38 protein-coding genes, 1 tRNA gene and 1 pseudogene are annotated in these 41,270 nt (G+C 48.4%); 5 read left to right on the plus strand and 35 right to left on the minus strand.

Features of this window, described 5'->3' with window-relative positions; genetic code table 11:
• The 19 genes and pseudogenes from BZG74_RS15885 to BZG74_RS14440 all read right to left on the minus strand — a co-directional run.
• On the minus strand, nucleotides 1-214 hold a 214-nt coding region (locus BZG74_RS15885; RefSeq protein ID WP_235605779.1), incomplete at its 3' end, for a hypothetical protein.
• A 199-nt stretch (nucleotides 215-413) separates the two neighbouring features.
• Nucleotides 414-1,677 (minus strand): annotated as a pseudogene (locus tag BZG74_RS15980) (ISAs1 family transposase).
• A gap of 134 nt (nucleotides 1,678-1,811) precedes the next feature.
• The gene (locus tag BZG74_RS15635) at nucleotides 1,812-1,985 is read right to left on the minus strand and encodes a hypothetical protein (protein ID WP_158020668.1); all 174 of its coding nucleotides are present in this window, start codon (nucleotides 1,983-1,985) and stop codon (nucleotides 1,812-1,814) included.
• A gap of 133 nt (nucleotides 1,986-2,118) precedes the next feature.
• Nucleotides 2,119-3,516, minus strand: a complete 1,398-nt coding sequence (locus BZG74_RS14365) for a CgeB family protein (protein WP_077773217.1) — start codon at nucleotides 3,514-3,516, stop codon at nucleotides 2,119-2,121.
• On the minus strand, nucleotides 3,513-4,565 hold the full coding sequence (pseI, locus tag BZG74_RS14370) for a pseudaminic acid synthase (protein WP_077773218.1): 1,053 nt from the start codon (nucleotides 4,563-4,565) through the stop codon (nucleotides 3,513-3,515). Before pseI ends, BZG74_RS14365 begins: the two co-directional genes overlap by 4 nt.
• Nucleotides 4,555-5,238, minus strand: a complete 684-nt coding sequence (locus BZG74_RS14375; protein ID WP_077773219.1) for a PIG-L deacetylase family protein — start codon at nucleotides 5,236-5,238, stop codon at nucleotides 4,555-4,557. Before BZG74_RS14375 ends, pseI begins: the two co-directional genes overlap by 11 nt.
• Nucleotides 5,238-5,927 (minus strand): methionyl-tRNA formyltransferase, encoded by a 690-nt coding sequence (locus BZG74_RS15585; protein ID WP_131825642.1) that lies wholly within the window; start codon nucleotides 5,925-5,927, stop codon nucleotides 5,238-5,240. Before BZG74_RS15585 ends, BZG74_RS14375 begins: the two co-directional genes overlap by 1 nt.
• Complete coding sequence (gene pseG / locus BZG74_RS14385) at nucleotides 5,924-7,411, minus strand: UDP-2,4-diacetamido-2,4,6-trideoxy-beta-L-altropyranose hydrolase (protein WP_077773240.1); 1,488 nt, start codon at nucleotides 7,409-7,411, stop codon at nucleotides 5,924-5,926. The genes BZG74_RS15585 and pseG overlap by 4 nt, the downstream gene beginning before the upstream one ends.
• 13 nt (nucleotides 7,412-7,424) lie before the next feature.
• Entirely contained in the window at nucleotides 7,425-8,120 is a 696-nt protein-coding gene (pseF, locus tag BZG74_RS14390) for a pseudaminic acid cytidylyltransferase (RefSeq protein WP_077773221.1), read from the minus strand.
• Nucleotide 8,121: 1 nt separating this feature from the next.
• On the minus strand, nucleotides 8,122-9,282 hold the full coding sequence (gene pseC / locus BZG74_RS14395; protein WP_077773222.1) for a UDP-4-amino-4,6-dideoxy-N-acetyl-beta-L-altrosamine transaminase: 1,161 nt from the start codon (nucleotides 9,280-9,282) through the stop codon (nucleotides 8,122-8,124).
• Complete coding sequence (gene pseB, locus BZG74_RS14400; RefSeq protein WP_077773223.1) at nucleotides 9,279-10,304, minus strand: UDP-N-acetylglucosamine 4,6-dehydratase (inverting); 1,026 nt, start codon at nucleotides 10,302-10,304, stop codon at nucleotides 9,279-9,281. Before pseB ends, pseC begins: the two co-directional genes overlap by 4 nt.
• Nucleotides 10,305-10,322: 18 nt before the next feature.
• On the minus strand, nucleotides 10,323-12,113 hold the full coding sequence (locus BZG74_RS14405; RefSeq protein ID WP_077773224.1) for an ABC transporter ATP-binding protein: 1,791 nt from the start codon (nucleotides 12,111-12,113) through the stop codon (nucleotides 10,323-10,325).
• Complete coding sequence (locus BZG74_RS14410) at nucleotides 12,106-13,074, minus strand: Wzz/FepE/Etk N-terminal domain-containing protein (protein ID WP_077773225.1); 969 nt, start codon at nucleotides 13,072-13,074, stop codon at nucleotides 12,106-12,108. Before BZG74_RS14410 ends, BZG74_RS14405 begins: the two co-directional genes overlap by 8 nt.
• Before the next feature lie 75 nt (nucleotides 13,075-13,149).
• A complete protein-coding gene (locus BZG74_RS14415; RefSeq protein ID WP_069362642.1) occupies nucleotides 13,150-13,509 on the minus strand; it encodes a four helix bundle protein in 360 nt (119 codons plus the stop codon).
• Nucleotides 13,510-13,859: 350 nt separating this feature from the next.
• Nucleotides 13,860-16,580 carry an SLBB domain-containing protein gene (locus BZG74_RS14420; protein ID WP_235605780.1) on the minus strand — a complete coding sequence of 907 codons (2,721 nt, stop codon included), beginning with the start codon at nucleotides 16,578-16,580 and terminating at the stop codon, nucleotides 13,860-13,862.
• 84 nt (nucleotides 16,581-16,664) lie between these two features.
• Nucleotides 16,665-18,005, minus strand: coding sequence for a capsule assembly Wzi family protein (locus BZG74_RS14425; protein WP_158020669.1), 1,341 nt, complete (start codon nucleotides 18,003-18,005; stop codon nucleotides 16,665-16,667).
• Nucleotides 18,006-19,132: 1,127 nt separating this feature from the next.
• A complete protein-coding gene (locus BZG74_RS14430; RefSeq protein WP_077773227.1) occupies nucleotides 19,133-20,488 on the minus strand; it encodes an MBL fold metallo-hydrolase RNA specificity domain-containing protein in 1,356 nt (451 codons plus the stop codon).
• Nucleotides 20,489-20,937: 449 nt separating this feature from the next.
• Complete coding sequence (locus BZG74_RS14435; RefSeq protein WP_077773228.1) at nucleotides 20,938-21,870, minus strand: alpha/beta hydrolase; 933 nt, start codon at nucleotides 21,868-21,870, stop codon at nucleotides 20,938-20,940.
• Between the two features lie 350 nt (nucleotides 21,871-22,220).
• Nucleotides 22,221-23,387, minus strand: a complete 1,167-nt coding sequence (locus BZG74_RS14440; RefSeq protein WP_077773229.1) for a nucleotide sugar dehydrogenase — start codon at nucleotides 23,385-23,387, stop codon at nucleotides 22,221-22,223.
• Between the two features lie 535 nt (nucleotides 23,388-23,922).
• Between BZG74_RS14440 and BZG74_RS14445 the strand changes: the two genes are divergently transcribed.
• On the plus strand, nucleotides 23,923-24,474 hold the full coding sequence (locus BZG74_RS14445) for a porin family protein (RefSeq protein WP_158020670.1): 552 nt from the start codon (nucleotides 23,923-23,925) through the stop codon (nucleotides 24,472-24,474).
• 273 nt (nucleotides 24,475-24,747) lie between these two features.
• Here the strand turns inward: BZG74_RS14445 and BZG74_RS14450 are convergent, their stop codons facing one another.
• Together BZG74_RS14450 and BZG74_RS14455 are read right to left on the minus strand one after the other, a co-directional pair.
• Entirely contained in the window at nucleotides 24,748-26,232 is a 1,485-nt protein-coding gene (locus tag BZG74_RS14450) for a hypothetical protein (protein ID WP_077773231.1), read from the minus strand.
• 245 nt (nucleotides 26,233-26,477) lie between these two features.
• Nucleotides 26,478-26,565 (minus strand) — tRNA-Ser (locus BZG74_RS14455).
• Nucleotides 26,566-26,852: 287 nt separating this feature from the next.
• On the opposite strand from BZG74_RS14455, the gene BZG74_RS14460 reads away from it, so the two are divergent.
• Complete coding sequence (locus tag BZG74_RS14460) at nucleotides 26,853-27,431, plus strand: UPF0149 family protein (protein WP_077773232.1); 579 nt, start codon at nucleotides 26,853-26,855, stop codon at nucleotides 27,429-27,431.
• Between the two features lie 593 nt (nucleotides 27,432-28,024).
• On the opposite strand, the gene nadS is transcribed toward BZG74_RS14460, so the two are convergent.
• Together nadS and BZG74_RS14475 are read right to left on the minus strand one after the other, a co-directional pair.
• Nucleotides 28,025-28,312, minus strand: a complete 288-nt coding sequence (nadS, locus tag BZG74_RS14470; RefSeq protein ID WP_021024377.1) for a NadS family protein — start codon at nucleotides 28,310-28,312, stop codon at nucleotides 28,025-28,027.
• Nucleotides 28,309-28,644: a type II toxin-antitoxin system RelE/ParE family toxin gene (locus tag BZG74_RS14475; protein WP_077773234.1), complete on the minus strand. Its 336-nt coding sequence runs from the start codon at nucleotides 28,642-28,644 to the stop codon at nucleotides 28,309-28,311. Before BZG74_RS14475 ends, nadS begins: the two co-directional genes overlap by 4 nt.
• 384 nt (nucleotides 28,645-29,028) lie before the next feature.
• Here BZG74_RS14475 and BZG74_RS14480 point away from each other — a divergent pair, with 384 nt between their 5' ends.
• From BZG74_RS14480 to BZG74_RS14495, 3 genes are all read left to right on the plus strand, one after another.
• Complete coding sequence (locus tag BZG74_RS14480; RefSeq protein WP_077773235.1) at nucleotides 29,029-29,514, plus strand: REP-associated tyrosine transposase; 486 nt, start codon at nucleotides 29,029-29,031, stop codon at nucleotides 29,512-29,514.
• Nucleotides 29,515-29,960: 446 nt separating this feature from the next.
• Entirely contained in the window at nucleotides 29,961-30,374 is a 414-nt protein-coding gene (locus BZG74_RS14490; RefSeq protein WP_077659413.1) for an HI0074 family nucleotidyltransferase substrate-binding subunit, read from the plus strand.
• Entirely contained in the window at nucleotides 30,364-30,684 is a 321-nt protein-coding gene (locus tag BZG74_RS14495) for a nucleotidyltransferase family protein (RefSeq protein WP_392397600.1), read from the plus strand. The genes BZG74_RS14490 and BZG74_RS14495 overlap by 11 nt, the downstream gene beginning before the upstream one ends.
• 246 nt (nucleotides 30,685-30,930) lie before the next feature.
• Here BZG74_RS14495 and nadA read toward each other — a convergent pair whose 3' ends face one another.
• The 12 genes from nadA to cydA form a co-directional block, all read right to left on the minus strand.
• Nucleotides 30,931-31,974 (minus strand): quinolinate synthase NadA, encoded by a 1,044-nt coding sequence (gene nadA, locus BZG74_RS14500; RefSeq protein WP_077773237.1) that lies wholly within the window; start codon nucleotides 31,972-31,974, stop codon nucleotides 30,931-30,933.
• A gap of 366 nt (nucleotides 31,975-32,340) precedes the next feature.
• Nucleotides 32,341-33,072 (minus strand): tol-pal system protein YbgF, encoded by a 732-nt coding sequence (gene ybgF / locus BZG74_RS14505; RefSeq protein ID WP_077459139.1) that lies wholly within the window; start codon nucleotides 33,070-33,072, stop codon nucleotides 32,341-32,343.
• A gap of 34 nt (nucleotides 33,073-33,106) precedes the next feature.
• A complete protein-coding gene (gene pal / locus BZG74_RS14510) occupies nucleotides 33,107-33,625 on the minus strand; it encodes a peptidoglycan-associated lipoprotein Pal (RefSeq protein ID WP_069361240.1) in 519 nt (172 codons plus the stop codon).
• Nucleotides 33,626-33,675: 50 nt separating this feature from the next.
• On the minus strand, nucleotides 33,676-35,013 hold the full coding sequence (gene tolB / locus BZG74_RS14515; RefSeq protein ID WP_077773243.1) for a Tol-Pal system beta propeller repeat protein TolB: 1,338 nt from the start codon (nucleotides 35,011-35,013) through the stop codon (nucleotides 33,676-33,678).
• Nucleotides 35,014-35,114: 101 nt separating this feature from the next.
• The gene (gene tolA / locus BZG74_RS14520) at nucleotides 35,115-36,170 is read right to left on the minus strand and encodes a cell envelope integrity protein TolA (protein ID WP_392397601.1); all 1,056 of its coding nucleotides are present in this window, start codon (nucleotides 36,168-36,170) and stop codon (nucleotides 35,115-35,117) included.
• Nucleotides 36,171-36,179: 9 nt separating this feature from the next.
• On the minus strand, nucleotides 36,180-36,626 hold the full coding sequence (tolR, locus tag BZG74_RS14525) for a protein TolR (protein WP_077773238.1): 447 nt from the start codon (nucleotides 36,624-36,626) through the stop codon (nucleotides 36,180-36,182).
• A gap of 3 nt (nucleotides 36,627-36,629) precedes the next feature.
• A complete protein-coding gene (gene tolQ, locus BZG74_RS14530; RefSeq protein WP_069361239.1) occupies nucleotides 36,630-37,316 on the minus strand; it encodes a protein TolQ in 687 nt (228 codons plus the stop codon).
• Nucleotides 37,313-37,720, minus strand: a complete 408-nt coding sequence (ybgC, locus tag BZG74_RS14535) for a tol-pal system-associated acyl-CoA thioesterase (protein ID WP_069361251.1) — start codon at nucleotides 37,718-37,720, stop codon at nucleotides 37,313-37,315. The genes tolQ and ybgC overlap by 4 nt, the downstream gene beginning before the upstream one ends.
• 230 nt (nucleotides 37,721-37,950) lie before the next feature.
• A complete protein-coding gene (locus tag BZG74_RS14540; protein ID WP_158020671.1) occupies nucleotides 37,951-38,247 on the minus strand; it encodes a cyd operon YbgE family protein in 297 nt (98 codons plus the stop codon).
• Nucleotides 38,240-38,347 (minus strand): cytochrome bd-I oxidase subunit CydX, encoded by a 108-nt coding sequence (gene cydX / locus BZG74_RS14545; RefSeq protein WP_021024361.1) that lies wholly within the window; start codon nucleotides 38,345-38,347, stop codon nucleotides 38,240-38,242. Before cydX ends, BZG74_RS14540 begins: the two co-directional genes overlap by 8 nt.
• Nucleotides 38,348-38,362: 15 nt before the next feature.
• Complete coding sequence (gene cydB, locus BZG74_RS14550) at nucleotides 38,363-39,499, minus strand: cytochrome d ubiquinol oxidase subunit II (protein WP_077459135.1); 1,137 nt, start codon at nucleotides 39,497-39,499, stop codon at nucleotides 38,363-38,365.
• An 11-nt stretch (nucleotides 39,500-39,510) separates the two neighbouring features.
• Nucleotides 39,511-41,094 (minus strand): cytochrome ubiquinol oxidase subunit I, encoded by a 1,584-nt coding sequence (gene cydA / locus BZG74_RS14555; RefSeq protein ID WP_176719629.1) that lies wholly within the window; start codon nucleotides 41,092-41,094, stop codon nucleotides 39,511-39,513.
• Between the last annotated feature and the right edge of the window lie 176 nt (nucleotides 41,095-41,270).

Here is a 41,270-nt window from a genome sequence, read left to right on the forward strand (position 1 = left end):
CATTAATATTAAAACTTCTTTTTATTTCCAACGGATAGCAGTTCTTTAACTCATAGGCGTCGACAACTTCATGAAAAAAAACGTCATCTATATCTGATTTAACGTATTCAGCACCTATCCAATAACACACATCAAAGTTAGACGACTTCATTCTATTAACAACATCTAACCAAAAAGAGTCTTTTTTTGCAGAAAGGAAAACTTTTTTACTCATAACTAATATTTAACCCTGAATCTAAATAATAAGTCATAGAAAACGTATGAGCAGCCGTGTCACGAAATCCTTCCCAGCACGGTTGGTAAGTGCTCTTGAGTCATTACACACATCATTCGCTTACGTTCAATACCGACTTTGAAACTCTTCTCTTACTTTAATAAATTTAAAGCCCACGGAAAACGCATGAACATCCTCGTCACGAAAGGCTTCCTAACACGGTCGCCAAGTACTCTTGGTCCATCGCACACATCATTCGCTTGCGTTGAATGCCGGCTTTGAAACTCTTCTCTTGCTTTAATAAATTCAAAACCATTTGCCTTATTCGTGCAAAAACTTCAGCTCGGTCATCTACCCTAATTCGACATGCATCTTCTTTTAATCCAACATCGAGCTGCCAGTGCATTGATTCAATTAACCAGTGCGAGCGAGTGGCATCATGTAGCTCTTTCGCTGTCAGTTCTTTTGAACTTATATAGTAGCGCACAGAAATATCGGATTCTTCGGCGTGTTTGCCTTCTTGTCGAACACTCACTATGATGCCCATCGTCTTTAGTTCAGGCCAATCATAAGCCAAACCACCTAATACACTTAAATCGGTATTAATCAGTGCACATCGTGTTTCCAATCGCCCATGCGATTTTTCTTGTGATGCGTAGCTATCACCATCAAATTTTTGAAGCATTGCCGGGCGGTAATAATTATCAAACGCTTTATCTAACTTGCCTTGATTTCCTTTAACGGCAAGCAAATAATCAGCATTTTTATCGATGATTTTCTGTGCGATTTTGTGCTGACAACCCATAGCATCTATGGTAATCAAACAACCTGAAACATCAAGCAATTCCAGCAACTTAGGGATGGCAGTAATCTCATTTGTCTTACTGTCTACTTTCGACTGTCCGAGGCATACTCCATTTGCGGTTGCGAACGCATTAACCATATGAATAGCAGCTTGGTCTGTTGCTCGATTATATGAGCCCCTTAGTGTTTTTNATGGCAGTAATCTCATTTGTCTTACTGTCTACTTTCGACTGTCCGAGGCATACTCCATTTGCGGTTGCGAACGCATTAACCATATGAATAGCAGCTTGGTCTGTTGCTCGATTATATGAGCCCCTTAGTGTTTTTCCATCAATGGCAACCACTTCGCCATCCGTTAATTCATGACACGATTTCATCCATTCTATAAAGACTTTTTGTAATGCCTTTGGACTGATGGTTCCCATCACTCTTGCAATCGTATCTGCCGATGGTGATGTTTTACCTGAGAAGCCAAAGCGTAATAAAAAATCACGCTGCTTACGTCCATAATCACTAATACCTTTCCAGGTATCATGCCCAGACAACACCGCACAAATCGTTATCAAAATAATATCTGATAACGTATGTTCAACTTTACCTTCTTGGCGAACATCTCTAATGGAAATGAAATGCATAAATCGACTTTGATCTTCTGTCATTTAAAATCTCCTAAACGTTAGGAGACCATTAAATAGCACTGAAAATGATCAACAAATTGATCCCTTATTTTCACTTATTTTAATTAATAAACATGGATGACGCACGGTTTTTAGCCTAAGTAACAACTTAGTCATTAATTCGCTACCCCAGGCATGCCGCGGATCTTCACGCGTTTTCCCTGGTGCATTTTCCCTGATGCGTTTTCCCTGATCAACGGAGTTAGCAGTCCATCTTTTCCGTTGAGATCTTGTCCAGATTGCAGTGCCTTAGCAAAAGCTTGAATATCAATTTCGTATTTGTCGGACATTGATGTATCACTCTCTGTTGAAGGTTAACTATAGGAGTGACACAGATTTTTGAACACTACCTGGCACGGTTCTTCATGCGTTTTCCCTAGAAATCTGGTCAACAACCTTGAAACCGGCCGCGTATTTCAAAATCTATTTAGAAGCCGTAGTATTTCCCGCATTTTCACTGTCTAAACTAATAGATTCAATCAAAGGTTTTTCACTACAGGAGATAGACATTAAGATGCTCGCTACCAACTCTCCTTCTTTACCAAACCACTCTGTATCATAAGTTGAACTGAAATAACGAATACTTTCACGTTTAATATTCAACTTGCCCGCGTTAATTTTTGAAATGCAAGGCTCAATTTCATTTAAATAATTGCATTTAATTGAAATGCCTTTCTCAACATACCCGTAATAATCTTCTAAAGGTGACTTCGTAATTTGATAGTAGATTGGCGTTAAGCCTGCAAGTGCAGCTTCAAGAAGAATGCTGCTATTACCTGCTATTACACTGAGAGTTTGATTGAAAAACTCATTCAGACTATCAAGCTTTGGATCTGAGAAAGTAACCATACTACCTAGCACTGACTTCAACTTCTCAATCTTTCGCTTCCCCAATCCCGGGTGCCACCTTAATAATGGCTTGTAGCCTTTCTGAATTAAATGATTGGCTAACAGCTTTACGTCTTCATCCTTATCTAATGCGTTTGGGGCGATACCAATTAGTTCTCGATCGCAACGATCTATCTTACTTATTGCTTTTTTTTGGCCTGACAGGAATATTTCTTGATTTTTTTTAATTAGCAACGCCGGAGGACGATTGTTTTCGCATTCTTGATATATTTCTACAGCTGACATTCCATCTAAAAATGAATAATCAAAGTTCAAAGCTGGAAATATATTACTGACAGAAGCATGCTGCAAATAGACGGTTTTGATCCCTTTATAACGAGCCACTGCAATGAGCGCTCTATTCATAGTGTTGTGATCATTACTTACAATAACATAAGATGGGCTTATCTCTTCAACAACACGATTAAAATAAAATAAGTAAAGGTGAACAGAAAGAAATTTGTCCAACTTATCTAATAGTATTTTATGGTTCCTTTCACTGAATGCTCTTGAAATATTTTTATATCGCATCACGTTAAGAGCGAATGAACTAATTATATCTCTAAAGGTAAACTTGAGTGGGTTGAAGTAGCCAGTATGAAGGTCTTTCTTTTCTATYTTATTTTCTGGTACAATACAGACGAAAGATTTTTTATAGCTTTTCAGACTGCTCATCAAACCCATTAAAGCCGATTTCTGATTTTGCGTGCCAGCCAAAAAAAGAAAATCATAATTTTCTTGAGGTTTTTGTTTGAAAAGCTGTATATTCCTCATCGAATTATAATAGAGGCTTATAAAGCGTAATATCTTCCCCTTTAACCTTGGTCGCTCTTGCAGATGACTGAGCTCTTCGTACTTTTGTCCATGAAGATAAGACATCCATTGTTCTGGTTCTCGCTCTAGTATTTCTAACGTTTGTATGATTTTTTTCATTTTTCTAAAAATTCAAACTTTAACGGTGTTCCACGAGCTAAATCTGTTTTCGCTTTCATCCCTAGCACGGACTCAAGGTGCTTCGGTTCTAAACCAAACCCTGGTCGAATACTGCGCACATTCTTGTCGGTTAAAACGTCACCAGCCTTAATATTCTTCACGATATACAACGAACGGCGGAACTTCACATTGCCTTTTTCAGCCTCAGTCCGTTCATAATTGACTTTACCTAGCGCTTGCCACGCCGTTTTCGTGTCTCGGCATAAAGCAGCAAGTTCTGCTGGCTCTAACGAGAAGCTATCGTCTGGGCCCCCGCCATTACGATCTAACGTGACATGCTTTTCGATTAAACAAGCACCTAATGCGACAGAAGTTATTGCCGTTGCATTGTCAATGGTATGGTCGGACAGTCCTGAAAGCACATCGAAGCGCTCAACCATGTCAGCGATGGTGCGTAGATTATATTGTTCAGCGGGCGCTGGATAGCCACTGACACAGTGCAGCACCACTAACTCTTGGCAACCATTTTCTTTGGCTGTTTTAATCGCGTCAGCAATCTCTTGTTCATTCGCCATGCCTGTAGAGATAATCATGGGTTTACCCGTTTGTGCGACCCGCTTGATGAGCGGCAAATCAATCACTTCAAAAGACGCAATTTTATAGGCTGGCGCATCCAGATCTTCTAATAAGTCTACGGCGTTAAAATCAAAGGGAGTGCTAAAAACAGTAATACCTAGCTCTTTACCTTTATTGAATATTTTTTCATTCCAATCCCATGGTAAGTGTGCGCCTTTATATAATTCGTAAAGACTTTGACCTTCCCATAAACCGCTATCGATCTGAAAGTCTTCCGAGTCATGATCGATAGTCATTGTATCGTGTGTATAAGTTTGAATTTTTATCGCATCTGCTCCCGCCTCTTTTGCTTCCTCCATGATTTGAAAGGCGCGGTTAATGTCGTTATTGTGGTTAGCAGATAGCTCTGCAATGACATAAGGAGGATGATCTTTTCCAATCCGGCGGCCATTTATAACTATTTCATTTTTCATTTTCAATTATCCTTTCAATCTGAAATGCTTCAGCTTTCTGTAAGCCAACGATTGCACCTCGCAATGTTGCTAAAGCCTCAACTGTTTCGAAGCTTCTACTGTGAGGAAAGTCTCTCATCTCTTGGTGGTATGCATATAAAGCTTCTGACTTTTTCTGCCAAAACTGCGTGATACTTACAAATTTATTAGGGTTGAACTTACTACAAGTATATGAGTTCCATTCCGTGGATGACAGCACTTCATAACAATATATTTCTTTAACCGGTGAAGAGCTTTGYGGACGACAAGCTGTCATTACTGCTTGGTGTGATATTCTATGATCTATGTTCAAGTCATTCGAAAAATGTGTATAAATAATTTCAGGATTGACTTCCTCTACTATTTTTTCAATAGACTTAACGACTTCTATAAGTGGTAGTATATCCATACTATTATCAGGAAACTCACCAAAAACGATATTCTCTTCTTCAACACCCAATACATCAAGGGCTTTAAGTGCCGATTGTTTTCTTTTCTCAACGTCTCTATCTTCAATGCCTGGTCGTGCGGCTACTCCATTAGTCATAAATTTAATCGAAACTTTATCACCATTGTGAATATGTTTTGCGATTGTACCGCCACAGCCCAACACCTCATCATCCGGATGTGCAGCAATGATAAGAACTGACTTCATCACTTTAGTGCCTCTTTAGAAAATATTTTTACAGTCGCTGTCAATAAATTTTCTTTTTCTTTCATTACGTCAGAAAACTCTATACGATGATTACCATAGTCTATAAAGGCCCGTGGGTAGGTCTCAGCATCGAGCATACGAATCAAATCATATATTTCACTTATATTCATTGACTCAAGGATTTCACTCTGCTCAGGCGTTCGACGTTTAAAATGCACGACTTCTCCAATTTGTTCCTTTGGAGTGATATCATTGCTAACAATTTCTAATATCAAGTCGACTACTTTAGGGGCTGCTCTTTGGAAAATCTCTGTAGCTGATCCAGCCAGAGATAATTCCGCTTTAGCATATACTGGACCAGCGTCTAGCTCTCTAGTCATTTTCAGTGCTGTTAGCTTAGTCGATTTATGTCCTCGAGAAATTAAATTTTGTAAAGGACTTCCTCCTCTTCCATATGGAACATCCGCCATATGGAAGCATACACAGTTGTAGCGTTGAGTAATAGATTCTGGGACTAGCCAATTCCAATGGGGGAAAAAAATGTACTTCGGATTTACCCTTTCTATAAACTCTGGGGTTAGCTCACTCTTGTCTCTGACTAGAAACCAATTAGGATTACCTTCAAAACGGCTTCTGTAAGCATCCAAACACCAATTTTTTGATGACGCAAAAATATAGCTTTCATTCACTTCGAACACCACTTAAAATTATTTACATCCAATCGTTTAAAACCAGCTCTCTCAAAAAGAAATTGAGAAGATATATTATCTTTGTGTACATAGGCGTTTAATTGATAACTTTTAAAAATTTTTTTTATCTCAAACAGTGCTAATTTAGCAAACCCCATACTATGAAACTCCGGGGAAATGAGGATTGAAATATCCCCCTCAAGCTTACCATTTTTTTTATCAACTCTTATCGTTCCGATATTAGTATCGCCCTTTGTAATGACAAAAAGATCAATACTAGCACTCTCTATAACCTTATTCATCCATTGAGAGTGTTCGGCATATGTTGGGACTTTAGAGTTATTGAAGTATTTTCTTGTCGAAGGTAAAGATTGCCATTCATATATAAGTTCAATATCTTTTTTATTAGCATACCTTAGCTTTAACTTATAGTTTTCTAATTTATTTATCACATCAACTACCCGATTCACTCCTAAGCCATCACAAATTGCTAAGTTACTATTGCAGCACGCTGAGTACTTATCTTTTATTTCTTGATACGCACCTACTAACTGAGTGTCTATACTGTTAAATTCTACTTTTCTTACTGCGCCTGCATCAACAAGTGCTCTACAATTATCCGCTTGGTTTTTTGCAATAGGTATAAGAACACTGGGTAGCCCCAAACATGCTCGCTCCCAGCTTGTTGTGCCTGGTGCGCCGATAGCGATATCATGGCTCATCATTAGACTGGCCATATCAGCCACAAAATCTACATGGTTGACATTGCCATGATTTGAGCACCACTGTTTTACCTCATGATAATGCGGCGCTCTTGGCGAGAGTAAGACCGTAAACGTTGCATTGACGTAAGGGTATAGAGCCTCTAGCACGTTGAGCGTGGCGTTAGGGGCATCGACACCGCCCATTGAGACAAGTACGCGGGGGACATGACGCGTCAAGGTTCGAGATAGCGCATTTTCCCTTTGTTGGAGAAATGCGCGAGACAGTAACGCATAATCACTGCCTGCGAGTACGGTAGTGCCTGCTGTCTGATAGTCTGATGCCTCACGACCCAACGTTTGATCTATAACTATATCCGCACTGTGAGTTCGCAAAAGATCATCAATGGCGACAATTTTACAGTTAAGCCTCGCGCGAACGATTTCATGCCACTGTTTTTCAATCGCATAGTGGTCGGTCACAACCACATCTGCAGCATGCACGTGATGAATAAAATCGTGCGCATCGTCGGGGATGGGCTTTGGCAGCCATGCGGCGTAGTCAGCATCGTGCGCCGGTTTCACGACTTGTTCGGGCGCCGTCAACGTGATGACGTTAAAACCCCGCTCACCGATAAACGCACGCATATCGCTTTCTAACGGTAAACACGCGAAGGTTATATCATGGCCATGGTTCGCTAACTCATCGGCAAGCACCAAGCATCGCATCACGTGCCCACTACCAATCCAAACCGACGCATCAACGCGAAATACAACTTTCATGATTCTTGCCACGCTACTTGTTCGTATGTTTTAAGGCTGAAAATAGCGACTCGGCAATGTCCCAGTCTTCGGAGGTGTCAATATCTTGGACACGATGACGCGGTAAAAGCACAGCCTTAGAATGCGGTGAGAAAATTGACAACTTATTGAAAAACGCACTGGCTTTGCCCCAATAGAACTGGCCTGCGTCGTGATACGCCTCTTCCAGATCTTGTGATCTCATTTTCTCCTGCTCTGGCGAGAACATAGACACAGCACCGTTTGCATCTAATTTAATTGCACGCTGGATCGGAAACGGGAAGGACGTGGCACTAAACGCAAACTGGACGTTTTCATTGGCTAGCAACTGATAGCCCGCCTTGAGATCGTCAGCCTGAACAAACGGCGCAGTCGCATATAAGCAGCACACGGTTTCAATATTAAAACCTGCATCTTGGCACCACTGAATCGCATGGGCCATCACATCCATCGTGGTGGCATAGTCATCGGCAATGTCTGCGGGGCGCAAAAACGGCACCTCGGCACCGTATTGCTTCGCAACATCGGCAATTTCCTGATCCTCTGTTGACACAATCACCTTATCAAAGCAGCCTGAGGCGATCGCCGCTTCAATCGAATAAGCAATCATTGGCTTACCATGAAAGGGCTTAATATTTTTACGTGGTATCCGCTTACTGCCGCCGCGCGCAGGAATAATCGCTATATTCATATTACTCCGTCAGTATCGCTGCTAAGACATCAATCACCGTGTCTTGCTGCTCATCGGTCATAGCATGAAACATCGGTAACGAGATGGCGTCTTGGTAGTATTGTTCAGCATGTGGGTAGTCGCCTGGACCAAAGCCGAGCTGCTGGTAATACGGTTGAGTGTGGACAGGAATATAATGCATGTTCACACCGATGCCTTGTTGCCGCAACGCATCAAATACCTGCTTGTGGGTCTTTGACAGCTTCGCCAATTGAAGGCGAACGACATAAAGGTGCAAGCCTGAATAGGTACCGTTTGATTGATAAGGCAATACTAGGGGTAAATCTTGCAACTTTTCGTTATAACGAGCCGCAAGGCGGTGACGCGCACTGACAAACTGATCTACCCGCTGCATTTGGCTTAGCCCGAGTGCAGCTTGCAGCTCTGTCATCCGATAATTGTAGCCAAGCGCGACTTGTTGATAATACCAGTTTCCGTGGCTATCACCTTCCATCAGCAACGGATCGCGTGTCACCCCATGACTGCGATACAGCGCCATCGACGTGGCCAAGGCGTCGTCATTGGTTACTGCAACGCCACCCTCTGCCGTCGTCACAATCTTAACCGGGTGAAAGCTGAACACGGTAACATCTGAATACTGCCCACAACCGATTGGCTTATTCTGATATTTGCCCCCGATAGCATGGGAGGCATCTTCTATCACTTTAAAGCCATACTCGTCGGCTAATTGCCCTATCGCTTGCATGTCACAGGACTGGCCACACAAGTGCACCGCAACCACCACTTTCGGTAGTGTGCCAGTCGCTTCCGCATGCTTGAGTTTTACTTCAAGTTGTTTGGGGCACAGGTTGTAGGTAGTCGGGTCGATATCGACAAAGTCCACCTCCGCGCCGCAATAACGCCCACAGTTGGCTGAAGCGACGAACGTAATCGGCGTGGTCCATAGTCGATCGCCCTCACCAAGCCCGAGCGCCAGACAGGCAATATGTAAGGCGGACGTAGCACTATTGACGGCAAGCGCGTGCTTGGCGCCGGTGTACTCGGCAATAGCTTGCTCGAACGCAGGGACCTTTGGCCCCTGGGTGAGAAAATCCGAATGCAGCACGTCAACCACTGCATCGATGTCATCTTGCGTGATGTCTTGCTTGCCGTAGGGGATCATTGTTTCGTGGCCACCGTAAAATTAGGATCGATGTATTGCTTTATCTTTTCCCGTAAGCTGTCAACGCTTTCCCATTGCTCATTGGTACCCGAGTTATATTTAAACCCAAACGGCACTTTCTCCGCTTTATGGTGCGTCATGTACTCTTGCTCTGTGTGGGTATGAGACACAGACGGTAAGATTGCATAGTAATGACCAAGATCAATGGTATTGAGTGAATCGGTATCGGTGATCATTTCTTCGTGCAGCTTCTCGCCAGGGCGAACACCAATGACTTTTACCTCACAATCAGGCGCGACGGCTTTTGCCACATCCAAAATTTTATAACTTGGGATCTTAGGGACAAAGATTTCACCGCCCAGGTGATTCTCTAGTGCGTACATCACCATGTCTACCCCATCTTGTAGCGAGATATTAAAGCGGGTCATGTCTTCATGGGTGATCGGCAGGACCCCCTCATGGCGCTTTTTCAAAAAGAACGGGATCACTGAGCCACGAGAGCCCATGACGTTGCCATAGCGCACCACACTGAACTTTAGGTCACGTGAACCTTTAATATTGTTTGCCGCCGTAAACAGCTTATCTGATGCAAGCTTGGTCGCGCCATAGAGGTTTATCGGTGCACAGGCTTTATCGGTAGAAAGTGCAACCACATTGTTCACCCCACATTTCAATGCTGCGTTAATCACGTTCTCCGCGCCATCAATGTTGGTGCGAATACATTCTGTTGGGTTGTACTCCGCCGTATCAACCTGCTTGATCGCGGCCGCGTGGATGATCACATCCACCTCTTCGCACGCTTGCACCATGCGCTCCCTGTCGCGCACATCACCGATGAAAAAGCGCAGCTGTGGGTAGTCACTTTGCGGATACAGCTGTTTGAGCTCAAACTGCTTTAACTCATCACGTGAATAGATAATGATTTTCTTTACGTCAGGGTAACGAACAAGAATGGTTTGAATGAACTGCTTACCGAACGAGCCGGTGCCGCCGGTGATAAGGACTGATTTGTTGTTTAGCATTGAAATATTCCGATAGGTTTAGCTATGACTAGCCATTTTTCTAAATTCGAGGTTTTTATTTAGTAACTCAGCATACGTACCATGATCGACTACTTTGCCCTGTTCAAGCATATAGATACAATCACACTGCTGAACCGTACTGAGCCGGTGAGCAATCATAATAATGGTTTTATTGCCGGCAAAATCATGGATGGCATCCATCACCAGTTTTTCGGTAATGCCGTCTAACGCACTGGTTGCTTCATCAAGTACCAAGACATCTGCATCATCATAAAGCGCGCGCGCAATGCCAATCCGCTGTCGCTGACCGCCTGATAGCTGCACACCCCGCTCCCCAACGCGCGTATCTAAACCGTTTGGCAGTTCCTCGAGTAATTCCTCTAGGTGTGCCATTATGGCGGCTTTAAGCACTTTCTGATCGTTAATTTCGTTTAGTGGCAAACCAAAAGCGATGTTCTCTCGGATAGTCGCATCAGAAAGGAAAATACTCTGAGGAACAAAACCAATATTGTTTTGCCATGCACGCACGTTGTCGGCGTTGATTGGCTTTCCATCGACCTTTAAGCTACCTTGGCTGGGCTCAATAAGTCCGAGTAAAATATCAATCGCCGTTGATTTACCTGATCCTGACGCACCCACTAGACCAATCACCTGATTAACGGGTAGTTCCAACGATAATTGTCGCAGAGCAGGCTCGTCTTTACCTGGGTATTGAAAGGTCACATTGTCAAGCCGAACCTGATGTGTGGGTTTAAGTTTGTCACGCGCTGTACTAGTTTCAGCCACGTGCTGGCTTGCAATCAGATCGGCTTCGAGATTATCAAACGCTGATAAGTTACCGCGAACTTGTGCCACCCCTGTGTAAATTTGCTGAAATGCGGGAAGCAGTTTGAAACCAGCTAAGGCATAGACCGACAAAATAGGTAGAATTTGGCCTAGCTTACCATCGTGTGTTTTGACTAAATATAGCACCAAAAAAATCACCGAGCCAAACGCGACAAGCTCCATGGCATAACGTGGAACCTCGGATAAGCCACGGTTACGACCCTGAGCATAACCAAACTTTTCACAGGCATTTTGGTAACGCTGGTTAAAGTCTCTTTGGCGGCCCAGTAATAGCGTATCTTTTATCCCGCCAAACCCTTCATGCAGCAAAGTAAAACGTTGGCGATTGGCATTAGTGATATTAATACCATCTTGCGACAGTTTTTTACGTACAGTCCGATAGAGCGCAATATAGGCACACGCAAAAATGGCTAATCCAGTCAAAGCAACCAGTGGGTTATAAATAAAGATTGCGGTCGCCATCACCATCGCTAGCACTGACTTGGCAGCGACTCGCATTGCAGGCTGAATTATTGCTTGGGTGATCCGACCCGTCTCTTGCGCGACTTTATTGGTTAACTGACTACTGCTGCCTCCTGCATGAAATAACCAAGACTGATTCATGTAATAGCGATAAAGACGCGCTGATAACTCCGCCCCTACTTGCTGTGCATATAAAGACAAGCGCCAAATGGTGTACATAGAGATCATCGCCGAAATAGCTAGCGCGAACAACACAATGACGCCTATCCAGAAAATAAAGTCACTTGGATTGGCTAGCCCGCTGTATTGATATAGCTGTGCAAATTTGCCCTCACCTTGTAGTTGGCTGATATCACCGACTAAAGCCATAAATGGACCAATAGCGACAACGCTCGTTAACTCAGCGAAAGCCATGCACACGACTAATAGTTGTAGCCGAATGAGCCTTTTACGTTGTTCTGCCGTTAATAAATTAAACAGCGTTTTTAAACGGTTATACATCTTCTTTCCTAAACGCAAATCTTACCAGCACAATCGCGACACTCAGCATACCGCCAAGTAGCGTTGCTAGCACACAAATCAATGCTCGTTTGGGGCCGGCTTTTTCTTCGGGGACAATGGCCGGATCGACGGTTTTGAACACAAATTCGTCTTGCACTTCAGCCAGCATCAAACTTTTGGTTTGCTCTTCAATCAGCTGATAGAACACATTCTGCATTTGAGTCAGGTTGGTGTTTTCTAGCTGTTGGCGCAAGTAGCCAATGTTAGTTTTGGTTTCGGCCAGTTTCTCTTTTTTTACATGGGTGTTGATGTCATTCACCAACAACTCTACTACTTGTTGCGCGAAGACCGGTGACTGTGACTCAAAGCTAATGGTGATTAAACCGTTGTCTTTCTGGGTAGCGGTTTCTAGCTTGGATGAAAACGCTTTATACAACTGCCAATCTGTAGGCATAGCAGGTTGGTCTGCTGGCGCATCGTCAGACTTTAACCAGGTTTGCGTCTCTGGGTTATAACGCTCTAGGTTAATTAGCCATTGGTTGGTCTCAGCATCCCACCCTTCAGTCGCCGCCAACGGCACCGCTAATTGATGTTTATGCACAAACTCGCTAATAAACTGGCGTGATTTTAGGGTGGCCAGCGCAATTTGGGTTTCACTGCCGCCACCGCTGCCAAGGTTAACCCCGGCTAGTGATGCTAATCCACCCAACTGCCCCGCCATACCGGCCAAACCACTACCGCCAGATTCATTCGCAGGCGCCAGTAACGCCTCGGACTTGTAGGTATTGGGAAGCGATAATGAATACCCCACCCCACCGACTGCAAACACAAAGGTGATGGCAATGATCAACCACTTGCCTTGCCATAACGCGGCAAACAACTCGCGGAGGTCGATTTCGTCAGAATCTACCGGCTGCGAAAGCGGCGGGTAGGGGTAGTGTTCGATATTTTGCTTAGTCATAAACCATGAGGCAACAGAGACTAGAAACTAGAGACTAGAGACTATGAGTCAGATGCCATACCTTCCTTTGATTATTCAAGTTGCTACTTTGAGTGCGCGTTTGTGTCGTGTTATCAAGCTAGCAAGGATTTTTGCAATTTCTCTTGCTTCACGGACCATTACCAAACCAGCTTCTCGTTCTATTTGTCCGGTTTTAATCGCGATTTGAAGCTGAGTCACCAATTCACCACATGAGCCTTTGGCGTAGTAGTAAAAGCGAACTTTTTCTTTTGATGTTTCACGTTCTTCCCCTTCTGCAATATTTGAGGGTATTGATAGGGATGACCGAAAAACTTGATCTTTAAGTGCAAAATTCTTGTTGTGCTCAAATGTACTAAATACCGAGCACGCTAATTTTGATGAGCGTTGCCAAACACTCAGTTTTTCAAACAGCATATGTTGAGCCCTCTCGCCTTTGGGGCAAAGAGTACAACTCATCTACTGTTTGTGTTTTTTGTCTTTACATTTCTGCGAGACACAGCTAGAGACTAGAGACTAGAGACTAGAGACTAGAGACTAGAGACTAGAGACTAGAGACTAGAGACTAGAGACTAGAGACTAGAGACTAGAGACTAGAGACTAGAGACTATTTTATGAGCCGCTTTAAGCTTTTCCTAGTCTCTAGTTTCTAAAAGCGAAGCGTCTAGTCTCTCCCTAGCCTCTAGTTTCTAAAAGCGAAGCGTCTAGTCTCTCCCTCGTTTCTAGAAGCGAAGCGTCTAAACTCCGCTCTAGACTGCTCTTCGCCTTTAATCTTTAACCGCTTGCCATGCTACGCCCATTTGGTAGAGGATTTGGGTGGCGGTGGAGGCGGTGCTTAGGCCGTCTAGGTAGTCGGTGTCGATTGGAACGATGATGGTGTCGCCGGGTTCGAGTTGTTTTTGACTACGGCTGAACCAGAAGCTGTTGTTGGGCATCATTACTGAGCCGTCGGCGCGGACGACGTAGATGCGGTCGGTGTCGGCTTGTTGTTTGGTGCCGCCGGCGGATTCGATGTAGTCGCTGACGGTCATGCCCGGTTCAAACAGTTGGTTTGAGGTGAATTGCACTTCGCCCATAATGCTGACCACCGGGTTTTTCGGCGGTACGTAGAGCTTATCGCCGTTTTCGATCATGATGTTGGCAACGTCGTCACCTTCAAGTGCGCGAGGCAGTGAAATCACCATGCGGCCGACGGCTTCGGCGTTTTGTAGCTCTTCGGCCAATGATAAGGCTTCTGACGGGCTGGTTGTATATTGGGCGCTGCTGGTTTGACGGCGTAGCGCCAGGCTGCTGATTTCTTGTTGCAGTTGGCGATTGAGCATTTTTAAGCGCTCTTCTTCTTGGCGCTTGAGTCGCTCGCGACTAAACACCGACCCTTTGGGGTAAGCGAATTCGGTTAGGCCGCCGGCGCGTTCAATCACGTCTTTAATGGTTTCGCCACGCTCAAAGGCATAAACGCCAGGGAAGCGCACTTCGCCTTGTAGTTCAATGGTGTTGTTTTTATGCCAGTTAGGCTTGGTTTTGATGTTAATCCGGTCTTGGCGATGAATGGCAAACTGCGGGCCCTCGCCTTTGATGGCTTTATTTAAATCCAGCGGATAATGACGCACGGTTAAACGGCCCTCCACCACTTGGCGGCGGGTGATTTCAGCTTGGCGCAAGTACGCGGCTTCGGTCAATCCGCCTGCGGCATCCAGCAGTTGCTCAAACGAGGCATTGGCCGGTAATGGGTACACGCCCGGATATTTTACCGCGCCGCCCAGCTCCACAATCGCGGCATTGTACTGGTTGTTGGCTTGGTCTTTTAAGCGCTCGATAATTGGTTCAAGCTCTTGCTCGCGCAGTGAACGTTCGCCTTCGTCATCACGCTCTGCCAGTTTTTTCGCTAGTTTTGATTCGTTTTGCTTGGTTTGGCTTTGTACTTCTGCGCCGGTTTCTGCATCAATGTAGGTATCGCCACTGGTTTTTTTGTTAAGGCGTGATTTATCCACTTTTGCCGATTGACGTTGATCCCAGTATTGGCTGTCGATGCCGTTATTAAACACAAACACCTGGTCGCCTTGTTGCAAGCGCAAGTTATCTGACGAGTTGGGGTGGTCAATGGCTTGGCCCAGTTTAAATTGCAACACTTCAATATTGCGCTCAGCGTCGATTTCGCGCACCACCAGCGCATAATTAAGGTCGGCGGTGGGTTTTAGATCGCGTTGGGCATTGCTGACCAGATCGGCAATAGTCATCCCCGGCTCAAAGTTGTAGGCACCTTGGCGAACGACCTCGCCACGGAGCACCACGGCGTCGTCGAGCGCGTCGTTGCTTTTGGCGATTTTAATGTCATCGCCGTTTTTTACCGTAAAGGTTTGGCCTTTGCTGGTGCTCATGTCGAGGCTAAATTGCTGAATACCCGATTCGGTCACGCGTTTAACGCTAACGCTCGATAAGTACCCTTCTGGTAGTGCACCGCCTGCCATATTGATGGCGCTTGCAAGCGTGGTTGGGCCATTTAGCTCATATAATGCTGGCCGTAATACTTCTCCCTCAATGGCGACTTGGGCGCCACGCGCAGGCACAAACAAGGTGTCGCCTTTGAGTAAGCGCACATCGTTGCTGCTATCGCCGGCAAGGAGCAAGTCGTATAAATCTAAGATTTCAATCACCTTGCCATTGCGCTTTAACTGAATATCACGCAATGAACCACTGGTTTTGATCCCGCCACTGGCCAACAAGGCTTGGGTCACCGTGGTTAAGCCATTGACGGTATAAGCGCCGGGTTGTTTGACATCGCCCGCAAGATATACCTGCATGGTACGCATGGCGCCAATATCGACGGTAACATCTACGCCAATCACGCGCTGCTCGAACATGGCTTTGATTTGTTCGCGCACTTTACCGAAGGTCTCGCCAGCGACTTGCATCGGGCCATATTTAGGGAAATGGATGTTGCCATCACGCTTGACGGTGAGATCGTATTGCTGGTTTTCTTTACCAAACACTTGAATATCGAGGGTATCACCTGGGCCGATTTGATAATCGCTTGGCAGTGGTAAATCATCGACCGACGCCATAGAGGCGGGTTTACCATCAAAAAAGGCATAACCGAAAGGTTTGAGGGTGTCGTCGTCTTGGCTTGAGGCCTTGCCGGGGTGGCGTATGTTATCCGATTGGCTTTGCTCACCGCCGATGCGCTCGGGTGTTTCGGGGGTGGTATTCGCATTTTGCTGTTCGTTATCACTGCTGCTTGTCGATAAGCTATCAAGATCCACACCGTACTGGCGTGCAAGCTGCTCTTGTTGTGCGCGCGGTAATTGCTTTAACTGTTGCAGCTGGCTGGCAGTTGGCGTGGCCGCCTCGGCGTGCGGCGCTGTTGTAAGCATCACCGCGCCCAGTAACAGAGCAGGTGCACAGGACAGTAGCGCGGGGGCACAACGGGTCAGGCCGCGCACGATAGTGGCGCCTAATGGCCGCCCGGTTGAAGATGAAAGCGTTGACATAGTGAGCGTGTTCCGTACTTATTATTCGCAGTGATAGTTGATATCAGCCGTCGTTGTTATCAGTCATTGCAGGTTAAGCGGCGATTAAAACCGCATCTGATATTTAAGCCAAACTCGTGTATTGGCGTCTGCCACATTGGGCGCGTCGTCATCGGTTTGGCTGGCGCCTAGAGTGACCATGGCCGTTGCCACCGGCAGACGATAGCTGGCTTCAATTTCGTGCCAGTTGTGAGTGGCTTGTTCCCGATCCGCCAGCATTAATTTAACCGCATGATCGTTATTGAACTGGGTATACACTGCCACCGAACGACTGTTATCTAATCCATATGTGGTGCTGTTGCCACCGAGCTGATCGGAGGACAGTTGTTGGTCCACCGCTGGGGTATTCGCCAATGACGACTCAAAGCCATCGTGGGTGGTTTGCTGCTCAAACACTAGACGCACGCTTTGTTGCGCGATCTCGGTTTGACCACTCCAGCCAATTAAGCTAGTTGCCAGCTCTTGGCCTTGGTAGTTGCTGGCCAGTTCGGTATAGAGTGCGTGAGCAACCGGCCAATCAAAGGCGGGCAAGGCGAGTTTGGCATCCCATGCCCATTGTTCGCTAATTTGCCGCTCGCCGTTTGGATCTTGCCATTTTTGATAGCTGATCCCGTGTTGAAACTGACGAATCGGCTGGCTGACCAAACGTGCTGCCCAGTGGGTGTCGTAACCGGTTTTGTCTGGTAATTGGTAGACGGTGTCCAGCGACCAGTACCCTAATACGGGAAGGTAATCACCGAGATAACTGAGTGAGGCGCTGGGCGCTGGGGACGACTGATTGCCCCATATGAGATTGTGTTGCCAGCCTTGTCCCCACCAGCGGTCGATTTGGCCAAGCGTAAATAACCAACGGCCGTCGTTTAATGCTAAATAGGACCCCTGCCAGGTGTATTCTTTATCGCCATTCGCGTCTCGGCGGTATTGGTTAGCGACTTTAAAGGCAAAGCGGTTGCTCATGTATTGATACGCCGAGCCGATTAGCCATTCATGCCGCGGGGTATCACCGTAGTCCAGAGCGGTGGCGGGGTCATTGGCCCAATACAGGTCAAACTCAATCGGCGCACGATTAAATTTCGCGGCATGCGCGCGGTAGCGAACGTGGTTGCGGGCGGTATTAAGCATATTATCACGCGCCGTCATCCGTGCCGATTGGCCCGTGTTGGCATGTTGACGTGGCGCTGTGTCATCGTAAAAGCTTGACCAGCGTAACGGGTAGTGATTAATCGGCCCGTTAAGCTCACCGGCATCGGACAAGGCGGTAAGATCAGCGCGCAGAAAAGGGGCGTTGGCTTCAAGCCATGGCGACGCCGCCACCGATGTGCTCATCAGCAGCACCAGCATCGCCAGGGTTTGACCGTAGCCAAGCTGAGGCGATGTAAAGTTCATCCGTTTTGAACATGTCATAAGTGATTTAACAACGCTGCAAATGTGAGAAGAAATGACTGTACGCGTCACGGGCAGCCGTGCCATTTGGATACGCTACCGCCCGGAGGTGTCGCTCCCCTGTGCGCGGTGATTGGTTTGTTTTGTCCTATTTTTGACAATTTGAGTGACGCCTTTATGACACAAAACCGCTATCCGTCTCGTGTACTTACACTCTGTGCAACGCGCCGATATTGGCATCCAGTGTCGATTGGATACGCTACCGCCATGAGGTGTCGTTCCCCCCTGTACGAATTTGCGGTTTGTGGCTGTCACTTTATTTATTAAGCACTGCCCGACACGGTAACACGCGTTTGCTTACTCGCTGCCCAGCACAGTGCGTCAAATGTCTGACGTATTCTACATAGCTCAGCGGTCATTTAAAGTGTGTTTTAGCGTGATTCGCTTACAAAAGAACATTTTGATTGTTTAATCGTCAAGCCTGGATAAAAAAGGTGGTTTAGATCACGGAATGGGGGAAACTAGGGACTAGGGAAAGAGCCTTGGGTCCTAGGTCCTAGGGAATCGGAATACGGAGCGCTGCGCTTACGGAGTACGGAAAGAGACGAGACGCTTCGCTTCTGGAAACTAGAAACTAGAGACTACGGAATACGGAATACGGAATACGGAATACGGAATACGGAATACGGAATACGGAAAGAGCGTATCGTGCCAGCTCGGGTAGATAAAGTTCCTAGGTCCTAGGAATTGCTTTACGCTCTTTTCGGTATTCTGTAAGCGAAGCGCTCTGTATTCAAAAATCTTGAATATCACGTAGGTCGGTATAAGCGCCAATTCGATCGCGCAAGCTTGGGGGGATTTGCGCCGCGCGCCCGTTGCACGGCGCAATCGGACATTGGCGGTCAAATATTGGCATTGATCGTGATAGGCGCAGTGCAACTGGCGCCCAGGTGCCATAGTCCATCATAGTTGACACTTACCGGGGCTTGTGTCACCTACGCCAATGGGGTCATTTGACGGAATACGGAGAAGAGCAGCCTCGTGCTCGCATCCGGGCCTTTGCTCTTTCTGTACTCTGTATTCCGTCATCTGTATTCGGGAATGGGAATACGGAGCGCTTCGCTTACGGACTACGGATTACGGATAAGAGTGCCTAGCGCTTGCTGACTGTGCGGTTCGCCATGAATCAAGTGGATCTGCTTGGGGGGCGGTTGGATGCCTTGCACGAATTTGACCAAGTCGTTTTGATCGGCGTGGGCGGAGTAACCAGAGATTGTGTGGATTTGGGCGTTGACGGTGACTTGCGAGTTGTCTATCCACACTTGTTTGTTGCCTTGCTGGATACCGCGGCCGAGGGTGTGTTGGGCTTGGTAGCCGGCAAAAATCACATCGGTGCGTTTGTCTTCAAGTAATGCGGCAAGGTAGTTCATGATGCGTCCGCCTTGGCACATACCGGAGGCGGCGACCACAATGGCTGGCTCGCCGGTTTGTTTGAGGCGATTCACCAACGCCATATGTTGGCTGTGTTCATCAATGGTAATGCATTGCTCAAAGGCTAACGGATGACGGTGTTGGTTCAGTTTGGTTTTGGCCTCTTTGCTCCACAGCTTTTTGAACTGGCGATAGTGACGCGTCACCTTTTGCGCCATGGGTGAGTCAAGAATGATAGGGAGGGCATCATCAAGCTGCTTTTGGTGAATAAGCTGCTCAATATCAAACAACAGCTCTTGGGTGCGACCGACACTGAATGCGGGGATCAATATCGCGCCACCGTCTTCGAGTGAGCGTTGAATAATGGCGTCTAGCCGCTGTGCGCGCGTGGCGACGGACTCATGGGTTTTATCACCGTAGGTGGATTCTAAAAACAAGATATCGGCACGGGTTGGCGGGGTTGGATCGGGCAGCAGTGGCGTGTTGCTAGGCCCTAAATCGCCGGAGAACACTACGCGCTGCGCGTCGGGCAGTTTTAACTCGACATAGGCCGAGCCCAAAATATGCCCAGCCGGTTGCAAGCGCAAATAGGTCGCTGGCTGACCTTTTTGCTTGGGCTTTAGCCGATGCCAGCTGTTGTAAGGCAGTGTCACGGTTAACTGGCGGATGCGTTCGAGTACCTGCTGACGATTGCCGTAGTTCATGTTGAGTTGCAGCTTTAAAGTATCGTCAATCAATAGCGGCACCAATACAGCGGTGGCTTCAGTGCAATAAATAGGGCCGTTAAAGCCCGCGGCGAGTAGCCATGGCAGCAAACCACAGTGATCGATATGGGCGTGAGTGAGGATCAGCGCATCAATGCGTTTGCCGTTGAGGTTCACCCTCGCCTCCCGCGCTTCATCGCCTTGGTATTGGCCGCAGTCAATCAGCAAGCGTAAGCCGCTCGGTTTTATATCCACTTGGTGGCAAGAGCCAGTCACGGTTTGATAGCCACCGTGGTGAGTGACTGTGAGGGTTTCATTGTTTAGTGAGGTTTTTAGTGAAGTGTTGGGCATAGTTACGTCCTTGGTGGGGGAGATCCTAGGGTCCTAGGTCCTAGGGAAAGATTACGGAATACGGAATACGGAATACGGAATACGGAATACGGAATACGGAATACGGAATACGGAATACGGAAAAAGCATATCGTGCCAGCTCTGGTAGATGAAGTTCCTAGGGCCTAGGATCCTAGGTCCTAGGAACTGCTTTACGCTCTTTTCGGTATTCTGTAAGCGAAGCGCTCTGTATTCAAAAATCATGAATATCGCGTAGGTCGGTATAAGCGCCAGCACAATGCCAATCATTATCACGAAGTGAGCCGCGCGCCCGTTGCACGGCGCCATCGGACATTAAGGTTAAAATTGGCGCTGATCGTGACAGGCGCCCGTTTACAATGTGCACCTATCCATCATCTTACCGGGGCTTGTGTCACCTACACCAATGTCACCATCGTCGCTAATGGTATTTATGTACCTATCATCTTATCCATCATCTGTTCTATCAATGGGCTTGGGTGGCCGTTGTCGTCGGTGAGGAAATAGGTATGGCCCCAATTTGGGTCGAATTGGTCGTTAAAGGCGTCGCAGTCGGTGACCGTCACTTTGTTCGCAGGAAGTGCGTCGAGGTTTTCGGGGCCGGTCATGCCTAATCGCCGGGTGACGGTGCGGTGGCGTACGTTGACCACTTTTGAGGCGGCCATGGCGATATCATCGGCGGCATAGTAAATGTGGACTTGTTTGGCGGCATCCAGCACTGCTCTGCCCGGCTGGTGCGGCTCTAGGGCTTGGTTATCAACATCGGCGGCCATCATAAAGATATGCCGAAACCATTGTGGCATGGTGTCGAGTCCAGCATGTTTGTGCCAATGGTGAAAGGTGCTGATGAGCGTCCGATTCCCCATGGAGTGCGCGAGTAGGTTCATGCGCCTTTTGCACGGTTCAGTTTGTTGCTCAGGGGCGCGACGCCAGTCATCAAACATCGCGAGTAAACGACTAAACGCCAACCCTGACGCGGTGGCGGCGAGTTGGTCGTCCCAATAGTCATCGACAGCACCAAGCCGGCCATCGTCGTCACAGGGCCAGATAATCGGCACCACCAGCATGGCGTTGGGTGCGAAGCGATCAAATTGGTGTTGTAAGGTCTGCGCCATCGGGAAGATATGACTTTCCATTTGGTTGTTATAACCATGGAGCAAAAACAGTATCTGGGTATGTGCGGGTAAGGCTTTTAATCTTGCCATAAACGGCGCCGCGGTGATCTCTTGGTATTCGCCCTGCCCGGTCCGCTGGCAAAAATACACCCACTTTGAGATATCGGTGTTTTGGTTATCAAAGCTTAGCCAACGGCCGGCATCACTGGTCGGCCCTTGTTCGGGAGTACGGCTGGTAATAAATAACATGGCATCATCCACCGGTTATGAATGTGCGGTGAGGATAAGCGAGGTAGGTGATTGAGTTGTATGGTGTTTGGAGGATTTTGCGAGGGAGAAGACGGAAAGAGAGTAAGACCTTAGGGTCCTAGGTCCTAGGTCCTAGGGAAAGATTATGGAATACGGAATACGGAATACGGCGGAAAGAGACTAGACGCTTCGCTTCTAGAGACTAGAAAAAGCAGCCTCGTGCTCGCATCGGGGCCTTTGCTCTTTCCGTACTCTGTATTCCGTCATCGGTATTCGGGAATTGGAATACAGAGCGCTTCGCTTACGGAGTACGGAAAAGAGCAGACCGAGCCCGTACTGTGGTTTTTCCTTCAATCCGCGCCGAACAAGTCGCGGGTGTAGACTTTACTTTCTACATCGCGGATCTCATCAACCATACGGTTGGCGACAATCACATCGGCGCGTTGTTTGAAGGTATCCAAGTCTTTGATCACGTCTGAGTTAAAGAAGGAGTCTTCGTCAAGTACGGGCTCGTACACTACCACTTCAATGCCTTTGGCTTTAATCCGCTTCATGATCCCTTGGATAGCTGAGGCGCGGAAGTTGTCTGAGCCGGACTTCATCACCAAGCGATAGACGCCGACGACTTTAGGTTCACGCTTGATGATCGCATTAGCAATAAAGTCTTTGCGGGTGGTGTTGGCGTCAACGATGGCTTGAATGATGTTATTGGGCACGTCTTGGTAATTGGCCAATAGTTGACGGGTGTCTTTTGGCAGACAGTAACCGCCGTAGCCAAAGGAGGGGTTGTTGTAGTGATCGCCAATCCGTGGGTCTAGCCCTACCCCTTCAATGATCTGGCGTGCGTCCAAACCGTGGGATTCGGCGTAGCTGTCCAGCTCGTTGAAATAAGCGACGCGCATCGCCAAGTAGGTGTTGGAGAACAGCTTTACCGCTTCCGCTTCGGTGGAATGGGTAAACAAGACGGAGATACCTGACTTCACTGCGCCTTGTTGCAACAAGGTGGCAAATTGGCGGGCGCGCTCGGATTGCTCACCGACAATTATTCGTGATGGATATAAATTATCGTAAAGTGCTTTGCCTTCACGTAAGAACTCAGGGGAGAAGAGGATATTTTCGCAACCCATCTTGCGCTTAATCTCAGCGGTATAACCGACCGGCACAGTCGATTTGATCACCATCACCGCCTCTGGGTTAATCGCCATCACATCTTTAATCACCGCCTCGACCGAGCTGGTATTAAAGTAGTTGGTTTCGGGATCGTAGTCTGTGGGGGTGGCAATCACCACAAAATCAGCACCTCGATAGGCCTGCTCTTTATCTAAAGTGGCAGTAAAGTGAAGTGGTTTTTCGGCGAGAAATTGCTCTATTTCAGCATCGACAATCGGGGATTGTTGATTGTTAAGAAGATTGACCTTTTCTTCCACGATGTCGAGTGCGACCACTTCGTTGTGTTGCGCCAGTAGCATAGCGTTTGACAGGCCGACGTAACCTGTTCCAGCAACTGCAATTTTCATCGGATTTCCCTTAAGTAATGTCTAGAAAAAGGGTATCACGTGGGGGCTCTAGGGGAAAGATCCTAGGGCCTTTAGGGGAAAGGACCTAGATCCTAGTTCCTAGGTCCTAGGGAATAAATCATGGGTTACGGATTACAGATCACGGATTACGGATTACGGATTACGGATTACGGATTACGGATTACGGAAAAAGCATATCGAGCCAACTCCGGTAGATAAAGGTCCTAGTTCCTAGGATCCTAGGGCCTAGGGCCTAGGGAATAGATTATGGATGACGGGAAAGGGTCGAGACGCTTCTAGAAACTAAAGGCTAGAGACTAGGTAAAGCAGACCGTGCTCGCATCGGGGTTCTTGCTCTTTCTATGTTCAAGATCTTGAGTACGGCCAATACCTTTAAGACGACATGCTTTTTGTCTTATTTTCAGCCAAGTAGATATAAAACAGCGCATGATTTAGTCATGTAACACTGTTAATGATTTCAATTATCGTTCTGATCATTACAATGCCAGCGCTTTTAATCTACGAGGATAGAATTATGCGCTTAACAAAACTCATTGCAATTTCATGCTTGATCCCATCTGCTGTTGCCATAGCCAAGGATGCACCGAAAAAAGATATTATTGATGAATCTTATATAGGTATCCAACTTGGACAGTCATCCATCGACTATCAGGGGATAGATGATACCGATTCTGGTTTTAAACTATTGGCCGGACATCGTTATAAGAACATCGGTATTGAGGCGGCCTATACGGATCTTGGCGGGACAAATGGTTACATCACCCCATATAAAACGTTCGCGCTTGATGCCTCTACAGTAAGTTTATCTGCGATGGGTTACCTACCAGTGAATGAGTCGTTTTCTTTCTTTGGTAAGCTGGGACTGAACAAATGGTCTGTCGATGGCACTGCTCGCACCCACAACCAAACCTTTTCTGACTCTTCAGATGGTACCGATCCCGTTTTTGGCTTGGGCGCGACGTATGATTTGGGCCAGTATGTAAATCTGCGCGTTGAAGCCGAGCGTTATCAACTTGATGACGCAGACGTCGACTTTATTTCTGTTGGTGTCGGTTACATATTTTAACCGAAGCGCTCTGTATTCCAACTCCTGAATACCGATGCTGGAATACTAAGTTCCTAGGACCTAGGCCCTAGGGTATAGATTATGGATGACGGGAAGGGGACGAAACGCTTCGCTCCTAGAAACTAGAAACTAGAGGCTAGGTAAAGCAGCCTTGTTCTCGCATTGGGGTTCTTGCTCTTTCTGTACTCCGTATTCAGTACTCCGCATTCGGGAAATTGAATACGGAGCGCTTCGCTTACAGATAACGGAAAAGAGTAAGAAAGGCTCTAGGTCCTAAGGATTACTCGTCGATATTTGATAGTGATCGATGATTTTCTTTTGTCGTGCCAGTTGCTCTCGCTCGTAGGTGGTGAAGAGCGCGGGCAATGGATCCACACTTAGGTCACTATTATCAGTAATACTTGGGTTGGTGTGTTCTGCCATTAGCGCTGCTAAAGCTTGATCGTTTTCTGTGTACATCACGCTGATATCATAATTAGATAATGTACCTGCACCATTTACTAGTGAATCAATAGTATTGTTGTCGAACAATGGGACGGTTTGCTGAGCATTTGCTTCAGCATAGATAACGTGTGTGACTGTTGTCGAACCGTCTGCGACTTGATAAGCAATACGTTGAATCCCCACTTGGCCGCCAGCACCGTTGCCATAGGCTGATAACGTTCCACTTCCATCGATATTCGCGTTTGTCTGTTGTGGAACTGTGATGCTATCTGCCAGATCCGTACGACCTAATCCCGCGCTTAGTTGTGTATCAGACAATTGTTGCGCGGTCGATAGTTGCCATTGATCACCTGAAGCGTCCACGCTTCCTTCTGCGGTTAAAAAGTAATCCAGATTGTTACTGTCTGGATCATAGCGGTAGGTGATGGTATCGCTCGCGCTGTGAGGCAAGTTTTGCCAAATATAGGGCGTTTGCTGGTAGTCAGCATAGAGGGCGGCGGAGGTTAGGTTGTAGGTGTTTGCGGGAGCTGTCCAGCTGTTGCTTTCGATTAACTTGTCAAGTTCCTCTGTGGCATTATCGGACAGATTAAAGAATTTGTAATCTGTGATTTCTCGCGGCGTCTCTACATCTGAAATATCAGTGTTATTGGGGTCGCCTGCAGCTTTTTGAGCATATCCTACCCCTAATGCACTCCTGAATGCTCTGCTGACCGTTTTAGCGCCAAAGTTTGATGAAAGCGCTCGCTTATCTGGCGTTGTGATACCAACGCTATGCGCATCAGAGCCATTCGAAACATCAACCCTGACATTTGAATACTCTCGTTCATCCGGCTTGGTTGCGCCTGAGGTTACGCATCGATCATCATTACTGACGCTGTCGACAGGGTAACCAAACAGTACAGACTGACTTAGTGCATTTTTCTGATAGGATATCGCACTGATATCACCTTTCTCTGCCAGAACAAACGTAACATAGCCCTCTTCTGGGACAATTGACTGATTAATCCTTAATTTATTCGAGCCGATATCATAAGTATCAGTCACGCCACCTTGTTCATCTTGTATGAGAATCGTTCCGGTTGTATCGATACCACTTATAATCCGATCTTTAGTCGCCAGTATCTGTTTTCCATCTTGCTTTTCACCATAAACTGCACACCTGCTGTTAGCGTCTGATTTCGCATAAAGAGCAGCAAACTCAAAGGTATACTTAGGGGTTGGCTTGGGTTGGCTGCCGCCGCTGTCGTCACTGCCGCCGCCGCAACCGGATAAGGTTAGAGGGATAAGGATCGCTAAAAGTTGCTTGTTAAACATAGTTGATACTCTTTGGGTCTTGGTGCCAATCTAACGGCAAGTGTTTGCCTTTGAATGCATGATGGCGTGGGTTATGCAAAAAGTGAGCCGAAGCTACGTTACTATCCACTGCGACTAGGTTAGCGTTTTTAGATAAGGGATAAAAGCAACTTGGGCAATTGCTGTGAGGGTGAAAATAGCTTGAAATCATTGTTCGGTGAGGGATAGATAGCAAAAAACCGCCACGAGGGCGGTTTTTTTAATGATGGCGGTGAGAGAGGGATTCGAACCCTCGATACGTTGCCGTATACACGCTTTCCAGGCGTGCTCCTTCAGCCACTCGGACACCTCACCATATTGTCTGTTACGCGAGCTATTTATTGGGTGGACTTGAGCTACCCGCAGTCGCGTTAACGGGGCGTACTATAGAGAGTTGCCGCTTTGCGGTCAAGCTGTTGGTGATGGCTTTGGGTTTAAATGGCTATTCCATCACCAAAAGCATCTCTATGTCTGGAAAAACTGAGTTAACTCCCCCCGATTCAGTCGCCAACGTATTGAGCAACAGCGTGCGAGCGATGGAAGCGCGCGAGTGCGAAAGCTGTTAAACTCATGGCATTGATCAAAATACAAATAAGAGTGTTATGACGTTAGCCGACTTTCTCACCCAGCATGCCGATAGCGAGCAGCTACTTAACGAAATGCAAACTCGTGGTGTCGTCACCGCGATGGCGGCCGCGCCTCATGTTATTAGCCCTAGCGAGTGGCTTCCTGTGATGTGGGGTGGCGAAGAACAAGCGCCGTTTGAGAATCATGAGCAGTTTGAGCAGTACGCCAATCTGATTGTGGATATTTGGAATGAACAGCGTCAGCAGTTGTTGGAGAAAACCTGGCTATGGCCAGAAGGCTGTTTGCTTGATGACGCTGAGATTGTCAACCAAGCGACGCGCGATTTCGCCGAAGGGTTACTACAAGGCTGGAGCCTGACCCGTGATGACTGGGAAACACTGATGCCGGAAAACACCGATGGTAATGCCCTACTCGGTGGCGTGGTGCTGTCTATTAGCTTGCTTTACGACCCAGAAACCGCGCTTTCTACCATGGAAGCGCAAGGCGCCGAAGAGCTGGCACAGTTTGAGGAAATCTTTAACGCCATGCCTACCATGTTGTGTGGTTTAAGCCTCCACGGTGCGGCGTTGGCGGAAGATGCAGAAGGGGCATAAAAGTAGGGTCCTAGGCGATAGTATACAGGGCCTTGAATACAGAGCGCTTCGCTTACGGAGTAAGGGAAGAGCAGAAATCAGTGCCTAGGTCCTAGGATCCTAGGACCTAGGCACTTAGTTCTCCGTATTCCGTCAAATGATTCGATTGGCGACGATGGCGCAAGCCCTTACCCGATGTTGGATACGTACAAATAGGCCAACGCGGGCGCCTGTCACGATCGAAGTTAATCGTTGGCTTTGATATCGGATGGCGCCGTGCAACGGGCGCGCGGCGGAAATCACACCAAGCTTGTGCGATCGAGAAGGCGCTTATGCCGACCTACGCCTGGTTTGTATATCGGTGGTTCCATTGGCGTAGGTGACACAAGCCCCGGCAAGGTGTTGGGTATGTGCACATTGCCAACTGGGCGCCTGTCACGATCGGTGCCAATTTTAACCACGATGTCGATGGCGCCGTGCAACGGGCGCGCGGCGGAAATCACGCCAAGCTTGTGCGATCGAGAAGGCGCTTATACCGACCTACGCCTGGTTTATATATCGATGATTCCATCCGACCTTGTATTTTTTTAGGTAATATAAACAACTTACTGCCACTAATGAGCTTCTAATGCTTTGTAAAACTCAGGGTTATCTTTAATAGTGTGAAGCACCTTCGCAGCTAAACCGGAGGGATTACGACGCTTGTTTTCCCAGCTTTTTACTGTCTCTACGCTCACGCTCATCGCTTTGGCAAACTCAGAGCGAGATACATTCAGAATATCTTCACGAATAGCCTTAACGTCTTCAATGGCATAAGAAGTAACACGAGAGGGCTCCATGTTTTCTTTCTTGATTTCGACTGCCTCTTCAAGGGACGTCTTTAGATCTGCAAAAATACTCATTCCCCATTACCTCGAAGTTGTTTAACTAGTTCTTTCAACTGCTTTTTCTCTTCATGTGTCAAAGTTTCTTGCGTTGCTTTAGCATACACATACACTAAATAAATGGTTTCAGCGTGAGCAAAATAATATAGGACCCTTAGACTCCCGCTCTTTCCTTGCCCTTTCTTGGCCATCCTGACTTTTCTTAGCCCACCTGTACCTTGAATCAGATCGCCCTTTTCAGGTTGAGCGATGAGTTCGCTCTGTAGCTCTTTCAATTCATCATCAGATGCGAGTGCAGTAATTAATCTGGTAAATGTTGGGGTCTCAATAAAATGGAGTGCGTGGCTCACGTTTGGAGCTCCTTATACCTTATAGTATGTGTACTAAGTACCCGCTGTCAACATAGCCCAACGAAATAACGGGTACACAGTACACTAAAAATGTGTTCGTTGATGCACTGCGCCTGTTACGTTCGGCGCCAATTTTGACCACGATGTCGGATGGCGCGCGGCGGAAATCACACCAAGCTTGTGCGATCGAGAAGGCGCTTATGCCGACCTACGCCTGGTTTATATATCGATGATCCTATTGGCGACGGTGACACAAATCCCTGCGCAACAAACACTTTCGATCTTGTTTCTCGGCTGAATTCTAATTTATTGTAATGAAACTTGATTCCTGCCTTGGGTTCGCGTCACTTGATCGTATGTGAAGGTGGCAAAAGAGAGCCTGGAATGCGGTATCGGAGAAATTATGCACATGGTGGCACGTATTTTTTTACGGTAAATCTACACGACAGAGAGATGCAATTGCTCACGGAGCATATAAGGTTACTGCGTTCAGCGGTGGCAACCGTCAAAGCGTCTCGTCCTTTTCAAATCGATGCTTGGGTTGTTTTACCTGATCATTTACATGCTATTTGGACACTTCCCGATAATGACTCAGATTATTCAACTAGGTGGCGCGAGATAAAGAAGCTATTTACTAAAAGTGTGTCCCGAATTGATAAGCGACTCGTTACAGGAAAAGGGATGGTATGGCAAGATCGGTTTTGGGAGCATACAACCAGGGATGAGCGAGATTTTAAGCATCATTTTGATTATGTGCATTTCAATCCGGTTAAACATGGTTGGGTTGAGCGCGTCGTTGATTGGCCGTATTCCTCATTTCATCGTGAAGTTAAAAGAGGGATTTATCATCCCTCGTGGAATTTGTGTTGAGCAATTATCGATGCAGAACGATAATTTAAACGCCGATGATATCATTGGCGTCAATGACACAAGCCCCTGCAAGATGTTGGATAAGTGCACCTTGTCAACGGGCGCTTGTTACACTGCGCCATGCAATGGGCGCCTGTTACGATCGGTGCTAAATTTACCACCAATGTAGGATGGAGCGCGGCCCACATTGTGATACTTATTGGCACTGTGCTGGCGCTTATGCCGACCTACGCGTACTTTAACGGCAATGATACCATTCAAGATTGGCACTAAACTTGGCTTTAATGTCCGATGGCACCGTGCAACGGGCGCGCGGCATACATTGTGATAATTATTGGCATCGTGCTGGCGCTTATGCCGACCTACGCTTGGTTTATATATCGGCGGTTGTATAGGCGTATGGCACAATTCGGGGATCGACTCCCTAACCCTGCAAGGAGGTGAAAATGACGGATACACACCTGGAGCGCTGGCAACTTCGACTTCAAAACCTGATTAAAGCCCAACGTCGGCTTGAAAACGCTTGCGGACAAGAAAGCTATAACGAACTTGAGCTGGCAGGCCTCGTGCAAACCTTTGAGTTTACTTTTGAGCTCACGTGGAAAACCTTAAAAGACTTATTAAGCTACGAAGGGTTTGATGTTGCATCGCCGCGCAGTGTCATTCGCACAGCGTTAGAAGCCAACCATCTGTCGTCGGATCAGTGTGAAACCTTGCTTGACGCGCTAGTAAAACGAAACTTGCTTTCGCACACCTACGACGAGCAAAATGCCCTCGAAGCGCAAAGACTGATCGTTAAACATTATGCCCCTGTTATTGCCGAGATCATGCGGTATTTGGAGAATAAAAGTGGACAATAATGCCACGTTCTTGATGGGGGTAGGGTTAAAACCCCATCAATTTCAACTGCTCCAAGATATGGTATTCAGCCACCCTGGCGTCCAACACGCCTGGATCTTTGGCTCTCGCGCAACCGGCACATTTAGGGATAATTCTGATATCGACATCATGCTTGAGGGCAACGCATTAACATTCAATGATGTAGCAATAATACAAGATAAACTCGAGCAATCGACGCTTCCTTTCACCGTTGATATCGTGCTCAAACATCAAACTCAATCGTCTGAGCTCATCACACGTATTCGCGAAGAAGCCAAGCAAGTAAAGTAATCCAAAGGCGCCAAATTTACCACCAATGTCCGATGGCGCCGTGCAACGGGCGCGCGGCGGAAATCACGCCAAGCTTGTGCGATCGAGAAGGCGTTTATGCCGACCTACGCGACATTCAGGGTTTTTGAATATAGAGCGCTTCGCTTACGGAATACGGGAAGAGTAGAAAGCAGAGCCTAGGCCCTAGGATCCTAGGCACTTAGTTCTCAGTATTCCGTCATCTTTTCCTAGGCCCTAGGAACCGCTTTACCCCTTCATTTCAGCGGCAAAGTTAAGCATGCGGTTGAGCGGGATTAACGCTTTTTCGCGCACCTTGTCGTCAACGTGGATTTCATGCTCTTCGCCGCCGTTTTCAAGTGCGCTCTCTATCGCTTTGAGGCCATTCATCGCCATCCATGGGCAGTGGGCGCAGCTTCGACAGGTCGCGCCGGCGCCGGCGGTGGGGGCTTCGACAAGTTCTTTTTCCGGCACCATTTGCTGCATCTTATAGAAAATGCCTTTATCGGTGGCGACAATCAGCTTTTCGTTCGGCAGCGTTTGTGCCGCTTTAATCAGCTGGCTGGTTGAGCCGACGGCATCCGCCATTTTGACCACACTGGCAGGCGATTCTGGGTGAACGAGAATCGCGGCATCAGGATAAAGGTGTTTCATTTTTTCCAGCGCTTGGGCAGAGAATTCATCATGCACCACGCATTCGCCTTGCCATAAGACCATGTCAGCGCCAGTTTCTTTTTCGATGTAGGCGCCAAGGTGGCGATCTGGGGCCCAGATAATTGGCTTATCTTGGCTATCAAGATGTTCAACAATCTCCAGCGCAATGCTGGACGTCACCACCCAATCGGCACGCGCTTTAACGGCGGCTGAGGTGTTGGCGTATACCACCACAGTATGATCCGGATGGGCATCACAAAACGCGGTAAATTCGTCCGCTGGGCAGCCTAAATCTAGCGAGCATTCCGCATTAAGTGTCGGCATTAGCACGGTTTTCTCTGGGGTGAGAATTTTGGCGGTTTCCCCCATAAAGCGTACACCGGCGACAATCAAGGTACTTGCTGAGTGTTGGTTACCAAAGCGGGCCATTTCTAACGAGTCTGCGACACATCCGCCGGTTTCTTCCGCGAGGGCTTGGATCTCTGGATCCGTGTAATAGTGAGCAACAAGCACCGCGTCTTTTTCTTCTAACAATTGTTTGATGCGTGCAACGTGTTGTTTTTTCTCTTCGTCACTCAATGCCACAGGTTTCGGCGGAAAGGGGTAGACCCTTTGCGACGTTTCAATCACTTGGCTCATGGGATTACTCATGCTTACTTCCAGTCCGGGGCTTCCAGTCCGGGTAGTATAACGTGAGTGGGGGGAGAAACAAATTAGCACTAGGATCAGATAAGCGCCATGGCACGGGATCAATATCTCACCGGCGTTAAAGTACGCGTAGGTCGGACAAGCACCGGTGAGATGCGGACTACTGAAGCAATGTCCGCGGCGTACCTCCGACATCAAAGCCAAAAATTAACCCCAATCGTGACAGGCGCCCGTTGACAATGTGCCCATATCCAACAAAGTCCCGGGGCTTGTGTCACCTACGCCAATGGGATCATCGAGGTTAAACATTAACGCCTTGTCGCCAATGGAGCCATCGTCGTCGATGGCACCATCGTCCTACATCGCGTTTTTGGCTTGTTTGGCGCTGGTTGAGTCTGGGTAGGTATCAATCACTTGCTGGAAGTATTGATTGGCTTGGTCGCCATTACCTTGTTTTTGTGCAATCAAGCCCAGTTTCAGCAAGGCATCCGGGCGTTTGTTGGAGTCTTTAAACTCACTCACTGCCGTGAATTCTTGGCTGGCTTGTTCAAACTTACGTTTGGAGAAATAAAGCTGACCGAGCCAATAGTGGGCATTGGCGGTGTAGACCGACTCTGGGTATTGTGAAAGAAACGCTTTAAATGCTTGGGTAGCCCCTTGGTAATCTTTCTCTTTTAAGATCAGATTAACGGCGGCTTCATAGGCTGCATTTTCGGTTTGATCCGCGGTGTAGTTCGCGGCTGACTTGTCTTCAGCCTTTTTTTCAGGCTCTGCAGGTGCTGATTGCTTCGCCGTTCTTAGGGTATCGATTTCTCTATAGAGGTCGCGCTGACGCTCAACCATTTGTTGAATGTCATAGCTGTTGCGCTCAACGTTGCCGCGTAAATTGCTCAGCTCTTGCGCCATTTGGTCAAGCTGGCGCTGCATATCCAGTTGCATTTGGTTGCGAGCTTGGAGCATGCGCTCTAAACGATCGACGGCGGTGCCGCCCGCCCCTACTTCTGTCACCGGAGCAGGTGTGGCAGCCACGGGGGCTGCCGCACTCACCAGTAACGCCAGCGCGAGGGTTCGCACAGAGTTACTGTTCATTGTCATATCCTTTATCCATTACCAAAAGGCTGGATTAGTATACCAATACCGCACGACGGTTTTTGGCGTAAGCTTCTTCGCTTTGGCCAAGTACCAACGGTTTTTCTTCGCCGTAGCTCACGATAGAGATCTGGCTCGCCGGTACACCCAGCGCTTGCAGGTATTTAGAAACCGCTTCGGCACGACGCTCGCCCAAGGCGATGTTGTACTCAGGGGTACCGCGCTCGTCAGCGTGACCTTCTACGACCACTTCCATCGCTGGGTTAGCACGCAGGTAAGTCGCGTGGGCATCCAGCATGTCTTCGTATTGTGGCAGTACTGATGAGTCGTCAAAGTTGAAGTAAACGGTTTGCGACTGACGCAGCTCTTGGTTACGAATTTGTTGCTCTGTCATTGAGCCTTGGCCGTCAACAGGAGAAACAACGGTGGTGCCATTTTGGTTGGTTGATTGGCCAGAACCACTGCCTGTTGAGCTATCGTGTGAGCTACACGCAGCCAGAGTAAACATCGGCAGTGCCACCGCCAGACCTTTCAGTACTTTATTGATTTGCATTCTATTTTCCTTTTCTAGAAAGTTAGCGTACGTTGTTTAAAATTTAAAAACTACAGGTAAGGTGACCAGGCTGGTGCACGCACGCGCCCGTTGGTTGCCGGTAACCGCGCTTTAAAGCGGCCGTCTACAGAGACGAGCGACAACACATTCTTACGTCCATATACCGAGCTGTAAATCACCATGCTGCCATTTGGCGCAATGCTTGGCGACTCATCCAACAAGGTTTTGGTTAGGATTTGCACCGCCCCGCTGTTTAAGTCTTGCTTTGCAATGTTATAGCCAGACGATGATTGATTGACCATAATCAAGTGACGGCCATCCGGTGTCAGTTGCCCACCCATGTTCTGATTGCCTTGCCACGTGATCCGTCGGCTAGTTCCGTCGTCTAAATTTACGCGATAAATCTGTGGTTTGCCACCCCGGTCAGAGGTATAGATGAGCGAGTTACCATCAGGATCCCAAAATGGCTCGGTGCTGTTGGCACGGCCATGGGTAATTTGCGTCAATTTTTTGCTGTTCAAATCGAAGGTATACACCTGCAAGCTACCGGTTTTGGAAAGTACCAAGGCTAACTTGCTGCCATCAGGGGAAAACTGTGGCGATCCATTATGACGAGGGTATGACGCAACTTTCTCACGTTGGCCGGTGTAAATGTTCATGATGAAGATTTCTGCCTGGCCATTTTCAAAGCTGACATAGGCGAGCTTGCGGCCATCCGGTGACCAAGACGGTGACATCAAAGGCTGTTTGGAGCGCAGGATCAAACGCTCGTTGTAGCCGTCGTAATCCGATAACCGCAGCTGGTAGGGATAGTCGTTTTCTTTATCAATCACCACATAAGCGATACGAGTTAAGAACGCGCCCTTTTCGCCGGTGAGCTGCTCATAAACAATATTGGAAATCCGGTGCGCATAGCGGCGTAAATCGCTCTCTTTGACTGTGGCGCGGTTATTCACCAGTAAGTGATCATCGGTTTGCACTAGCTTGCCATCGGCACCTAGGCCTTTACTGTCTCCGCCAGTGAGCTGGCCTCGAACGATATCAATAAGCTGATAATCAATTTGATAACGACCGTCAGATGTGGGAGTAATGGTGCCTGTGACCACCGCATCTACTCCCAGCGAGGTCCAAGCGTTGTAATCTATATCCGCATCACTATATGGGGTTTGCGGCATGTCACTGACCGCCAGCGGGTTAAACTTACCGCTGCGGCGTAAATCAGAGCCGACTACGCCAGAAATATCCTCGGGTAGTTCGCCTTGCCCTTTCCATTGAAACGGGATCACGCCAATTGGGCGCGCGGTATTCACCCCTTCGGTGATCACCAATTTAAGCGCGGCATGTGCCGGTTGAATCAGTATCGATAGACAGGCAAAAAGCATCACCATCGCGGCGATACGCCATGTTCGCAAACGATCCTGACTCTTGCTTGTCACACTCTTTGTGCCACCGCAGGGGCTCACTTCCATCATGTTTGGTATCCTGTCGTTTAGTTAGGTCTAACGGTCAACTCGATATCACGTAGTTTGGCAATAATATCGCCATCTTCCGGCATTGGAAACTGAGACACAGACGCCACCGCGGTCTTGGTCGCGCGGCACAGTCGCGTGTTGCCCGCCTTTTCTTCCACATTAAGTAGCAGGCCAGTGGGCGACAAGCGCATATTCACCACACACTCTTGGCCACTTAAGCCATCGTCAACGATAAGGCGTTGCTGGATCATCTGTGTAAAAATGGCGCCGTACCGCGCCACTTCGTCTTGAATAAATTGCCCGCGCGCGCTTTGCCGCTGGCTGGCTTCTGACTCAAGGCCTGAGAACAAATCGTTCAGCGCCGCCTCTTGCTCTTGTTGTCGTCGCTTCGCCTCCTGGGCTTTGCGCTCTGCTTCCTTGCGTGCTTGTTCGGCTTTGCGCGCCTCTTCTTCCGCTTTTTTACGTTCAGCAAGCTTGCGCTGTCGCTCAGCTTCGGCTTTTTTCGCTTCTTCCTCGGCTTTACGTTGCGCAGCGAGCTTTTCTTGCCGCGCTTTTTCCGCTTTCTCCGCCGCGAGTTCCGCTTTGCGCTTCTCTTCTAACTTGCGCTGGCGTTCGCGTTCGGCCCGCTCGGCTTTTTGCTTGGCAATACGCGCTTGCTCTTCCGCTTTGGCCTGTTGCTCGGCAATCCGCTTTTGCTCTTCCCGTGCTTGGCGCTCAGCTTCTAGCTTTTGTCGCTTCACGTCGCGAAGGCGCTGCTCTTCTTGCTCACGCTGCTGCTCAAGACGTTTCGCTTGCTGCTCTAACCGTTTGAGTCGCTCCGCTTCTTCACGCTTTGCCTGGTTACGTTGCTCACGAATTTTCTTCGCCTGTGCATTGACCACGGCCGGATCAATCACTGTGGCATCAATCGCAAGCCCCGCTTTAGGGGTTGGCGTTGAGTCAGAACTAAAGTCTGCGCCCCACAACAGCACAATCACTAACACCAGATGCAACACGGCTGATATCGCCAGCGCGGGCATCAGCGAGTCTTTGCCTGATTTTTTGTGGGTTGGTTTATCGTTTGGCTCGTTCATCACCCTCACCTACGACTCGTACGGCTCGGTCATTAAGCCCACTGACGACACGCCAGCTTGGTTTAATGCATCAAGCGTCAGGATGATTTCTGAATAAGGCACCCGGCCATCACCGCCCACTAACACCGGCGATTTGGGGTTTAGCTGCAGCTCAGCTTTAACGCGCACCAGAATTTCTTCCAAGCTCAAACCGCGCGTCATATCGCCATTATTGACACTGAGTCCGAGTTGGCCGTCTTTATCCACTTCCACAATGATAAAGGAGCCGCTGTCTTCCTCTTCTGCTAGCTCTGCCGCGGTTTTCGCTTGTGCCGTTTGTGGCAGATCCACATCCACGCCCTGCGTCACGAAGGGGGCGGTCACCATAAAAATAATCAGCAGTACCAGCATCACATCAATGTAGGGGACGACATTGATTTCCGCCGTCATCTTGCGCCGCTTAGGTTGATACGCCATGGATCACTCCTGGGTTGCCGCAAACGCTTGACGATGAAGAATGCTAGAGAACTCTTCCATAAAGTTCATGTAGTTGTGCTCAAGTTTGCCCACTTTAGCCGTCAGACGGTTGTACGCCATCACGGCGGGGATCGCGGCGAACAGGCCCATTGCGGTTGCCACCAAGGCTTCAGCAATCCCGGGCGCCACCATCGCCAGCGTGGCCTGCTTTACCGCGCCCAAAGCGATAAAGGCGTGCATAATGCCCCAAACGGTGCCAAATAGGCCGATGTAGGGGCTGATTGAGCCCACCGTGGCCAAAAATGGCAGATGGGTTTCCAGCTCTTCCACCTGTTTTGATAGCGACACACGCATCGCCCGCGACGTGCCTTCCATTACCGCTTCAGGCACTTTGTCGTTGCTACGGTGCAATCGCGCGAATTCTTTAAAGCCGGCGTAAAAAATCTTCTCGCTGCCGGTCAAATTGTCTTTGCGCGCTTGCACTTCTTGGAATAGTTGAGAGAGATCGATCCCAGACCAAAATCTGTCTTCAAAGCGTTCCGCTTTGCTAAACGCTTGCTGCATGACCTTGGAGCGTTTGATGATCATCGCCCAAGACACCACTGACATACCCAGTAATATCAGCATCACTCCCTTGACAAGCAAACTTGCTTGCAAAAACAGGTCGAGAATGGAAAGTTCAGCGGTCACGTCATCATCTCCGATTTAATCTGTGTTGGAATCGATTTGGGTTTCATGTTTTTTGGGTCGACACAGGCTATCTTAACCGTCGCCGCACACAATGCTTTTTGATCAGAATTCACCAAGCTTTGACAAAACGTCATGCTGGCGCGCCCCATGGCTGACACTGTAGTGACAACCTCCAGCGCGTCATCAAGCCGAGCGCCACGGTGAAAATCAATGTCCATGTGACGTACCACAAAGGCCGTATGCTCGGCAAAGAGCGCTTGTTGATTGACACCGATCTCACGCAACAGTTCAGTGCGTGCTCGCTCAAAGTAATTGAGGTAATTAGCGTGGTAAACCACTCCCCCGGCGTCCGTGTCTTCATAATACACACGGATGGGCCAGCGAAACGGCGTTGATTCTGTCATGTCTTTACCCATGATCGGTTTTCGATAGGCAATTACTATACCTAAGTTGTGGATGTATAGAAATGCCGAGACCGCGCGGCTGGCGCATTGGTCGCCCATCAAGCGGTCGAGAAGTGATGTGCTGCAAAAAACGCGCAATTACTCACGCTAGAGTGATGAAAAAAGCACCACTCGGGTGCTTTTGTCATTCATTTGTCACTTTGCACTTGCTCACCGAGCGGTTGACTCAACTAGCGCAGCCACATCAAGGCGAGCAAAAGAAGGGAGACGCCCCACCCCAATGGCGGCCAGGTGAGCCATCGGCTCCACTTGCCTTGCGCGGTGAAACCGACCGCATGGATCACCCCGACGCAGGTCGCGTAGAGCAGCCCCACGCCCATCGGAAACGTCACCCCACCCATGCGCTGAGCAAAGGCTTCTGGCGCCCACATCACTTGGCCGCCCCAGCACAGGGCACTGGCCAATGAGAGCAGCCGCCAAAGGCCAGAAAAATCCTGGCCTAAGGGAGCAGGTTGGCGCTCACTCATTGTCGTGATCCATCGCTTCGGTGTGCTCCAACCATAAGGCATTGATAATGCCAAAGGCGCATGCCAGCAGCACACCAAGAATCCACGTGAAATACCACATATGCAAGCTCCTTAATCAGTACAGTGAATGGGTGTTGTCTTCAATATATTGCGCGTCTAAACGACCAAACATCTTAATGTAGCACCACAGGGTGTAAGCCAAGATAATCGGCACAAACACTGCGGCGACGATGGTCATGATCGACAAGGTCAGCTCGCTTGAGGTGGCATCCCACATGGTCAAGCTGTGACCCGGGAAAGTGCTCGATGGCATCACAAACGGGAACATCGCGATCCCCGCGGTCAAAATCACGCCCGCCACGGCTAAACTCGAGAACAAGAAGGCCCAGCCGCCGCGCTCAAGACGTGACGCCAGCAGTGCCAGCAAGGGCATCACCGCACCGACCAGAGGTGCTAACCAGAGAATTGGCATCGCTTGGTAGTTACGCATCCAAGCCCCGCTTTGCAGTGCGACCTCTTTTGCCAGTGGGTTAGACGCCGCTTGATTCGCCGCATCACTGACCACCACAAAACCATCCATATTTTGTACCCAGAAGCCTGCCGCCACAAAGAGGACTGTGGTAAGCAGTGCACAGAGCTGAGCCACATTACGTGCACGTACGTGCAGCGCATCGGTGGTTTTCAGTTGCAGCCAGGTTGCCCCTTGCAATACCACCATAAACAAGCTCACCAGCCCACACACCAAGGCGAACGGATTAAGCAGCGCAAAAAAGCCGCCTGTGTAGGTTGGGATCAAAAGATCGCTAAGCTGGAACGGGACCCCTTGTAGGAGATTACCAAAGGCGACCCCGAAAATGACCGGTGGCACAAAGCCCCCCAGCACCAGGCCCCAATCCCACGCGGTGCGCCAGCGCGGATCATCGATTTTTGAGCGATAGTCAAAGCCCATGGGACGGAAAAACAGCGCCGCCAGCGTGACCACCATCGCGATATAAAAACCAGAAAAGGAAACCGCATACACCAACGGCCAAGCAGCAAAGAGCGCCCCGCCAGCAGTCACTAACCAGACTTGGTTACCTTCCCAGTGAGGGGCAACAGCATTAATCATCACCCGACGTTCGCTGTCGGTTTTGCCGATCAGGGTAAGCAAAGCGCCCACCCCCATATCAAAGCCATCGGTGACGGTAAAGCCAATCAGTAACACGCCTATCAGCACCCACCAGATCAGGCGTAACATTTCATAATCAAACATGCTCTCTCTCCTTATGCTTCAATCTGGCGGCTGAAATCCGCTTCTGGATTGCCTTTTTGTTCAAAGTGGTAGCGGCCAGTTTTCAGGCTGCTGGGCCCAAGGCGGGCAAACTTGAACATCAGATAAAGCTCGGCGACGAGGAAAACGGTGTAGAGCGAGCAAATCGCCACCATCGAGAAAATAATATCGCCAGCGGCCAGGTTAGACGCCGCAACATGCACAGGGAGGATTTCCCCCACCGCCCAAGGCTGACGGCCATACTCGGCAACAAACCAACCGGCTTCGCATGCGATCCACGGCAGCGGAATACCAATCAGCGCAAGCTTCAGTAGCCAGGGTTTTTCATCGATACGCTGACGGCAGGTTTGCCAGAACGCCATGCCAAAAATAAACAGCATCGCAAAGCCACAGGCTACCATGATCCTGAAGCTCCAGAACAAAGGCGCCACTTGCGGAATAGAGTCTTGCGCCGCTTGCTGAATTTGCCCTTCCGTCGCATCCACCACCTTATCGGTGTACGGTTTGAGGAGCAGGCCATAACCGAGATCGTTTTTCACTTCATTGAACGCGGCTTTGGTTTCCGGTGATTTCTCGCCGGCACGCAGTTTTTCCAACAACGCATACGCCTGCATGCCGTTGCGGATACGAGTCTCGTGCTCAGCGATCAAATCGGTTAAGCCTGTCACTTCTTTATCCAATGAGCGCGTGGCAATGATCCCCATCGCATAAGGGATTTTGATCGCATAATCGGTCTGCATGGTTTCTTGATTCGGCAGCCCCACCACGGTGAACGCCGCTGGCGCTTCCTCGGTGTGCCATTCGGCCTCAATCGCTGCCAGTTTGACCTTCTGCACATCGCCCAGCTCGTACCCGGACTCATCACCTAAGATGATTACCGACAAAATAGCCGCCATGCCAAACGAGGCGGCAATCGCAAACGAGCGGCGGGCAAAGGCAATATCACGGCCTTTGAGCAGATAGTAAGCGCTGATCCCCAGAATGAACATCGCCCCTGTGGTATAGCCAGCGGCAACGGTGTGAACAAACTTCACCTGTGCGACGGGGTTAAAGACCACATCAGCAAAGCTCACCATCTCCATACGCATGGTTTCAAAGTTAAACTCTGAACCCACGGGGTTTTGCATCCAGCCGTTGGCGACCAAAATCCATAGCGCGGAAAAGTTAGAGCCTAACGCCACCAGCCAGGTAGTGACCAAGTGTTGACGCTTACTGAGACGATCCCAACCAAAGAAGAACAGGCCCACAAAAGTGGATTCAAGGAAGAAGGCCATCAGCCCTTCAATGGCAAGCGGGGCCCCAAAAATATCCCCGACATAGTGGGAATAGTAGGCCCAGTTGGTTCCGAATTGAAACTCCATGGTGAGGCCAGTGGCCACCCCAAGCGCAAAGTTAATTCCAAACAGCTTGCCCCAAAACTTGGTCATGTCTTTGTAGATTTGCTTGTCGGTCATCACGTATAACGATTCCATGATGGCCAGCAAAAATGCCATGCCCAGAGTTAAAGGAACAAACAGGAAGTGATACATCGCGGTCAGCGCAAACTGCAGCCGCGATAAATCGACGATATCGGTAATCATGGTCACTCCTTTACACCGTTTTCGGTGCCGATACTGGCGTATCGCTCGTTTTACTCTCTCACCCAACACGGCAGTCAAAACAACTGGCTGGCGCGGGGAAAGCTACACACTTCTTAATTGACTGCTTGCATGTTACACAGTTGAAACACCAAGGTTATTCTATAGTTAAATTT

Source organism: Salinivibrio sharmensis (assembly GCF_001995985.1).
Lineage (GTDB): Bacteria > Pseudomonadota > Gammaproteobacteria > Enterobacterales > Vibrionaceae > Salinivibrio > Salinivibrio sharmensis.

What these genes read in the sequence shown, in the direction of transcription:
- tolA (WP_392397601.1), bottom strand. Translation starts at nt 36,170, where the DNA reads ATGAACGAGCCAAACGATAAACCAACCCACAAAAAATCAGGCAAAGAC.
- BZG74_RS14445 (WP_158020670.1), top strand. Translation starts at nt 23,923, where the DNA reads ATGCGCTTAACAAAACTCATTGCAATTTCATGCTTGATCCCATCTGCT.
- BZG74_RS14425 (WP_158020669.1), bottom strand. Translation starts at nt 18,005, where the DNA reads ATGAACTTTACATCGCCTCAGCTTGGCTACGGTCAAACCCTGGCGATG.
- pseI (WP_077773218.1), bottom strand. Translation starts at nt 4,565, where the DNA reads ATGAAAAATGAAATAGTTATAAATGGCCGCCGGATTGGAAAAGATCAT.
- tolB (WP_077773243.1), bottom strand. Translation starts at nt 35,013, where the DNA reads ATGGTGATGCTTTTTGCCTGTCTATCGATACTGATTCAACCGGCACAT.
- pseF (WP_077773221.1), bottom strand. Translation starts at nt 8,120, where the DNA reads ATGAATATAGCGATTATTCCTGCGCGCGGCGGCAGTAAGCGGATACCA.
- pseG (WP_077773240.1), bottom strand. Translation starts at nt 7,411, where the DNA reads ATGAAAGTTGTATTTCGCGTTGATGCGTCGGTTTGGATTGGTAGTGGG.
- ybgF (WP_077459139.1), bottom strand. Translation starts at nt 33,072, where the DNA reads ATGAACAGTAACTCTGTGCGAACCCTCGCGCTGGCGTTACTGGTGAGT.
- BZG74_RS14460 (WP_077773232.1), top strand. Translation starts at nt 26,853, where the DNA reads ATGACGTTAGCCGACTTTCTCACCCAGCATGCCGATAGCGAGCAGCTA.
- pal (WP_069361240.1), bottom strand. Translation starts at nt 33,625, where the DNA reads ATGCAAATCAATAAAGTACTGAAAGGTCTGGCGGTGGCACTGCCGATG.
- cydB (WP_077459135.1), bottom strand. Translation starts at nt 39,499, where the DNA reads ATGTTTGATTATGAAATGTTACGCCTGATCTGGTGGGTGCTGATAGGC.
- BZG74_RS14540 (WP_158020671.1), bottom strand. Translation starts at nt 38,247, where the DNA reads ATGAGTGAGCGCCAACCTGCTCCCTTAGGCCAGGATTTTTCTGGCCTT.
- cydX (WP_021024361.1), bottom strand. Translation starts at nt 38,347, where the DNA reads ATGTGGTATTTCACGTGGATTCTTGGTGTGCTGCTGGCATGCGCCTTT.
- BZG74_RS14415 (WP_069362642.1), bottom strand. Translation starts at nt 13,509, where the DNA reads ATGCTGTTTGAAAAACTGAGTGTTTGGCAACGCTCATCAAAATTAGCG.
- BZG74_RS14450 (WP_077773231.1), bottom strand. Translation starts at nt 26,232, where the DNA reads ATGTTTAACAAGCAACTTTTAGCGATCCTTATCCCTCTAACCTTATCC.
- nadA (WP_077773237.1), bottom strand. Translation starts at nt 31,974, where the DNA reads ATGAGCCAAGTGATTGAAACGTCGCAAAGGGTCTACCCCTTTCCGCCG.
- BZG74_RS14410 (WP_077773225.1), bottom strand. Translation starts at nt 13,074, where the DNA reads ATGACTAAGCAAAATATCGAACACTACCCCTACCCGCCGCTTTCGCAG.
- ybgC (WP_069361251.1), bottom strand. Translation starts at nt 37,720, where the DNA reads ATGACAGAATCAACGCCGTTTCGCTGGCCCATCCGTGTGTATTATGAA.
- BZG74_RS14420 (WP_235605780.1), bottom strand. Translation starts at nt 16,580, where the DNA reads ATGTCAACGCTTTCATCTTCAACCGGGCGGCCATTAGGCGCCACTATC.
- BZG74_RS14480 (WP_077773235.1), top strand. Translation starts at nt 29,029, where the DNA reads ATGCGGTATCGGAGAAATTATGCACATGGTGGCACGTATTTTTTTACG.
- tolR (WP_077773238.1), bottom strand. Translation starts at nt 36,626, where the DNA reads ATGGCGTATCAACCTAAGCGGCGCAAGATGACGGCGGAAATCAATGTC.
- BZG74_RS14435 (WP_077773228.1), bottom strand. Translation starts at nt 21,870, where the DNA reads ATGTTATTTATTACCAGCCGTACTCCCGAACAAGGGCCGACCAGTGAT.
- nadS (WP_021024377.1), bottom strand. Translation starts at nt 28,312, where the DNA reads ATGAGTATTTTTGCAGATCTAAAGACGTCCCTTGAAGAGGCAGTCGAA.
- pseB (WP_077773223.1), bottom strand. Translation starts at nt 10,304, where the DNA reads ATGCTAAACAACAAATCAGTCCTTATCACCGGCGGCACCGGCTCGTTC.
- BZG74_RS14430 (WP_077773227.1), bottom strand. Translation starts at nt 20,488, where the DNA reads ATGCCCAACACTTCACTAAAAACCTCACTAAACAATGAAACCCTCACA.
- BZG74_RS14490 (WP_077659413.1), top strand. Translation starts at nt 29,961, where the DNA reads ATGACGGATACACACCTGGAGCGCTGGCAACTTCGACTTCAAAACCTG.
- pseC (WP_077773222.1), bottom strand. Translation starts at nt 9,282, where the DNA reads ATGATCCCCTACGGCAAGCAAGACATCACGCAAGATGACATCGATGCA.
- BZG74_RS15635 (WP_158020668.1), bottom strand. Translation starts at nt 1,985, where the DNA reads ATGTCCGACAAATACGAAATTGATATTCAAGCTTTTGCTAAGGCACTG.
- BZG74_RS14440 (WP_077773229.1), bottom strand. Translation starts at nt 23,387, where the DNA reads ATGAAAATTGCAGTTGCTGGAACAGGTTACGTCGGCCTGTCAAACGCT.
- BZG74_RS14405 (WP_077773224.1), bottom strand. Translation starts at nt 12,113, where the DNA reads ATGTATAACCGTTTAAAAACGCTGTTTAATTTATTAACGGCAGAACAA.